General features: G+C 37.3%; 57 protein-coding genes, 3 tRNA genes, 1 other RNA gene, 2 pseudogenes and 1 riboswitch (2 of these 64 cut by a window edge). Of the genes and pseudogenes, 27 read left to right on the top strand and 36 right to left on the bottom strand.

What is annotated here, in order from left to right:
* A protein-coding gene (gene lysM / locus P256_RS10885) for a peptidoglycan-binding protein LysM (protein WP_023273735.1) crosses the window boundary here: on the top strand, positions 1-311 show its 3' portion. It extends 178 nt beyond the left edge of the window; the window shows 311 of its 489 coding nt (coding positions 179-489); its start codon lies off the left edge, out of view; its stop codon occupies positions 309-311.
* 79 nt (positions 312-390) lie between these two features.
* Here lysM and P256_RS13310 read toward each other — a convergent pair whose 3' ends face one another.
* The 5 genes from P256_RS13310 to P256_RS10905 form a co-directional block, all read right to left on the bottom strand.
* The gene (locus P256_RS13310) at positions 391-549 is read right to left on the bottom strand and encodes a hypothetical protein (protein WP_023273736.1); all 159 of its coding nucleotides are present in this window, start codon (positions 547-549) and stop codon (positions 391-393) included.
* A 5-nt stretch (positions 550-554) separates the two neighbouring features.
* Positions 555-1,760, bottom strand: coding sequence for an RtcB family protein (locus P256_RS10890; protein WP_023273737.1), 1,206 nt, complete (start codon positions 1,758-1,760; stop codon positions 555-557).
* A gap of 211 nt (positions 1,761-1,971) precedes the next feature.
* A complete protein-coding gene (locus P256_RS10895) occupies positions 1,972-3,435 on the bottom strand; it encodes an amino acid permease (RefSeq protein ID WP_023273738.1) in 1,464 nt (487 codons plus the stop codon).
* A gap of 15 nt (positions 3,436-3,450) precedes the next feature.
* Positions 3,451-4,473: a class I SAM-dependent methyltransferase gene (locus tag P256_RS10900; protein ID WP_023273739.1), complete on the bottom strand. Its 1,023-nt coding sequence runs from the start codon at positions 4,471-4,473 to the stop codon at positions 3,451-3,453.
* A gap of 50 nt (positions 4,474-4,523) precedes the next feature.
* Positions 4,524-5,891, bottom strand: coding sequence for a uracil-xanthine permease family protein (locus tag P256_RS10905; protein ID WP_023273740.1), 1,368 nt, complete (start codon positions 5,889-5,891; stop codon positions 4,524-4,526).
* A gap of 169 nt (positions 5,892-6,060) precedes the next feature.
* Between P256_RS10905 and typA the strand changes: the two genes are divergently transcribed.
* Positions 6,061-7,899: a translational GTPase TypA gene (typA, locus tag P256_RS10910; RefSeq protein WP_023273741.1), complete on the top strand. Its 1,839-nt coding sequence runs from the start codon at positions 6,061-6,063 to the stop codon at positions 7,897-7,899.
* A gap of 200 nt (positions 7,900-8,099) precedes the next feature.
* The gene (gene mscL / locus P256_RS10915) at positions 8,100-8,540 is read left to right on the top strand and encodes a large conductance mechanosensitive channel protein MscL (protein WP_023273742.1); all 441 of its coding nucleotides are present in this window, start codon (positions 8,100-8,102) and stop codon (positions 8,538-8,540) included.
* Positions 8,541-8,580: 40 nt separating this feature from the next.
* On the opposite strand, the gene P256_RS10920 is transcribed toward mscL, so the two are convergent.
* Both P256_RS10920 and mutM read right to left on the bottom strand, forming a co-directional pair.
* A complete protein-coding gene (locus P256_RS10920; RefSeq protein ID WP_023273743.1) occupies positions 8,581-8,865 on the bottom strand; it encodes a peptidylprolyl isomerase in 285 nt (94 codons plus the stop codon).
* Positions 8,865-9,689 carry a bifunctional DNA-formamidopyrimidine glycosylase/DNA-(apurinic or apyrimidinic site) lyase gene (gene mutM, locus P256_RS10925; protein WP_023273744.1) on the bottom strand — a complete coding sequence of 275 codons (825 nt, stop codon included), beginning with the start codon at positions 9,687-9,689 and terminating at the stop codon, positions 8,865-8,867. Before mutM ends, P256_RS10920 begins: the two co-directional genes overlap by 1 nt.
* Positions 9,690-9,884: 195 nt before the next feature.
* On the opposite strand from mutM, the gene P256_RS10930 reads away from it, so the two are divergent.
* Genes P256_RS10930 through P256_RS10940 form a run of 3 tightly spaced genes read left to right on the top strand, consistent with a single transcriptional unit; the run spans position 9,885 to position 14,141 of the window.
* On the top strand, positions 9,885-12,062 hold the full coding sequence (locus P256_RS10930) for a TonB-dependent receptor (RefSeq protein ID WP_023273745.1): 2,178 nt from the start codon (positions 9,885-9,887) through the stop codon (positions 12,060-12,062).
* 14 nt (positions 12,063-12,076) lie between these two features.
* On the top strand, positions 12,077-13,183 hold the full coding sequence (locus P256_RS10935; protein ID WP_023273746.1) for an NADH:flavin oxidoreductase/NADH oxidase: 1,107 nt from the start codon (positions 12,077-12,079) through the stop codon (positions 13,181-13,183).
* Between the two features lie 34 nt (positions 13,184-13,217).
* Positions 13,218-14,141: an AEC family transporter gene (locus P256_RS10940; protein ID WP_023273747.1), complete on the top strand. Its 924-nt coding sequence runs from the start codon at positions 13,218-13,220 to the stop codon at positions 14,139-14,141.
* A gap of 10 nt (positions 14,142-14,151) precedes the next feature.
* On the opposite strand, the gene mdtD is transcribed toward P256_RS10940, so the two are convergent.
* Both mdtD and ygfZ read right to left on the bottom strand, forming a co-directional pair.
* Positions 14,152-15,549 carry a multidrug transporter subunit MdtD gene (gene mdtD / locus P256_RS10945; protein ID WP_023273748.1) on the bottom strand — a complete coding sequence of 466 codons (1,398 nt, stop codon included), beginning with the start codon at positions 15,547-15,549 and terminating at the stop codon, positions 14,152-14,154.
* Between the two features lie 66 nt (positions 15,550-15,615).
* Entirely contained in the window at positions 15,616-16,344 is a 729-nt protein-coding gene (ygfZ, locus tag P256_RS10950) for a CAF17-like 4Fe-4S cluster assembly/insertion protein YgfZ (RefSeq protein WP_023273749.1), read from the bottom strand.
* A 262-nt stretch (positions 16,345-16,606) separates the two neighbouring features.
* Here ygfZ and P256_RS10955 point away from each other — a divergent pair, with 262 nt between their 5' ends.
* Positions 16,607-16,945 carry a YegP family protein gene (locus P256_RS10955; RefSeq protein ID WP_023273750.1) on the top strand — a complete coding sequence of 113 codons (339 nt, stop codon included), beginning with the start codon at positions 16,607-16,609 and terminating at the stop codon, positions 16,943-16,945.
* A 28-nt stretch (positions 16,946-16,973) separates the two neighbouring features.
* Here P256_RS10955 and P256_RS10960 read toward each other — a convergent pair whose 3' ends face one another.
* A complete protein-coding gene (locus P256_RS10960; RefSeq protein WP_023273751.1) occupies positions 16,974-17,900 on the bottom strand; it encodes a tRNA dihydrouridine synthase in 927 nt (308 codons plus the stop codon).
* Positions 17,901-17,974: 74 nt separating this feature from the next.
* A complete protein-coding gene (locus tag P256_RS10965; protein WP_023273752.1) occupies positions 17,975-18,781 on the bottom strand; it encodes a cytochrome C assembly family protein in 807 nt (268 codons plus the stop codon).
* A 143-nt stretch (positions 18,782-18,924) separates the two neighbouring features.
* Between P256_RS10965 and ffh the strand changes: the two genes are divergently transcribed.
* A complete protein-coding gene (ffh, locus tag P256_RS10970) occupies positions 18,925-20,331 on the top strand; it encodes a signal recognition particle protein (protein ID WP_023273753.1) in 1,407 nt (468 codons plus the stop codon).
* 93 nt (positions 20,332-20,424) lie between these two features.
* Complete coding sequence (locus tag P256_RS10975) at positions 20,425-21,594, top strand: GGDEF domain-containing protein (RefSeq protein ID WP_171068526.1); 1,170 nt, start codon at positions 20,425-20,427, stop codon at positions 21,592-21,594.
* On the opposite strand, the gene P256_RS10980 is transcribed toward P256_RS10975, so the two are convergent.
* On the bottom strand, positions 21,591-22,316 hold the full coding sequence (locus P256_RS10980; protein ID WP_023273755.1) for a type III pantothenate kinase: 726 nt from the start codon (positions 22,314-22,316) through the stop codon (positions 21,591-21,593). The genes P256_RS10975 and P256_RS10980 overlap by 4 nt on opposite strands.
* A complete protein-coding gene (locus P256_RS10985) occupies positions 22,313-23,074 on the bottom strand; it encodes a biotin--[acetyl-CoA-carboxylase] ligase (protein WP_023273756.1) in 762 nt (253 codons plus the stop codon). The genes P256_RS10980 and P256_RS10985 overlap by 4 nt, the downstream gene beginning before the upstream one ends.
* Positions 23,075-23,099: 25 nt before the next feature.
* Between P256_RS10985 and P256_RS10990 the strand changes: the two genes are divergently transcribed.
* Positions 23,100-23,900: a sulfite exporter TauE/SafE family protein gene (locus P256_RS10990; protein WP_023273757.1), complete on the top strand. Its 801-nt coding sequence runs from the start codon at positions 23,100-23,102 to the stop codon at positions 23,898-23,900.
* Between the two features lie 61 nt (positions 23,901-23,961).
* On the opposite strand, the gene trhO is transcribed toward P256_RS10990, so the two are convergent.
* Positions 23,962-24,894 carry an oxygen-dependent tRNA uridine(34) hydroxylase TrhO gene (gene trhO / locus P256_RS10995; protein ID WP_023273758.1) on the bottom strand — a complete coding sequence of 311 codons (933 nt, stop codon included), beginning with the start codon at positions 24,892-24,894 and terminating at the stop codon, positions 23,962-23,964.
* Positions 24,895-25,015: 121 nt separating this feature from the next.
* Here trhO and P256_RS11000 point away from each other — a divergent pair, with 121 nt between their 5' ends.
* Positions 25,016-25,501 carry a DUF1289 domain-containing protein gene (locus P256_RS11000; protein WP_023273759.1) on the top strand — a complete coding sequence of 162 codons (486 nt, stop codon included), beginning with the start codon at positions 25,016-25,018 and terminating at the stop codon, positions 25,499-25,501.
* Between the two features lie 48 nt (positions 25,502-25,549).
* Here P256_RS11000 and ribB read toward each other — a convergent pair whose 3' ends face one another.
* From ribB to P256_RS11050, 10 genes are all read right to left on the bottom strand, one after another.
* A complete protein-coding gene (ribB, locus tag P256_RS11005) occupies positions 25,550-26,209 on the bottom strand; it encodes a 3,4-dihydroxy-2-butanone-4-phosphate synthase (protein WP_023273760.1) in 660 nt (219 codons plus the stop codon).
* Between the two features lie 86 nt (positions 26,210-26,295).
* A riboswitch (FMN riboswitch) is annotated at positions 26,296-26,435 on the bottom strand.
* Between the two features lie 101 nt (positions 26,436-26,536).
* Positions 26,537-26,917 carry an aspartate 1-decarboxylase gene (panD, locus tag P256_RS11010; protein ID WP_023273761.1) on the bottom strand — a complete coding sequence of 127 codons (381 nt, stop codon included), beginning with the start codon at positions 26,915-26,917 and terminating at the stop codon, positions 26,537-26,539.
* Positions 26,918-26,959: 42 nt separating this feature from the next.
* Positions 26,960-27,538, bottom strand: coding sequence for an aminoacyl-tRNA hydrolase (gene pth, locus P256_RS11015; protein WP_023273762.1), 579 nt, complete (start codon positions 27,536-27,538; stop codon positions 26,960-26,962).
* Between the two features lie 21 nt (positions 27,539-27,559).
* Positions 27,560-27,856 carry a 50S ribosomal protein L25 gene (gene rplY, locus P256_RS11020; protein ID WP_023273763.1) on the bottom strand — a complete coding sequence of 99 codons (297 nt, stop codon included), beginning with the start codon at positions 27,854-27,856 and terminating at the stop codon, positions 27,560-27,562.
* Positions 27,857-27,954: 98 nt separating this feature from the next.
* Positions 27,955-28,908 carry a ribose-phosphate pyrophosphokinase gene (locus tag P256_RS11025; protein WP_023273764.1) on the bottom strand — a complete coding sequence of 318 codons (954 nt, stop codon included), beginning with the start codon at positions 28,906-28,908 and terminating at the stop codon, positions 27,955-27,957.
* Positions 28,909-28,944: 36 nt separating this feature from the next.
* A tRNA-Gln gene (locus P256_RS11030) sits at positions 28,945-29,019 on the bottom strand.
* Between the two features lie 91 nt (positions 29,020-29,110).
* Positions 29,111-29,185, bottom strand: a tRNA-Gln gene (locus P256_RS11035).
* A 10-nt stretch (positions 29,186-29,195) separates the two neighbouring features.
* On the bottom strand, positions 29,196-30,017 hold the full coding sequence (gene ispE / locus P256_RS11040) for a 4-(cytidine 5'-diphospho)-2-C-methyl-D-erythritol kinase (RefSeq protein WP_023273765.1): 822 nt from the start codon (positions 30,015-30,017) through the stop codon (positions 29,196-29,198).
* 2 nt (positions 30,018-30,019) lie between these two features.
* Entirely contained in the window at positions 30,020-30,619 is a 600-nt protein-coding gene (gene lolB / locus P256_RS11045; protein WP_023273766.1) for a lipoprotein insertase outer membrane protein LolB, read from the bottom strand.
* Positions 30,603-32,342, bottom strand: a complete 1,740-nt coding sequence (locus tag P256_RS11050; RefSeq protein WP_023273767.1) for a tetratricopeptide repeat protein — start codon at positions 32,340-32,342, stop codon at positions 30,603-30,605. Before P256_RS11050 ends, lolB begins: the two co-directional genes overlap by 17 nt.
* Before the next feature lie 89 nt (positions 32,343-32,431).
* On the opposite strand from P256_RS11050, the gene hemA reads away from it, so the two are divergent.
* On the top strand, positions 32,432-33,721 hold the full coding sequence (gene hemA / locus P256_RS11055) for a glutamyl-tRNA reductase (protein WP_023273768.1): 1,290 nt from the start codon (positions 32,432-32,434) through the stop codon (positions 33,719-33,721).
* A 299-nt stretch (positions 33,722-34,020) separates the two neighbouring features.
* Complete coding sequence (locus tag P256_RS11060; protein ID WP_023273769.1) at positions 34,021-34,299, top strand: hypothetical protein; 279 nt, start codon at positions 34,021-34,023, stop codon at positions 34,297-34,299.
* Between the two features lie 40 nt (positions 34,300-34,339).
* Here P256_RS11060 and P256_RS11065 read toward each other — a convergent pair.
* The 3 genes and pseudogenes from P256_RS11065 to P256_RS11070 all read right to left on the bottom strand — a co-directional run.
* Positions 34,340-35,737: pseudogene (locus P256_RS11065) on the bottom strand (DNA primase); the annotation flags it as partial.
* 134 nt (positions 35,738-35,871) lie between these two features.
* Positions 35,872-36,193 (bottom strand): annotated as a pseudogene (locus P256_RS13515) (CHC2 zinc finger domain-containing protein); the annotation flags it as partial.
* Positions 36,194-36,308: 115 nt separating this feature from the next.
* Positions 36,309-37,385, bottom strand: a complete 1,077-nt coding sequence (locus P256_RS11070; protein ID WP_023273771.1) for an outer membrane protein assembly factor BamD — start codon at positions 37,383-37,385, stop codon at positions 36,309-36,311.
* 73 nt (positions 37,386-37,458) lie between these two features.
* Here P256_RS11070 and rluD point away from each other — a divergent pair, with 73 nt between their 5' ends.
* The 3 genes from rluD to P256_RS11085 all read left to right on the top strand — a co-directional run bounded on the left by rluD (position 37,459) and on the right by P256_RS11085 (position 39,940).
* On the top strand, positions 37,459-38,511 hold the full coding sequence (gene rluD / locus P256_RS11075) for a 23S rRNA pseudouridine(1911/1915/1917) synthase RluD (protein WP_040332176.1): 1,053 nt from the start codon (positions 37,459-37,461) through the stop codon (positions 38,509-38,511).
* Positions 38,512-38,606: 95 nt separating this feature from the next.
* Positions 38,607-39,356 carry a peptidoglycan editing factor PgeF gene (gene pgeF / locus P256_RS11080; RefSeq protein ID WP_040332219.1) on the top strand — a complete coding sequence of 250 codons (750 nt, stop codon included), beginning with the start codon at positions 38,607-38,609 and terminating at the stop codon, positions 39,354-39,356.
* A gap of 29 nt (positions 39,357-39,385) precedes the next feature.
* Entirely contained in the window at positions 39,386-39,940 is a 555-nt protein-coding gene (locus tag P256_RS11085) for a flavodoxin family protein (protein ID WP_023273774.1), read from the top strand.
* A gap of 60 nt (positions 39,941-40,000) precedes the next feature.
* On the opposite strand, the gene smpB is transcribed toward P256_RS11085, so the two are convergent.
* The gene (smpB, locus tag P256_RS11090; RefSeq protein WP_023273775.1) at positions 40,001-40,477 is read right to left on the bottom strand and encodes an SsrA-binding protein SmpB; all 477 of its coding nucleotides are present in this window, start codon (positions 40,475-40,477) and stop codon (positions 40,001-40,003) included.
* Between the two features lie 153 nt (positions 40,478-40,630).
* Between smpB and coaD the strand changes: the two genes are divergently transcribed.
* The 4 genes from coaD (at position 40,631) to P256_RS11105 (ending at position 41,910) form a co-directional block, all read left to right on the top strand.
* Entirely contained in the window at positions 40,631-41,119 is a 489-nt protein-coding gene (gene coaD / locus P256_RS11095; protein ID WP_023273776.1) for a pantetheine-phosphate adenylyltransferase, read from the top strand.
* A gap of 6 nt (positions 41,120-41,125) precedes the next feature.
* Positions 41,126-41,395, top strand: a complete 270-nt coding sequence (locus tag P256_RS11100) for a YfhL family 4Fe-4S dicluster ferredoxin (protein WP_023273777.1) — start codon at positions 41,126-41,128, stop codon at positions 41,393-41,395.
* A gap of 20 nt (positions 41,396-41,415) precedes the next feature.
* Positions 41,416-41,773: RNase P RNA component class A (rnpB, locus tag P256_RS13020), an RNA gene on the top strand.
* A 60-nt stretch (positions 41,774-41,833) separates the two neighbouring features.
* A tRNA-Met gene (locus tag P256_RS11105) sits at positions 41,834-41,910 on the top strand.
* 41 nt (positions 41,911-41,951) lie between these two features.
* Here P256_RS11105 and P256_RS11110 read toward each other — a convergent pair.
* Complete coding sequence (locus P256_RS11110) at positions 41,952-42,722, bottom strand: DeoR/GlpR family DNA-binding transcription regulator (RefSeq protein WP_023273778.1); 771 nt, start codon at positions 42,720-42,722, stop codon at positions 41,952-41,954.
* A gap of 167 nt (positions 42,723-42,889) precedes the next feature.
* Here P256_RS11110 and P256_RS11115 point away from each other — a divergent pair, with 167 nt between their 5' ends.
* From P256_RS11115 to P256_RS11125, 3 genes are all read left to right on the top strand, one after another.
* Entirely contained in the window at positions 42,890-44,236 is a 1,347-nt protein-coding gene (locus tag P256_RS11115) for an aspartate aminotransferase family protein (RefSeq protein WP_023273779.1), read from the top strand.
* A gap of 289 nt (positions 44,237-44,525) precedes the next feature.
* Positions 44,526-45,119, top strand: a complete 594-nt coding sequence (locus tag P256_RS11120; RefSeq protein WP_023273780.1) for a LysE family translocator — start codon at positions 44,526-44,528, stop codon at positions 45,117-45,119.
* A gap of 59 nt (positions 45,120-45,178) precedes the next feature.
* A complete protein-coding gene (locus P256_RS11125; protein WP_023273781.1) occupies positions 45,179-45,955 on the top strand; it encodes an alpha/beta fold hydrolase in 777 nt (258 codons plus the stop codon).
* A gap of 11 nt (positions 45,956-45,966) precedes the next feature.
* Here the strand turns inward: P256_RS11125 and P256_RS11130 are convergent, their stop codons facing one another.
* A complete protein-coding gene (locus P256_RS11130) occupies positions 45,967-46,953 on the bottom strand; it encodes an aldo/keto reductase (protein ID WP_023273782.1) in 987 nt (328 codons plus the stop codon).
* 99 nt (positions 46,954-47,052) lie between these two features.
* On the opposite strand from P256_RS11130, the gene P256_RS11135 reads away from it, so the two are divergent.
* Positions 47,053-47,964 carry a LysR family transcriptional regulator gene (locus P256_RS11135; RefSeq protein ID WP_023273783.1) on the top strand — a complete coding sequence of 304 codons (912 nt, stop codon included), beginning with the start codon at positions 47,053-47,055 and terminating at the stop codon, positions 47,962-47,964.
* Here P256_RS11135 and qhpR read toward each other — a convergent pair.
* Together qhpR and P256_RS11145 are read right to left on the bottom strand one after the other, a co-directional pair.
* Positions 47,939-48,982, bottom strand: a complete 1,044-nt coding sequence (gene qhpR, locus P256_RS11140; RefSeq protein ID WP_023273784.1) for an AraC-like transcriptional regulator QhpR — start codon at positions 48,980-48,982, stop codon at positions 47,939-47,941. The genes P256_RS11135 and qhpR overlap by 26 nt on opposite strands.
* A 63-nt stretch (positions 48,983-49,045) precedes the next feature.
* Positions 49,046-50,047, bottom strand: a complete 1,002-nt coding sequence (locus P256_RS11145; RefSeq protein WP_023273785.1) for a phosphotransferase enzyme family protein — start codon at positions 50,045-50,047, stop codon at positions 49,046-49,048.
* A 177-nt stretch (positions 50,048-50,224) separates the two neighbouring features.
* Here P256_RS11145 and eat point away from each other — a divergent pair, with 177 nt between their 5' ends.
* Positions 50,225-51,610 carry an ethanolamine permease gene (gene eat, locus P256_RS11150; RefSeq protein ID WP_023273786.1) on the top strand — a complete coding sequence of 462 codons (1,386 nt, stop codon included), beginning with the start codon at positions 50,225-50,227 and terminating at the stop codon, positions 51,608-51,610.
* A 38-nt stretch (positions 51,611-51,648) separates the two neighbouring features.
* Here eat and P256_RS13010 read toward each other — a convergent pair whose 3' ends face one another.
* A complete protein-coding gene (locus P256_RS13010; RefSeq protein WP_023273787.1) occupies positions 51,649-52,425 on the bottom strand; it encodes a DUF481 domain-containing protein in 777 nt (258 codons plus the stop codon).
* Positions 52,426-52,675: 250 nt separating this feature from the next.
* On the bottom strand, positions 52,676-53,503 hold the full coding sequence (locus tag P256_RS11160) for an SDR family oxidoreductase (protein WP_023273788.1): 828 nt from the start codon (positions 53,501-53,503) through the stop codon (positions 52,676-52,678).
* Positions 53,504-53,736: 233 nt separating this feature from the next.
* On the opposite strand from P256_RS11160, the gene P256_RS11165 reads away from it, so the two are divergent.
* Positions 53,737-54,807 (top strand): 4-phosphoerythronate dehydrogenase, encoded by a 1,071-nt coding sequence (locus tag P256_RS11165; protein WP_023273789.1) that lies wholly within the window; start codon positions 53,737-53,739, stop codon positions 54,805-54,807.
* Positions 54,804-55,778 carry an EF-P lysine aminoacylase EpmA gene (epmA, locus tag P256_RS11170; protein WP_023273790.1) on the top strand — a complete coding sequence of 325 codons (975 nt, stop codon included), beginning with the start codon at positions 54,804-54,806 and terminating at the stop codon, positions 55,776-55,778. The genes P256_RS11165 and epmA overlap by 4 nt, the downstream gene beginning before the upstream one ends.
* A 185-nt stretch (positions 55,779-55,963) precedes the next feature.
* Here epmA and P256_RS11175 read toward each other — a convergent pair whose 3' ends face one another.
* Both P256_RS11175 and P256_RS11180 read right to left on the bottom strand, forming a co-directional pair.
* Positions 55,964-57,208: a multifunctional CCA addition/repair protein gene (locus P256_RS11175; RefSeq protein WP_023273791.1), complete on the bottom strand. Its 1,245-nt coding sequence runs from the start codon at positions 57,206-57,208 to the stop codon at positions 55,964-55,966.
* A gap of 86 nt (positions 57,209-57,294) precedes the next feature.
* Positions 57,295-57,671: the final stretch of an NADP-dependent malic enzyme gene (locus P256_RS11180; protein WP_023273792.1), read on the bottom strand. 1,897 nt of this gene lie beyond the right edge of the window; 377 of the gene's 2,274 nt are visible here — the last part of the coding sequence; the start codon falls outside the window, past its right edge; its stop codon occupies positions 57,295-57,297.

Consider the following 57,671-nt stretch of genomic DNA (forward strand, 5'->3'; position numbering starts at 1 on the left):
ATACAGATACTGCTGTTATTCATGGACAAGCAGCAAGCCAAGCAGACAAAGAAAAAATTATTCTAGCTGCTGGTAATGTACAACATGTTGCTCAAGTTGATGATCAAATGACTGTTGCAGAAACAGCAGAAGATGCAGATCAACCTGAAAGCCAGTTTTATACAGTACAGTCTGGTGATACCCTTTCTAAAATTTCGAAAGAAGTATATGGTGATGCAAACCAATACAATAAAATTTTTGAAGCAAATCAGCCTTTACTGAAAGATGTAAACTCAATTTTTCCGGGCCAAGTATTACGTATTCCACAATAATTTTTAATCTAAAGTATTAAAAATAAAAAAAACCTGACGGTTTCGTCAGGTTTTTTTGCTCCTAAAGAGTTCATAGTATTTAAATTCCTATATTTCTAAGTTGTTTTTTCATATCTTTTCGGTCTCGACGATGCTGAGACTTAGGTTTTTCAGACTCATGCATTCCACCTTTATGTAATAAAGGGGAGACTGCTACATGATTGCGTGACTTTATTTTGGGTAATGATTTAAGTTTCATAAGTTTTATCCTTTAATGCACATAACTTGTTTTAATGTATGTACTACTTCAATTAAATCTGTTTGATTTGCCATAACCTCATCAATGTCTTTGTACGCTGATGGAATTTCATCAATGACTTCTTTATCTTTTCTACATTCGATCCCCTCTGTTTGTTGAATAAGGTCTTGTTGTGAAAACTGTCTTTTTGCTTTACTACGACTCATTTTTCTCCCTGCACTATGTGAACATGAACAAAATGATTCGTTGTTTCCTTTACCTTTTACAATAAAAGATTTTGCTCCCATAGAACCGGGAATAATTCCATATTCGCCTTGTCCTGCACGAATTGCACCTTTACGTGTCACAAATACCTCTTCACCGAAATGATATTCTTTTTGAACATAATTATGCTGACAGTTAATTGCTTCTTTTGTCATTTGAAATTTAGGAAGCAGTGGGCGAATTGCCTCTAAAATTAAATGCATCATTTCACGACGGTTTTCATAAGCATATTCTTGTGCCCATTCAACAGCTTCTACATAATCATTAAAATTATTTGAGCCTTCAGCAAAGTAAGACAAATCTTTGTCGGGAACATGACCAAACCGATGTTGTGCCTCTTTTTTGGCACGCTCGATGAAATAGGTTCCAATCACATTGCCTAAACCTCGACTGCCTGAGTGAAGCATAATCCATACATCTTGATTTTCATCTATGCACAGCTCAATAAAGTGATTGCCGCCACCGAGGGTTCCGAGTTGTTTCACCCATGTACTGTCAAAGTGTCGTAACATTCTTTTTAAAGCTGGATGTTTAAGTGTGATTTGATTTAAACGCTTATCTAGAGGTGTTAATGTAGAAGCTTTCGCACGAATTTGCTTATGCATTGAAAACCCTACAGGTACCTTACGTTCAATTGCATTACGAAGTGTGCTTAAATTATCTGGTAATTGACTCGCCTTTAAGTTTAATCGTAATGCATTCATGCCACAGCCAATATCGACACCTACAGCAGCAGGAATAATTGCATTTTTGGTTGGAACGACACTGCCTACGGTTGCACCTTTACCGAGATGCACATCTGGCATAACCGCAATATGTGAGTGAATAAACTGTAGCTGTGACATTTTATGGAGTTGGTCGATGCTCTCTTGATCAATATCAGAGGTATAAATTTTAATGGGAACACCAAAATGTGTATTCTCATTTAGGGTAAGCTTTATGCTCATATCATGTATCTCAATATATTTTTATTTTTGTCCAAATAAAAAAGACCTAGCGAATGCTAGGTCTTTAAAGCACTCGGACAAGTTGATATGACACTTGTCCGTGAGCTGACATCGTGCCAAGATTTAAAGTTGTAGTAGTAATGGCATGATGTCCTCCTTAAATTGGGTAAATGATTAAATTTCCTGCATTTTACCCCGTAATTTTAAAAAATCAAGATTTTTTTAGTGGTTTTACATCCATTTTGTCATAAGGAATGAGTTTAGTTTTGTATTTTATCTTGTACGTTAACCAGATGATTAAAAATACAGGAATCGTAATATAAGTCGATATAATACCTTTCCAATCCACATGATCGCCCATAAATGCTTGGTAGTTTTGACCTAAAGTAATGAATAAGCAGAGTGCAAACGCAAACAGAGGGCCAAAAGGGAAAAGCTTTGCACGGTAAGATAAATCTTCAAGTTTATAACCTTGCGCAATATAGCCTTTACGGAATCTATAATGCGATACTGCAATACCTAACCAAACAATGAAACCACACATTCCTGACATATTCAGTAGCCAAAAATACACATCTTTTTCACTTACAAAGTAAGTAAGTAAGCAGAATGCAGCAATAATGGTGGTTGCATATAAAGCATTCATAGGTACGCCACGACTATCAAGCTTTGCAAATATTTTAGGTGCACTTCCTTCTTTTGCCATATTCCAAAGCATACGCGTTGAAGAATACATACCTGAATTACCCGCAGAGAGTACGGCAGTAAGAATGACTGCATTCATTAAACCTGCTGCAAAAGCAAGTCCTGCCTTTTCATAAAGAAGTGTAAATGGAGAAACAGAAACGTCGTTGTTATTTGCTGCTTGTATAAGCAATGGATCATCGTAATGAATGAGTGTGCCAATAATGAAAATACAAAGAATATAAAACAACAAGATACGCCAAAAAATTTGTTTAATGGCCAATGGGATATTCTTTTCAGGTGATTCAGACTCGCCAGCTGCAACGCCCACCATTTCCGTGCCTTGAAAGGAAAATCCTGCAATCATTGCAACCCCAATCATGGCTTGTAAGCCACCGACAAATGGAGCATCTTTATAGTGCCAGTTTGCAAATACTGCGTTTGGTTCACTCATCATAATCTTAAAGATCATGAAAATACCCAACCCAATGAAGGCAACAATGGCAATGACTTTAATGAGAGAGAAAACAAATTCACTTTCTCCAAAGCCTTTTACCGACATGGCATTAATTGCAAAAATAATGCTGAGAAAGGCAAGGCTCCACCAAAATCCGGGAATATCTGGGAACCAAAACTTCATAATGAACTGAACAGCAACCAGTTCAAAGGCAACTGTAATTGCCCAGTTGTACCAATAGTTCCAACCTAATGCGAAGCCGAAGCCATTTTCTACATACTTGTTTCCGTAGGTAAAGAATGCACCTGTGGTTGGATTATGTGTTGCAAGCTCGCCAAGACTGGTCATTAAGAAGTAAATCATGACGCCAATAACTGCATAAGCGAGTAAAGCACCGCCTGGCCCCGCACTTGCAATTGTTGACCCTGAAGCAAGGAAGAGCCCTGTACCAATACAGCCACCAATTGCAATCATATTTAGATGACGTGCACCAAGCTTACGTTGTAAATTCGCAGGTTGATTTTGTTCGCTCATCTAAATTCCTTTGTTTTAAAATTTTGCATTGTTGGCATATAACACCTTAAAACCTTGTTGATCAGCCTTGACGGTACATTTACCGACATATTGTTCAATGAGTATTGAATAGTTTAAAAAACGATTTGCAACAATCCATAATTCACCATTTGCATTTAAGTGCAATTTTGCCTGTTGGCAGAGTCCTTCGCTTGCTGCGTAGTTGGTATGAATACCTTGATGAAAGGGAGGGTTACTCACGATTGCATCTAGATCGCATGGTGCGTCTTCGATACCAGTTACAGCATGTGTATGAAGTTGATGAGTAGGAATGTTGTTACGCTCAAAAGTAATCTTTGTTGAGGCAAGTGCAAAAGCATCTACATCGAGTGCATATACAATATTGCTTGGGTTTAGCTTTGCTAAATAGCAGCTAATGATCCCCGCACCACAGCCAAAGTCGGCAAGTGTACCTGATTTTACTTGTTCTAAATAGGGGAGCAGTACCCCTGTGCCAACATCTAAGTGATTTTGACTAAATACACCAGGTAAGCTATAGATGCTAAGAGAAATATGATCATTAACGACGTCATATTTTTGCAGCCAGTCTGTGAGAGGCTTATGAGGTACTGTTTTTTCAAGTGTTGTTTGCCAAAATTGACAATGTCTTGCACTATCTAGTTTTTTCGTTTGACCATAGTCTTTTAATTGTTTTGCTGCGCGCTCAACGCCACCTTTTTTCTCGCCCACTAAAAATATCTGTGCACCTTGAGGCAGATGACTTGCAACCTCATAAAGTACATAGTTAAGTAACTCTTTAGACTTAGGCACAAAAATAACGACTTGATCATAGGCTTCTTGTGGAAAGCTTGTACCAAAAAAACTGGTGTAGCCCTGTTTAACTTGAGCTTGGTGATCTGCATAATTCCAAGTCCAAATTGAACTTTGTACAGATTGATCAAGTGTTGATATTAAATTATCGCTTGGGGCGTGAATAAACAACACGTTCCCTTTGAGATAATCTTTTTGTCGTAAGACAACCTCACTTCTTGGATCCATAAATTTCTCTTTTGCAGGCACATGCCCAGTGGATACTGGGCAGTGAAACTTTATTCTTTGTTTTCAGGCAATACAACATTTAATATTAAAGCTGTAATACCACCTGTTGCGACACCAGAACTAAAAATATTGCGTAGTAAATCTGGCATATGTTTTAGAAAATCTGGAACTTGTGCAATACCTAAGCCGAGTGCAAGAGAAATGGCAATAATTAAAAGCGCACGGCGATCTAACTTTATTCCTGAAAGGATATTAATGCCTGAAGCTGCAACGGCACCAAACATCACCATGACTGCACCACCAAGCACAGCTTGAGGAACTGCTTGAATAACCCCCGCAATTTTAGGGAATAAACCAAGTAGAACCAATAAGGCTGCAATCCATAAACCAACATAGCGACTCGCAACACCTGTAAGTTGAATGACACCATTATTTTGTGCGAAAACAGAACTTGGGAATGTATTAAATATACCTGCTAAAAAAGAGTTAGCACCATTGACCAATACACCACCTTTAATCCGCTGCATCCAAACTGGACCGCTGACAGGTTGATGTGAAACCTTACTTGTTGCAGTGATATCACCAATTGCTTCTAAAGAAGTAACAAGATAAATAAAAGCAAGTGGTAGAAATAATGACCAATCAAATGCAAGACCAAAGTGAAGTGGTGTTGGAATTTGAAATGTAGGTGCTGTGTGAAAAGCAGAGAAGTCTAAGTGTCCCATGAAGCCCGCGAGAAGATAGCCACTGACCAATGCGAGTAGGATAGCTGAGCTTTTTACCCAAATAATAGGAATACGGTTCAAGACAACAATAATTGCAAGTACAGTACAAGACATAATCAGGTTGTCTGCATTAGCAAAACTTCCATCAGCCATTGCACCATAACCGCCGCCCATACTAATGAGTCCTTCTTTAATAAGTGTTAGACCAATAAGTAGGACAACAATACCTGTAACAAGAGGTGTAATGAGTTTTTTTACCCAAGGTAAAATACGTGAAACACCCATTTCAATGAAGGCACCCGCAATGACAACACCAAAAATTGCAGCCATAACTTGTTGATAAGGCGTACCATTTGCAATCATAAGGCTACCAATTGCCATAATTGGACCAATAAAGTTAAAGCTTGTGCCTTGTACAATAAGTAACCCTGCACCTAAAGGCCCTACTTTTTTACACTGTAGGAATGTAGCAATCCCTGAAATGACCAATGACATTGAAAGAATCATGGTTGTTTCATGTGCGGGGACTTTGAGTGCCCCACAAATAAGTAAGCCCGGCGTTAAAATTGGGACTAAAATGGCAAGCAAATGTTGCAGTGCAGCAAAGAGAGCAGTTGATGATTTTGGGCGGTCTTCTAACTGAAGAATAAGTTCAGATGAATTATCTTTGCCCGAAGATTGTGGGTCTGACATAAAAGTATGGTATAAATAGAGATGTCGCTATTCTAATCGACTTACATGTCTTTACAAAATAAAACATGTTACTGCATTTAAAAAAATGCAGTTGTCAATTAGATGTCACTACTAAATAGTAGAGTTTTTTTGTATAATTTGCCCTCAAATTTTAGGCGTATCGAAATTCATGTCATTAGATATTAAAAATCTCCGCAATATCGCAATTATTGCGCACGTTGACCACGGTAAAACAACGTTAGTCGATAAACTTTTACAACAATCTGGCGCACTCGGTGAACGTGCTGGCGAGATTGAGCGTGTCATGGACTCAAATGCGCTAGAAAGTGAACGTGGTATTACGATTCTTGCGAAGAATACTGCCATTACTTGGTTAGATAAACGTACAGATACAACTTACCGCATTAACATTGTGGATACCCCGGGACATGCAGACTTCGGTGGAGAAGTTGAACGTGTAATGTCTATGGTTGACTGTGTATTACTTCTAGTTGACTCACAAGATGGCCCAATGCCACAAACACGCTTTGTAACTTCAAAAGCATTTGCTCGTGGTTTAAAACCAATCGTTGTTTTAAACAAAGTTGACCGTCCGGGCGCTCGTCCTGATTGGGTAATGGATCAAGTATTTGATTTGTTTGATAACTTAGGTGCAAGCGATGAACAGCTTGACTTCCCAGTTGTTTATGCTTCTGGTCTAAATGGTATTGCTGGTCGTGAAGCTGATAACTTAGCACCAGACATGACGCCGTTGTTTGAAACAATTGTAGACATTGTTGAACCACCTAAAGTAGATGCTGATGGTCCATTCCAAATGCAGATTTCATCACTTGACTATAACAGTTTTGTGGGTGTAATCGGTATTGGTCGTATTCAACGTGGTTCTGTTAAATTAAACACACCAGTTACTGTAATTGATAAAGAAGGTAAGACACGTAACGGTCGTATCTTAAAAATTATGGGTTACCACGGTCTTGATCGTGTAGATGTTGAATCTGCAGGTGCAGGCGACATCGTATGTATTACTGGTATTGATGCACTTAACATTTCTGACACAATTTGTGATCCAAAAAATGTTGAAGCATTACCACCATTGTCTGTAGATGAACCTACAGTATCTATGACGTTCCAAGTAAACAACTCTCCGTTTGCTGGTCGTGAAGGTAAGTTTGTAACATCACGTAATATTCGTGAACGTCTAGATCGTGAATTAATTCATAACGTTGCATTACGTGTTGAAGATACAGACAGTCCAGACCGTTTCAAAGTTTCTGGTCGTGGTGAACTTCATTTATCTGTATTGATCGAAAACATGCGTCGTGAAGGTTTCGAGATGGGTGTATCTCGTCCTGAAGTGATCATGAAAGAGATTGATGGTGAAATCCAAGAACCATATGAAAACGTAACATTTGATGTTGAAGAGCAACATCAAGGTGCGATTATGGAGCAGATGGGTAACCGTAAGGGCGAAATGACAAATATGGAGCTCGACGGTAAAGGTCGTATCCGTATCGAAGCAACTGTACCATCTCGTGGTCTAATTGGTTTCCGTTCAGAGTTCTTAACCATTACTTCTGGTTCAGGAATCATGACATCAAGCTTCTCTCACTATGGTAAAGCGAAGCAAGGTGCTGTTGCACAACGCCAAAATGGTGTACTTATCTCTATGGTAAATGGTACATGTTTAGCGTTTGCTCTATTCACTTTACAAGACCGTGGTCGTCTGTTTGCAGAACCACAGTTAGAAGTGTATGAAGGCATGATTGTGGGTATTAACTCACGTTCTGACGACATGACAGTAAACCCAACGAAAGCAAAACAGTTAACAAACATGCGTGCATCTGGTACAGATGAAGCATTAACATTAACACCTGCAATTCGTATGACATTAGAGCAAGCACTTGAGTTCATTCAAGATGACGAACTTGTAGAAGTAACGCCTAAGTCTATTCGCGTACGTAAAAAATTCTTAACTGAAAATGAACGTAAGCGTAACCGTGGTAAATAATTTAGTGTGATTGATGAAAAGCTGCTCTTAGGGGCAGCTTTTTTATTTGAACAACATCAAATTGTTCACTTTAAGTGTCTATTACTTTTCTTTATTTTAAAAAAAGATTAAATTAGACCATAATAATAAAGGCTTATTTTATTTAAACGTAAACAATAGCGTAAGCTTAATGAACGAATAAAAAATTGTGGAGATACCTTATGAGTATAATGAAAGAATTCCGTGAGTTTGCGGTAAAAGGCAATATGATTGACCTTGCTGTGGGTGTAATTATTGGTGGTGCTTTTGGTAAGATCGTTGACTCTTTAGTAAAAGATGTAATCATGCCAATTATTACGATGATTACAGGTGGTGGGGTCGATTTTACACAAAAATTTATTATTCTTGGGAAAAACCCAAATAATTTGCAAACACTTGCTGAGTTACAAAAAGCAGGTGTAAACGTATTAACTTATGGTAACTTCCTAACGATCTTAATCAACTTTATCATTTTGGCATGGGTTGTATTTTTGATGGTAAAAGTTATTAATAAAATGCGCCGTAAAGAAGAAGCAGCGCCTGCTAAACCTGCGCCAACACCAGAAGATATTCAGTTACTACGTGAAATTCGTGATGAATTAAAAGCACGTAAAGATGCTTAATCAATAGATAAAAATAAAAGGCCGTAAAGGCCTTTTATTTTTAGAAGTCCATTCGAAATTTAACTTCAACCAAATGATATCCAAACTTACTTTTTACAGGACCTTGAACAACTTTTTCAGGTGCTGAAAAAACAAGTTTATCAATGATAGGGACAAGCTGCCCTTTCTTCACTTCGCCAAGCTCTCCACCACGTTTAGCAGAGTTACAAGTTGAGTGCTGTTTAGCAAGTTTTGCAAAATCACCACCGCGTGCAAGCTTTTCTTTGAGTTGTTTTGCAATTTCGATATCTTTGACGAGAATATGTCTAACAATTGCTGTTTTCATTATTCAACGACCTTTAATTTTAATGGCTGGCATTGTGGACAAAATACACTTGCACGCTGTCCAAGTTTAATATTTTCTAAGGTCGTTTCACAGTTCACACACATTTCACCTGCGCGACCATATGCAAGTAGGGTTTGTTGGAAATAACCATTTTCGCCATTGGCATTGGTATAATCCCTTAGTGTCGAACCACCAAGCTCAATGGCTTGTTTTAAAATCCTTTTAATTTCGATCACAAGTTTGTCAATCTGTTGATGTATCAAAGTATTTGCTGGCTGGGCAGGGTGAATGCCTAAATTAAATAAACTCTCCGTTGCATAAATATTACCTACACCAACGACAACATGGTTATCCATCAGTGCAACTTTAATAGGTGTCTTTTTGTTTTTGAGTTTTTCATTCAGATATGTGGTATCAAACTGAGGACTTAGTGGTTCGGGACCAAGTTTGGAGATCAAATTCTTTTCTGTTTCTTCGTTTAACCATAGAATACAGCCAAAACGACGCGGGTCATGATAGCGTAATTCAATATCTCCAAAACCGACAATAAAGTGGTCATGTTTTCTTAATGGTTCATCTGCTGCACAGATTCTAAAACTGCCTGACATACCCAAGTGCCAAAGCATATTATTTTGTTCAAAAGAGGCAATAATGTATTTAGATCGGCGTGATAAGCCAGTAAGTTTCTGACCAATCAATACATTTACGTCTTCAGGTATTTTCCAACGTAGCTGAGATTGTCGAACGAGAACAGAAGTAACATTCTCATTAATGAGTGAAAGCAAGCTAGTTTTCGTTGTTTCAACTTCAGGAAGTTCAGGCATAGCATAACGTCATGACATCAAAAATATATTCTAACATGTTCTGAAAGTCATTATTTAAAAGCAAAATATCTTATGAAAAGTGATAGTTTTGAATTCTATAGAAAATATGAATCATCCATCTCAAACGTTATATAAGTGTTACAATCTATTTGATTTATTTTAAAATATATTCACAAGAATCTTAAAGGATCAAGCATGCGTTCGCTGATAACTATGCCATGGAATACCCCACTTCTTTTTATTTCGGTATGCATTTGTCAAAACTTGTATGCAGAGGATACAGTAAAGGCGATAAAAGACTTGCCTACAATTACTGCTGAAGCGACAAGAACGGGTACAAGTTATTTAGATACTCCAGCATCTATTTACAGAATATACGTACCTAAACAAACGGATAATATTGGTGTGAATTTAACTGAGGTTGTGCAGGGCATACCTAGTCTTCAATTGAATAATCGTCAAAATTATGCACAAGATTTGCAGCTCTCTATGCGAGGATTTGGTGCACGATCTACATTTGGTGTCCGTGGTATTCGCATTTATGTTGATGGTATTCCTGCAACAATGCCTGATGGTCAAGGACAAACTTCAAATATTGATTTAAATAGTCTAGACCATGTTGAAGTCCTCACAGGACCATTTTCTTCTTTATATGGTAACTCATCAGGTGGTGTATTACTTGCAGAAACAAAAGAAGGTAAAGGCAAGGATTCAGTGACTCTCAACTATGGTGGTGGTAGTCATAATAGTAATCATACAGGGATGATTTTACAGGGTGGGGCAGAATCATCATCACAACCTGCCTATGTCATTAGCTCTTCTTATTTTAATACAGATGGCTATCGTGACCATAGTGCCGCAGATAAAGTATTGAATAATGCTAAACTCACATGGAATTTAGACGATGGCAGTAAAATTAATTGGATAACGAATTACGTTAAAATTCATGCAGCTGACCCAATGGGTTTAACCAAAGCGCAATGGTTAAGCAATCCAAAGCAAGTCCAATCGGGTGTTTTGAAATATAATACAAGAAAAGATTTAGAGCAGACACAGACTGGAATTACATGGTCTAAACCAATTGATGACCATAATAGTGTATATGCCATGGGATATATTGGAAACCGTCAAGTGACACAATACCAATCTATTCCAAACCAAGTTCAACGCCTTATTCCTAATACAAATATTGTAAATAAAAATCATGCTGGTGCGGTAATTGATTTTGATCGTACCTATTATGGTGCAGATTTCCGCTGGACAGGAAAAGACTTATTACCGAATACCACAATTAATGCAGGTTTAGCTTTAGATGCAATGAATGAAGATCGTAAAGGGTATGAAAACTTTACAAGATCTAAGGCAGATACACAGGGTACGGATTATAATTTTGGTGAAAAAGGAAATATTCGCCGTAATGAGAATAATACTTTATGGAATGCAGATCCTTATATTCAAGCATCTTGGCAGTTTTTACCTGCTTGGCGCATAGATACAGGATTACGTTATAGTAATGTGCACTATAAGTCTAAAGATCATTATTTAAGTAATGGTGATAATAGTGGGAAAACAGATTATAATCATGCGTTGCCTTCAGCGGCACTAAGCTGGAAAATCACACCAAATTTATTGGCATATACCAGTTATGCGAAAGGCTTTGAAACACCGACATTTACTGAGATGGCTTATAATGCTGATGGAAGTGCAGGGTTTAATTTTGCATTACAACCTTCGACCAGTGATAACTATGAAGTTGGTTTAAAAGCAGATAATCAATTCGGTATTTTTGCTTTGACAGGGTTTCTGAGCCAAACAAAAAATGACATTGTTTCAGCAGGAACAAGTAATGGACGAGCAACTTTTAGAAATGCAGATAAAACACTTCGCCAAGGTATTGAAGCATCTTGGAGTAAGAAGCTGTGGCGTGATTTAACTGCACAAGCAAGTTATAGCTACTTAGATGCAACGTTTGATGCTTCTGTTCCAGAAATTAGAAAAAATAATAGGTTGATAGCAAATTCAATTCAAAAAGGAAGCTATATACCGGGAGTTGCAAAGAATCAGGCTTTTGCAAGTTTAGGTTGGAGACCTGAAGTTGGTTTTCATGCTGGAGTCGATGTTCGCTATATGGATAAAATTTATATAGATGATCAAAATACAGATGCAGCACCGAGTTATACCATCACAGCTATAGATGTAGGTTATGCTTACAAATATAAAGATTGGTCTGTGAATACCTATGCATGTGTCGATAATTTATTCAATCGAAATTATATTGGTTCTGTGATTGTAAATGAGTCTAATGGTAACTACTTTGAACCTGCGGATAAACGAAATTGGAGTGCTGGTTTAAGCATTAGTAAGCAATTCTAAATAGAGTATATAACATGAAATCATTGCTGTTTAAACCATTGGTTCTAGACCAGCTTGAGTTAGCAAATAAAATATGTATTGCACCTATGTGTCAATATGCTGCAAACCTTGAGGGTGAGATACAATTTTGGCATGAGCAGCAATGGGCGAGTTATGCACTTTCTGGTGCAGGGTTCTGCATTGTTGAAGCGACAGCAATTAATCCTGAGGGACGTATTAGTGATGCAGACCTTGGTTTGTGGAATGACAGCCAAGCGCTAAAAATGCAAGCAGTACTGAGTAAAAGAAGTACCATTTCTCCCATGCCGTTTGCTATACAGTTATCACATGCTGGGCGTAAGGCATCTGTAGAAGCTCCTTGGAAAAACCAAGATTCTATGACTGTCGATAGGTATTGGCAGACTGTTGCACCAAGTAATATTCCATTTCTTAGTAATGACAGAATGCCAAATGTATTAGGTGCAGAAGACATTATTAAAATTAAACAGGACTTTATTGAAGCTGCCCGACGAGCTGTTCAGGTTGGTTTTAGACTTATAGAAGTTCATGCGGCGCATGGCTATCTATTACATCAATTTTTGTCGCCACTTTCAAATATACGGGAAGATGAATATGGTGGCTCACTAGAAAATAGATGCCGTCTAACTCTTGAGATTATTCAGGAAATTAAACAAGTTTTACCAAAAGGCTTTCCACTTGGTATTCGCATTTCAGCAACAGATTGGATGAAAAACGAGGGTTGGGATTTAGAGTCGAGTATTTATTTGTCAGCACATTTAGAACGATTAGGTATCGCTTATATTCATGTTTCAAGTGGTGGCCTGCATAGAGATCAAACGATTGATGTGAATCCAAATTATCAAGTTCCATTTGCTCAGGCGATTAAGGCAAAGGTAAACGTCCCTATTATTGCTGTAGGACTTATAACAGAGCCTACCCAAGCTGAAGATATTTTACAAAAAGATCAAGCAGATGCTATTGCAATCGCAAGGGCGATACAATATAACCCTCGTTGGCCTTGGTATGCAGCACAAGCGTTAGGAGAGGGAGTTGCAGTGGCCCCTCAATATTTACGTTGTGAACCATATGGTCATCGCGGAAGGTTATTTAAACCTTTTTAGTGTAAAAATTAATCTGTATGCATAGAGAAAGAATGTGTTCCTCACAGTAATTTTACCTATATTATTCTTAGTATTAATTGGGTATTTGAGTGTTAATTGGGGATTACTCACCCCTGAGCAAATAAAAAGTCTTGGCACTTTTGTGATGAAAGTTACATTGCCAGCATTTCTATTACATGCACTCTTAGGTCAAACATTCGAAGAGGTATGGAAGCCTAAATATTTTCTTCTTTATGGTATGGGGTCACTCATTGTCTTCTTTGTGTCCTACTATGTAATCAAACATTTTTTTCATCAACGTTTAACATCAGCAGTTATTTTTTCTTTTGGTTCTGCGATGTCAAATACAGGGCTTATTGGAACAGCAATTGTACCTATGGTGGTAGGAAAAGATGCAGTTGCTTATTTAGCTCAAACAATTTTATTTGAAAGTCTTATTTTAACCACGTTGGTTTTATTTTTAACGGACTCCCATGCATATGAAAAGACAGCCTTTCCTATTTTTATAAAAAAAGTTGTTTACAATGCATTGCATAGCCCATTGGTACTTTCTATTTTAATTGCATTTAGTTGCTTATTCTTAGAAGTATCTTTACCAACAGTTTTAGATGAAACATTTGAAGTATTGGGGCAAGCAGCAGCACCTGTTGCATTATTTATGATTGGTGGTGGTCTTGCTGGTATCAAAGTTAAGCATTTAGATGGACTGGCATTATGCCCAGTTGTTTTTAAAGTGCTCCTGATGCCAATAATGATTTTTGTACTATTTTATATCTTTAGTGAAGATAGAGAAATGATGCGAATTGCCACATTAATTGCAGTTTTACCTATGCCAACATTATTTCAAGTACTAGGACATATTTATGGCATTGAAAAAAGAGCAATTAATGCATGTATTTTAAGTACCGTGATAGGACTATTTCTTGCAAGTACACTTATTTTTCTTTGGTGGTCTTAGTTTCTAGACATTAGCGAGATTTTTTAAGTTGCCAAAAAATCCAACTTGCACAGATAGTTAATGCACCTAGGCATAAAAATGTGTAGTGGAAAGATTGCAACATATTTTGTTTGCCATCAAGATGAATAAAGTTGTTCAGAACAGCACCTCCAATTGCTACACCCATACTCATGGAAAGCTGTTGTACAACGGAAAGTAAGCCATTTCCACTACTCGCATCTTCTTGTTTAAGGTCTTTGATCGTTACGGTATTCATTGCTGTAAATTGAATAGAGTTAAATATACCAAAAATAAAGAAATGAATAAGTTGCCACCACATCGGTGTATTCGGTGTAATCAGCGCAAAACTGGCTATACCTAATCCAACACAGAGAGTGTTTGTAACAAGAACTTTGCGGTAGCCAAAACGATAGATCAGACGTGTGATAAATCGTTTAATCAGCATTGAGCCAATGGCAAGAGGAATCATCATTAAACCAGCAATGGTTGGATTAAACCCTAAAGCAACTTGTAGCATAAGTGGCATCATAAAGGGGATAGCGCCATTGCCTAACCGAGCAAATAGATTTCCTAAAATACCAATGCTAAAGGTATGTACTTTAAAAATACTTGGGTGAAAGAGTGGTGAATGATGACGTAAGGCATGTAGCCAATATGAAGCACCTGCTGACAAACCTATAACTATAAGTAAAATCATACTTGCTTGCGAACGCGTCTGATCGACCATACTTTCAAGCACAAGGGATAAACTAACCATACTTGTTGCAACAAAGATGAAGCCAATATAATCGAAGCTTGCAAGGTGAGACTGCTTCATATTGGGCAATACTTTTAGTGTGAAAAATGCACCGACCATACCTATAGGTACATTAATCAAAAATATCCAATGCCAACTCATCCACTCTACAATGAGACCACCAAGACTAGGGCCAATTAAAGGACCAATGAGTCCGGGAATGCTTACAAAACTAAGAGCAGCCAATAATTGAGGTCGAGGCATCACTTTTAATACGGTTAACCTACCTACTGGTTGAAGCAATGCTCCACCAATACCTTGAAATACTCGTGAAATGACTAAAGTTGTGAGACTTTGAGAAAGTGCGCAGCCAATAGATGCCAAACTAAATAAGATGATTGCAAAAAAGTAAGTACGTTTGATGCCATAACGATCAGTTACCCAACCACTAATAGGAATAGTCACTGCCATGGCGAGAACATAGGCCACAATGACAGATTGCATATTTAATGGGTTTTCATTGAGGCTTTTTGCAATATTGGGTAGTGCGGTATTAATAATCGTACTGTCAAGTTGTTGCATGAAAAAGCCCATGGCAACGAGCCATAAAATAGGCCGGTATTCTTTGCCAATTGGTTCGGGGACATCTTTGGTCTTTGTTCCTTGACTCATTATTATTCTCTTATTTTAGGGGTTATGGCGCTTGTATATGACAAACGCCATGTATTTTCTAGTACATTATTTGGCTCTTGCGACATCTTCATTGAGTGGAGATGGCAACTCAATCACTTCTAAGAAAGAAGTTTCTTCTAAAGTCGTTGGTTTGGCAATAATCAGTGCGATATATTCATTATTTTTAGTCTGAATCATATTGACGATTTGGATGTTGCCTTCGATTTTATTGCCTGCATTTGGAATTTCTTGTGTACTTTTTACAAGGTGTAACCATTGCTTTGGTTGTGCTTTAAACCAAAGTCTTGCAATAATTTCTTGACCCAAATAACAGCCTTTATCGTAGTGTACGCCATTTCTTTGATGCAATCGTAACTCTTGTGGCTGAAAAAGGTGTTCAGTGGCTTGGCTAATCCAAGCTTGCCCATGCTCGATAACATGCTCTTGCCAAAGTTGTATATCTGAAGTAGCTGAAAGAAATATCGTATTATTTTCATGTACATGAGGAAATACCTCACCAACTTCTACGAGTGCTGCTTTTGCAAATGCAGCATATTTTTTAATATGGCTTGAAAAGTCTTCTTTTTGATCTTCTACAACAACAATATCAAACTGCTCAGCATTGTGTTTAGTTAGCCAAAGTCCAAAATGAACACGACCTTTTAAATCACATATCGCCGTGTATTGTGTTGAGTTTTCAGTCAGTCGCTCGACATGTAGTGTGACTTGACCTTGTAAAAATTTAGATGCATCTGCACCTGTAAAAGTATAGTGTATAAATTTTGGATGACTCATCATTATTCTCAAAACGAATGTAATATATAAGTCATTTTGTCGGATTTTTAGAAAAAAATCAGCTTCTGATTTAAAGATGTTTAGATAATAGTTGCTATATTCAAAGTGCTATTTGCAATCTTCTGCATAAAATATAAGAAAAAAATCAAAATGATTACAAAACAGTCACTTTAAAAAGATTTAATCAAGCTTTATAGTAAATGAAAGTATCAAATACAATAAATGGTTGATACAAAAACTAAATAAATATGATGAGGTTATTATGTCTGGTTGGTACGAACTTTCAAAAGCAAAAGATGGCCAGTTTCATTTTGTATTAAAAGCGGGAAATGGTGAAATTATTCTAACGAGTGAGTTATACAAAGCAAAAGCCTCTGCACTTAATGGTATAGAGTCTGTACAGAAGAACTCACCTGAAGACGGTAAATATGATCGTTTAGAAGCAAAAAATGGCAAGCTATATTTTAATTTGAAAGCAGTAAATCATCAAATTATTGGAACAAGCCAAATGTATAGCACAACGCAAACGCGTGATCATGGCATTGAGTCTGTGAAAACGAATGGTGGTTCTGAGAAAATTAAAGATTTAACAGAAGCATAACTTTTTCTCTTTAGGTAAGCATGTGATCTCACATGCTTATTTTTTCAATGATTTCATCAATTTGTTTCAGTCGTTTGACCTCATTCCAAAGTAATTTTGCTTCGGGGTAGGCTTTACTCATCATACCTAACCACTGCTTATATCGACCTACCATGCCCACTTCTGTTTTGCTTGTACCGCTTAAAAAACGAATTTGTAATTCAATTAAGTCCTTCCAATGAAGTAAAGCATGATCTGTATTCTGACGAATACATTGGGTTAAATCTGGTGTAGTTACAGCACCGCGACCGACCATTAAGTCCTGACAACCTGACTGTTCTAGACATGCTTTGGCATGTTGATTATTCCAAATTTCACCATTGGCAATCACATTAATTTTAAGTGCATCTTGAATGGGATAAATTTTTTCCCAATATGCAGGCGGGGTATAACCATCTGCTTTTGTACGTGCATGTACTGTTAACCAATTTGCTCCTGCATCTTCAATTGCATGTGCATTTTCTAATGTATGGTTTTCATCTAAATAACCAAGACGCATTTTTGCGGACACGGGAATAGTGGAAGGAACAGCTTGTCGAACAGCTTTGACGAGTTCATGAATAACTTCAGGCTCATCTAATAAAACTGCGCCACCTTTGTGTTTATTTACTGTTTTTGCAGGGCAGCCAAAATTAAGGTCAATCGCAGGTGCACCTAAAGCAACAGCACGCCTTGCATTTTCTGCAAGCATAATTGGATCATTGCCTAGAAATTGAATATGAACAGGTGTTCCTGCAGAGGTACAACCATTTGATTTTAACTCAGGGCAGTAACTATGGTAGACATGATCAGGCAAAATACTATTTGTGACGCGAATAAACTCGGTAACACACCAGTCAAAACTTCCAACATGAGTGAGTACATCACGCATGATGGGATCTGTTAACCCTTCCATAGGTGCTAAAATGAGTTTCACTGTCACAAACCTCAAGTATTATTTAAAAACAGGGGTTATACGCAAATTAAGTAATACTGTCCATAAAAATGTAATTAACGGCCAATTATAATTTCTAAAATAAATTTACTGCCAATAAAACCAATAGCAAGTAATAAGAAACCTGCCAATGTGAAACGAATAGCTTTTTGCCCACGCCAGCCAAATTTAAAGTGACCAACCAATAAGAAGCCATAAACAAACCAAGAAATAATACTAAATACAGTTTTATGAGCAAGATGCTGTTGAATAAAGCTATCTACCATAAAGAAGCCAAAAAGTAAGGCTGCTGTAAGCATAATAAAGCCTGTCATGAGCATATCAAAGAGTAATGATTCCATGACCTGAAATGGTGGAAGTAGGTTTACCCAAAGTCTTTTTTGTTTCTTTTTTAATTCTTGGTCTTGAAACCACATCATAATCGCTTGGATTGTTGCCATAAGCAGTACGGCATAGGCAGATAGCGATAAAATAATATGAAGATCTAAGCCAATAGAGTGAGTGCTTGCATATTGGTTGGGTTGGCTAAACGCAAAGCCACAAATAAGCCCAATTGCAGCAACAGGAATACCTAGAAGATTCAGTGCAGATACGGGACGATATGTGCTATATAGTACACTTAAAACAAGCATTAGCCCTGAAGTAAACGACAGTAGGTTGAAAACATCGTAATTGACCCCATTTGCTGTAAGCATATCATTATGCAAAACATACCCATGCAATAGTAGTCCGATGGAAATAATGACACTCATAAACCAGTTATTTGGTTTATGCTTGGCCAATAAATGCATAAAGGCGTACCAAAAACCTGTGGTATAGGCAACTAAGGCGAGAACGGTGTACACCAATGGAAGACTGATCATGTCAAACCTTTGTTACAATAATGAATATTCATGCTAGACGATATAAATTTAGAGCGAACTCAAGTATCCTATAGCAATTAATGCATAAATTTTCTAAATGAGAAAGATTTTTTTGCAACTAGCCATTTTAAGCGGAATCTGCAATGTTTGATACCTTAACAGAACGACTCACGCAGAGTCTAAAAAATGTTACCGGTTCAGGACAACTGACCGAAGATAATATTAAAGATACATTACGTGAAGTACGTATGGCTCTTTTAGAGGCCGATGTTGCCTTGCCTGTAACACGCGAATTTATTGCGAAAGTTAAGGAGCAAGCACTTGGTCAAGAAGTCTTAACTCAACTTTCACCAGGCCAAGCTTTCGTTAAGATTGTACATGATGAACTCACAAAAATGATGGGTGAGGCAAATCAGAGTCTTGATCTTGCTGCAAAACCACCTGTTGTTGTGTTGCTTGCAGGTTTGCAAGGTGCAGGTAAAACAACAACTGCTGCAAAGTTATCACGTTATTTAAAAGAGCGTCAAAAAAAGAAAGTCATGACGGTTTCTGCCGATGTTTATCGTCCTGCAGCGATTAAACAGCTTGAAACGGTATCTAATGAGGTTGGTGCAGAATTTATTCCTTCTGATGCATCAGAAAAGCCAATTGATATTGTAAATCGTGCAATTGAACAAGCTAAAATAAAGTTTGCTGATGTTCTTATTGTAGATACAGCAGGTCGTTTACATGTTGATGAAAACATGATGGACGAAATTAAGGCATTGCATGCTGCTGTTAAACCAACAGAAACATTATTTGTTGTTGATGCAATGACAGGGCAAGATGCTGCCAATACAGCAAAAGCTTTTAATGATGCATTGCCACTGACAGGTGTAATTCTCACAAAAACTGATGGTGATGCGCGTGGTGGTGCTGCACTTTCTGTTCGTGCAATTACAGGTAAGCCAATTAAATTTTTAGGTATGGGGGAGAAGTTAGATGCCCTTGAACCTTTCCATCCTGAACGTGTTGCACAGCGTATTTTAGGTATGGGTGACGTTCTTTCTTTAGTTGAAGAAGTTGAACGTAAAATTGATAAAGAAAAAGCCGAAAAAATGGCGAAAAAACTGCAAAAAGGGGGTAGCTTCAACTTTGAAGATATGCTCATGCAGTTTGAACAAATGAACAAAATGGGCGGCATGATGGGCTTCTTAGATAAGTTGCCTGGAATGAGTAATGCAGGGTTACAGCAAGCAATAGAGCAAGCAAAACCTGAAAAGCAAGTGAAGAAAATGGAATCGATTATTCAGTCGATGACGTTAAAAGAGCGCCGTAATCCTGAGTTAATGAACCCGAGCCGTAAAAAGCGTATTGCAGCAGGGTGTGGAATGGATGTTGCTGAGGTTAATAAACTGATTAAGCAACATGCGCAAATGGCAAAAATGATGAAGAAATTTGCAAACCCAAGCGGACTTGGGAAAATGATGCGTTCGTTAGGTGGTATGCAGAAGCAATTTGGCGGCGGTGGTGGTGGTCCACTATTTGGTAATAATAATCCAAAAAAATAGTAAAAAAGGCGCAATGCGCCTTTTTTATTCGTTATACTCGCCCTTTATATAAAATTAATTCATTCAACCTTTGGTTGAATTATGGGGCTTTATGTGACGGATATATTACTTTCAGTAATGCTAACGTATCCTTTAACAATTCTTTTAATGGGAATTTTATTATTTCTAACTTACTTTCTAGTAGGTAAAGCGCAATACCTAATTTATTTAAGTATTGCCTTTGTTGGAATGAGCTTAGGGATCGGGCTACAAATTGCACATATACCTGAAAATATTCCACTGAATGTAACTCTCAGTGGGATATGTTTCTTAATTTTTAGTTATTTTATTGCACAAGGGATTGTTGCTCTAGAAGGAAAGGTATTAGACCAAACTGTTTGTTTTAGCCTTTTAATTTTATCATTTATTATTCGTTGTATTAGTGGACTTTTTCCAAATACAGACTTTTCAGATTTCATACGCGTTTTTAGTGTTTATAGCATACTGCTTATATTTTTAGGTTTAGCACTTTGGAATGTAAGACGTCTTATATTTGGTGACCTGTTAGAGAAAATTTGGTGCTTAGTCATCACCCTATGGGTTATCTCGCTTCTATGGCGTCTAGCATATCTTTCTTATTCACCTGAAATGCTCAGAATTTTATTTGTAGAAAATAAGAACCCTTTTTATGAGAATTTCTATATTTTACAGCATATCTTTTATATTTTAGTGCTGATATTTAGTATTTTAACTTTATTGCTTGCGATTAAACGTCTTATTCGAGATACCAATGAAAAAAGGCTTTTTGATGCTTTAACAGGAGCTTACAACCGTCTAGGGTTACAGCATTTTATTGAGTTTGATTTACCTAAATTAAATACTTTTAGTTTGATTATGTTAGATATCGATTTTTTTAAATCAGTGAATAGTCAATATGGTCATCCAATTGGTGATTCTGTCATTAAAATATTGGTACATTTAATTAAAACCAATATGAATAGTGAAGATAGTAAAGTTATTCGTTTAGGTGGTGAAGAATTTATGGTGGTTTTACCATCATTTAATCAAAGAACATTGATGAGAAAATCTGAGTATTTACGTGAAGCAATTGAAAAATATGATTTCTCTGAAATTGCTGAAGGTTTGATGGTTACGGTCAGTATGGGAGTCGGTGAGTATGATGCAACCACAGACTTTCAAGATATCTATACAGATATTGATCGAAAACTTGCCGAAGCAAAAAGGAATGGCCGTAACCAAATTGTGAGTGTGATAAACAGCTAATATTGTAAATAAGTCTGTAATCCCTTTAAAAGCAAATCGGGAATAATTTCAGGTTGATATTGAGAGAGGTGATGTGCAAAGAGTGGAGCATCTCCTCCTGTTAAAATAAGTTGTTTTTTTTGTCCTTGCTGCATAATTTTTTCAATACTACTGACTAAACCAAGCAAAATACCATGATGCACACAATCTACAGTATTATGGCCGGGAGTTAATATACTAAAAGCAGAATCAGGAATTTTAATCCCTTTGGTGTTTTGTATAAGTGCATCACGTTGTAAATACAGGTTAGGAAGAATATAGCCACCTAAATGCTGTTTTCCTTCAATAAGATCAATAGTGAGTGCTGTGCCACAGCCAACGATACAATAATTCTTTTTCTGTTCAGCAACAGCAAGCATTTGTAACCAGCGATCAATGCCAAGTTGGCTGACATCTTCATAACCACAAATAAATTTACTGTATTCTTTATGCACTTGTGCAAAATGCATTGGACATTTCAATAGTCGTAGGGTTTTTTCAATATTTTGGTTATTCGCTTTGTCTAAAACAGAAGAAATACCAATACAGTTTAACTTTTGCTTTTTAAAATATTGTATAAGACCTAGCAGTAAATCGGCAGGTGATTGTAAGTGTAGTTCTGCAAAATGATCTAAAACTTCACCATTTTCAGTAATCCAATATTTCAGGCGAGTATTTCCAATATCTAGCCATAAGCATCTCATGATGTGCCTTCCAAAAGACGTAACCGTCCTTGATAAAAATTATTTATTTTACCATCAACTTCGATGCAAACAGCACCATCAGATTGAATACCAGTAAAGATACCTTGAATTTTTCCTTGAGCATGTTCAAACGTAACCATTCTATTTTTAAACATAGCAACATAATTGAATCGTTCAGCAAGATTCTGAGAGCCATAATTAAACCATTGCACTGCATTTTGTATCGCAATGTACATTTGAGCAATAACTTCGGTTCTCGAAACATCTAGGTGTGCAAGCTGCGTTAGTGAAGTTGTTTGCTGGTCTAAACTTGCAATGGATGTATGGGGGAATAGGTTAATACCCACACCAACAATAGCTTGATGTGCTGAGATAGGTTCTACAAGAATTCCTCCCCATTTTCCTTGCATACTGTATAAATCATTTGGCCATTTTATATAAAGGTCTAAGTTACAAATGCATGGCATATGTAATAAGTTTAGAGCAGTTTCTAAAGCAAGACGTCCATCAAGTGGTATGGTTGTATTTACAAGTGTACTAAAGTAAATATTCCCTTGAGGCGATTGCCATTCTCGATGATGCTGACCTCTGCCTTGGGTTTGTGTTTCACTACAGACGAGTGCCGTTGAAACACCTTGTTGAGCAAGGATTTTTACATCATCATTGGTAGATTCTGTTGTTTGTTTTAATAGTACAACTTCAGGAATATGGTTTGATAAAGATAATAATCTTTTTAATATTTGAGTTTCAGAATCCATTTTAATACATCATAAGGAAATATGTATGGAGTTAATCATATATTTAATGATTGGTGCAATTGCAGGTTTTGCTGCAGGGCTATTTGGTGTTGGTGGCGGTTTAATTATTGTACCCATCTTGTATGTGGTTTTCTCTCATCAAGGTTATGATCCAAATTTAATTATGCATATGGCTTTAGGTACTTCTTTAGCCACCATTGTAGTGACCTCTATTAGCTCTGTCATGGCACATCATAAAAAAGGGGCAGTGTTATGGCAGGTTGTAAAAAATCTTGCACCTGGACTTGTTATTGGCTCTTTTGCGGGTGCAGGTATTGCAGATGTACTATCAGGACAAATCTTACAAGTTATTATTGGTATTTTTGCAATAGTTATTGCATTTAGAATGTTTACGGGTGCTTCAGCACATGTAGATACTTCACGACAACTTCCTTCACGACCAAAACAAATCACTGCAGGTGGAGTCATTGGTATTGCATCTGCTATTTTTGGGATAGGTGGTGGGTCTTTAACTGTTCCATATTTAAATAGGCATGGTGTGGTTATGCAAAAGGCTGTTGCAACTTCAGCAGCATGTGGCTTACCTATTGCAATAGCGGGTGCAATTGGCTTTATGTTTTTTGGGCAACAACAGCATCAACAAATTAACCATGCGATTGGTTATGTGCATATTTATGCCTTTATTGGTATTAGTATCATGAGCTTTTTAACTGCAAAGTTGGGAGCAAAAGTGGCACATGCACTTTCTACAGTTATGCTTAAAAAATGTTTTAGCTTTTTACTTCTCTTTGTTGGGATTTACTTTTTGTATCGTGCATGGGGTTAGTTAAAAAAGAAAAGCCAACATTCAATGTTGGCTTTTGCATATATAGGCTTTATTTTAAAAATTATAGGCGTTTTCGTTTTGCTGCAATAATTTGTGATTGACGCATACGGAAGCCTTCTTTTTGCTTATCTGTTGTTTTTTCAATACAGTAAACACATGATACGCCGTGTTCATAGGTTGGTTCTGCAACCTCTTCAGGTGTAAGTGGCCAACCACATGCGTGACATTTGGTATTTACACCTTCTTCCATACCGTGTTTCACGGCTGTACGACCATCAAAAACAAAGCACTCACCTTCCCAAAGGCTTTCTTCAGCAGGTGTTTCTTCTAAGTATTTTAGTACACCACCTTTAAGGTGATAGACTTCATCAAAACCTTCTTGTAAGAGTAGGGAGGTAGACTTTTCACAACGAATACCACCTGTACAGAACATGGCAATTTTTTTATCTTTATGTTGTTCGAGTTCTTTTTTTACATATTCAGGAAATTCGCGGAATGTTTCCGTTTTAGGGTCGATTGCGTTTTTAAATGTTCCTGCTTTATATTCATAATCATTACGTGTGTCGATGAGAATCACATCATCACGTGCAATGAGGTCATTCCATTCTTTTGGATCGAGGTAATGACCGACTAAATCACGTGGTTTAACTTCTACACCAAGTGTAACAATTTCTTTTTTAAGCTTAATTTTCATTTTACGAAATGGTTTATCAGAGCTATGAGACTCCTTATATTCCATTGTATTAAAGCCTTCACCTAATAAAAATTGATGAATGGTATTAATTGCATCTCTGCTACCTGCTACAGTACCATTGATACCTTCACCTGCAACAATAAGAGTTCCACATAGGTTGATTGTTTTTACAAGATCTAAAAGACGCTGTTGCAAATCTTCAGGATTCGCTACTTCTTTAAATTGATATAATGCGGCAACAACCCAACCTGCGGTCGCTTGCTGTTCTACAGGTGCAAGCTGTTCTACAGTAGCGTTCATGGATAACTCCAATTGTATTAAGATATAGAAATTTTAGGCGCATATTTTAGCGTGAAATGCATAGATATGCGAGAAATCCATATAAAAATTATGGGTTATTATTTATTTTGGAGAGAATAATTTGAGTAATGAACATCATACACCTGCTTTAACCCCATGTGCAGGACGTTGTTCAACCGTTTTTGGTGATCATGTCTGCCGTGGATGTCGCCGTTTTAACCATGAAGTAATTAAGTGGAATAACTATACTGCAAAACAGCAACTGGCTGTATGGAAGCGTTTAGATGAGCAACTAGACAAAGTACTTATTCCTTTATTACCGCATATGAATTTAGAACAAGTCAATTTATTCTTAGAACGTAAAGGCATACGTTTATTACCAGAAGCAACTTTAGGGCGTAGGTTGTATCATGCGTTAAAGCTTTGCGAAAAAAATAAAAAATTTTCTGAAGAAAGTGGCTTAGGTATTTCTACAAATCAAGTCAAACCATTATGGGATAACTTTGAAAATCGAATTTTAACTTTGGCAAATGCAAGTTATGAGCTGGCTTGGATTCGAGCAAATAGTATTGGGAAAAACTTAATTAAAATGCTTGAAGAAGAGTAGAGCAAAGCTATTAAAAACTTTGCTCTAAGCAGAGTAGATGGTTGTTAATTAGCACTGATGTGTGATGCGATATTGAACCAGTTCTTCAATTGTAATTAGTGTAAGCTGATGTTTTTCTGCATAATCAAAAACTTGCTGTCCTGCAGCCATTGTCCCATCTGGATTAGTTAACTCACATAAAACACCAGAAGATTGATAGCCTGCGAGTCGTGCTAAGTCAATCGTTGCCTCAGTATGTCCACGACGTGTGAGTACACCATTTTCTCTTGCTCGTAGAGGGAAAACATGCCCAGGTCTATTTAGATCTTCTGCGACAGCACCATGTTTGGTTGCAGCTTTAATAGTAGTCACACGGTCTTGTGCAGATACGCCAGTAGTTACACCATCTTTAGCCTCAATGGTAATTGTAAAGGCTGTATGGAACTGACTTGAGTTATTTTGAACCATAGGTGGGAGTTCTAGATGGTCTGCTAGCTCATGAGTGATGCACATGCAGACAATTCCTGATCCATCACGAATCATTTGTGCCATGCAGGGAACTGTTAAGGTATCTGCTGCAATAATTAAATCTGCTTCATTTTCACGGTCAAAGTCATCCATAACAAGAACAGGTTTGCCTTGCTGAATATCTTTAAGTGCTTGTTCAATGCGTTGTGTTGCAGGAGGAAGTGCTTTAAAAGCTTGTGATGGTTCAACTAAAATAGACATTTGAAATGCTCCATAAAGAGTAGGAAAACATTTCAGGACTGAGAAATAAGGTCGTTACAATATTGTCAATGCAATAGGATTGAGAACGTCATCTTCTTTCATCCGGACTATAACCGTCGGCTTTGGGTTTTCACCAAATCTGCTAAATACCGATGTATGAAGCTCGCGGGCTGACTCTTATGAGATTACCGCCGGTGGGGAATTACACCCCGCCCTGAAGAGATACCTCAGGATTATAGACAGCAAATCTAACGAATTTCAATGCATTATAGCAATGTCTTATGCTTTATTCTTGTAAAGCTTATTTATCTACTCGATATATTAAATTTATAATACCTGAACGGGAATACAGTTTGCTGTATGGTTTACAGTATTGTCTGGGTTTGCATAGACAAGTTTGGGCTTGTGTGCTTGTGCCTCTTGCTCATTAAAACTACCAAAAGTTGCAATAATGATAATATCTCCAACCTCGGCTTGATGTGCAGCACCGCCATTGACGGAAATAATGCCTGAATGATCTTCACCGCGAATTGCATATGTTGTAAAACGTTTGCCATTCGTTACATTCCATACGTGAATTTCTTCGTATTCTTGAATCCCTGCAAGATCCATAAGTGTACCGTCTATTGCACATGACCCTTCATAATGAAGTTCGGCATGTGTGACGATTGCGCGGTGAATCTTACATTTTAATAGACGTGATAACATGGAATTTCCCTTGAAAAACTGTTATTTCAAAAATCTAGAAGATTAAGGCTTGTATGCGTTAATTTGATTCATGGCTTGAGATATATTGCCATTGATGAGCAAATCAACTTTGCTTAGTGCATGGTGAATTGCATCGTCCATCAGGTTTTGCTCGCTACTTGGTGCTTTACCCAGTACATGACCTGAAACACGATCTTTTGAGCCAGGATGCCCAATACCTATACGTAGACGATGAAAATTTGCACCGATATGTGGAACAATATCTCTAAGACCATTATGACCACCGTGACCACCGCCTGATTTTAAGCGGATAACGCCTGGGTTCATATCGAGTTCATCGTGTGCAATCAGGATAGATTCGGGAGGAATCTGATAGAACTTTGAGAAGGGTACAACACTTTGACCAGATTTGTTCATAAATGTTGTTGGTAGGAGAAGACGGACATCTTGTCCATGAATTTGTCCACGTCCTGTAATGCCAAAATACTTTGCTTCATTTTTTAGATGAATATTGTATTGTTCGGCAAGACGTTCAACAAACCAGAATCCAGCATTATGTCTGGTTTGGGCATACTGTGAACCAGGATTACCCAAACCGACAATGAGCGAAATTTTATTCACGAAAAAACGCTCTTGTATCTATTACGCGCGAACGAAGTCAGCGTGCATAGGTGTATTTTTAGCAGGGTGACGCTGTAAAGCTTGGATTTTAACGCTTTCAGTTTTCTCACCAATTTTAACTTCTAAAGTTTCAGTGAAGAAACCATCTTCTAATAGAAGGCGAGTTAATTCGCGAAGTTCTAAAGTAATTGTTACAGGTTCAGCTTCACCACCGTAGATGATAGCAGGAACGAGTGCTTCACGACGAAGGCGGCGGCTCGCACCTTTCCCTTGTAAATCTTCAGCACGTGTTTGAGCGTTTAATACGAATTTAGCCATGAGATAATCCTCATTGAAATGAATAAAAACTAGATTTGCGACCAATCTAGTGATAGAAAAACCCTAACGTAAGGTTAGGGTTTTTAAGAAGTCAGTTATTATAGATAACTATCAAACATTGCGCTAATAGATTCTTCGTTGTTAATACGACGAATTGTTTCAGCAACCATGCTTGTCACAGAAACTTGGCGAATTTTTCCAAGTTCTTGTGCTTCTTGAGATAAAGGAATTGTATCTGTGACTACCAACTCATCAATGACTGAGTTACGTAGATTTTCAAGTGCTTTACCAGAAAGCACAGGGTGAGTTGCATAGGCAACAACACGACGCGCACCAAATTGTTTAAGTGCATCAGCCGCTTTACAGAGCGTTCCTGCGGTATCAACCATGTCATCAACAATGACACAATCACGACCTTTTACATCACCAATAAGATGCATCACTTGAGATACATTGGCTTTTTGGCGACGTTTGTCGATAATTGCAAGATCGATATCACCAAGTTGTTTTGCAACAGCACGAGCACGAACCACACCACCAACATCTGGAGATACAACCATAAGATTGTCATGTTGTTGTTGACGTAAGTCAGCAAGTAGGGCAGGTGTACCGTAGATGTTGTCTACTGGAATATCGAAGAAACCTTGGATTTGGTCTGCATGCAGGTCAATCATTACTACACGGTCAATTCCAACAGTTGTGAGCATATCTGCAACCACTTTTGCTGTAATTGGAACACGAGCAGAACGAGGACGTCTGTCTTGGCGTGCATAACCAAAATATGGAATAACAGCTGTAATACGTCCAGCGCTAGCACGACGTAGGGCATCCGCCATTACCAAGATTTCCATAAGGTTATCGTTGGTTGGTGCACATGTAGGCTGCACGATAAAGACATCTTTACCACGAACATTTTCAGTGATTTCAATAGCGATTTCACCATCTGAAAAGCGAGTAACAGAAGCAGAGCCTAAAGGCACATGTAAATGGCTTACAACTTTTTGAGCGAATTGTGGATGGGCGTTTCCACTAAAAACGACAAGATTGGGCATGAAGCACCCTTGGCGGTTGGCATGTTTAGAAGAATATGGCAGGGGTAGCTGGATTCGAACCAACGGATGGCGAGATCAAAACCCGCTGCCTTACCACTTGGCGATACCCCTAATGTGTGCAAAACTTTAAAGTTTTTATTCAATTTTGTCAAGAAAAAATGACATTGTTTAAAAACGTGCACGATGTTTTTTTGTATCAAATTGGCAGGGGTAGCTGGATTCGAACCAACGGATGGCGAGATCAAAACCCGCTGCCTTACCACTTGGCGATACCCCTACAATCTAACTTAAATATGAATAAGTGGAGATTCTTCTAAGCTATTTACCAAGTAAGCGTTACATGGTGAATGTTTTAAAATATGCTCTACATTCATACTTTCAGTTGTTTCAACAAAAACACAAGCACCTGTTCCTGTAAGCTTTGCATTTCCAAACTGGTTCAGATATTGCATTGCTTCATCAACTTGAGGGTAAAGTTTTTTCGCAAGATGCTCAAAACAATTTCCAAAATTCGATGGCTGCTGTTGATAGGCGCAAAATTTAGAGGGCTTTGAGTCTCTTGTCAATGTTTTTTGTGAAAAAAGCTTTTGGGTGCTGATAAAACAGTCAGGCTTGAGGATTATGTAACATTTTTTAGGCAAATTAACTGGGGATATTTGTTCGCCAATACCTTCAGCCCAAGCATTTTTTCCATAGATAAATATAGGGACATCTGCACCGAGTTGTATTGCTAAATGTGCAAGTTCTGTTTGACTTAACCCACAGTGCCACAGCCGGTTTAGGATAATAAGTGTCGTTGCAGCATTTGAAGAACCACCGCCAAGTCCTGCTCCCATTGGAATATTCTTTTCAATTTTGATATGAAAGCCATGATTCTTTTTTGCATAAGGCTTAAGTAATTGGGCTGCTTTATAGATAAGGTTATCTGTATTATCGACTGAAGTTATTCCTTCTATGGTAATTTGATCTGAGTCTGTTTGGCTAAATGATAACCAGTCATACAAGTCAATAAACTGAAATATTGTCTGTAGCTCATGGTAACCATCTTGTCTACGACCTGTAATATGTAAAAAGAGATTAATTTTTGCAGGCGATGCGACCTTAATCATTTTTAGTTCATTGTCCTATTTTGAATAACCATAGTAATGCGATTTTCCTGCTCATTTGGCAGGACTTGTTTTAAAACAAGCTTATTGGGCAATGTTTGTGTTTCATCATTATAAATTAAACTCACATTCCAGCCATCTTCTACAATATTGGTTAATCTATTTTTTGAATCGGTTGTTGTTTGTGCTGTGTTTGTTGCAGTTTTAGCTTGTACCCATTGAACAAGATCTGTAATAGGTGTTTGCCAACCTGTTGCTTTCTCAAGTAGTTCTTCAGGCGAACTTGCAGAAATAGTGCCTGTTTTTGCGCTTGTTAGGGTAACTTGTCCAGGTTGACCTTCAATATGCGTTTTACCAATACCTAAAGCACCTGTAAGGTCAATGTTGAAGTAGTTGTCTTGTTGAGCCCATGTGAAGAACGCACTTCCTGATTGTTCAGCTGTTCTTACACCAATTTTTCCATCGAGCTGAAATGTATTTTTTTTTGCAGGTTCTGAAGCCAATTTGTGCACGGCTTGCTGTGGTTGAACATAGTTTTGGCAACCACTGAGAATAAGTATATTACCCATGATGCAAGCAAGGCTAAGTTTAGTGATTAATCGCATTTTCTGTATGACTCATAGATTCTTGTTGGGGAAGTAATAGTGTTTGGAGTTGTTGGATATCCTTATTATTAGGGAAGTCAATTGCCAATTGCTGTGCTAATTCGGCAAATTTTTTACTTTCATTGGTCAGGTAGAATGCACGTGCTAAACGTAAAGCCGTGCTTGGGCTATTGTTAAACAAATATGCTTTTTCTAATACTGGAATTGCTGTTTTGAAGTCATTTTGTAGAAAAGCGATATAACCATAAGTATCTAAAATGGCTGCTTGATCAGGTGCATTATTTAATGCTTTTTCTACATACTCTCGTGCATCAGAAAGTCTTCGGTTCTGTAAAGCAAGTGTATAAGCATAAGCATTTAAGTATGTTGGACTTTCAGGGTCAATTTCTAGTAAACGATTTAAATCTTTCTCAAGTAGGTCTTTATCTTCGTAGGGATTGAGCAGTAAAACTTGGGCATAAATGAGGTCAGGATCGTCTGGTAGATTTTGCATAGCCTCACTAAGTAGCTCAATTGCAGCAGGCTTATTTTGCATTTTTTTGAGAATATCTGCTTGTAACTGATATAGAAAACTTGCGTACTGCGGGTAGTTTACACGTTCTTGTGTGAGAAAGCGTAAAGCATCACTTAACCGATTTGTTTTATCAAAAATATTAATTAAATTGCGTCTAGAAACGGTATATAAGCTTCCGTCGACTAGTCTATAATAGGCCATTGCAGTTTCGTAATGCTGTTTGCGTTCTGCATTAATAGCAAGGTAGTAGTTGGCTTCATTCTGGTATTGCTGTGAATTTTTTAAAGCTAATAAAAAGTTTTCAGCCATGCTGTATCGTTTTAAGTCAATACTTGTTAACCCAGCAATGAAAATGGCTTCATCTGACGATGGCCATATACGCACAATGGTTTGTAGCTTTTTCAGTGCGAGCTCTGCTTGTCCTATACGAATAAGATACTTGGTTTCGGCCAAACGTACTTCGTAATTATATCGATGAGATTGAACAGATTTACTATACCAAGCTTCAGTTGCTTTTTCATTGCCTGACGTTTCAAGTAAACTGGCTTTGAGCAGAATAAAACTAGTGACATTTGGTTTTTTCTTGAGTGCTTGTTGTACGTCTTTGAGCGCTTGTGGTAAGTCATTGTTTTGAGCTTCTAGACTTGAGATGAGCACGAGAATGGAGGGGTTTTTTCTTGCTTTACTATGACGTAGTGCGTGAAGTAGAACCTCTCTATCATGTTGATTATCTGGTGAAATTCCAGTGAGTATCTCAGCGAGGTCTGCATCAGAGTCAATGCTTAAAATTTTATCGAGTGTTTCCGCTGTAAGCTCGTATTTATGTGCTTTGAGTGAGATATGTGTTAGATAAAATAGTGCAGGTACATCAGATGGGTCTTGTTGTACCCAGTGTGATGCGATTGCAAGAGCAACATTAAAGTTATTTGCTTCGAGTGCGACATCTAATGCACGTTGTTTGGCAATTGCAGAATCTGTATGTAATGCAAGGTTTTTGTAGTTATGTACAGCCAGTTCAGGTTGATTGTAGTTGAGTGCAAACTCTGCAATCATGCTTTGTTTTAGTGGGAGAGTTTTATAATGCTGAGTTATATTTTGTGCAAAGCTAGTGGTAGACAGGCCACCCAAGGCAATGCTACCTAACAGTAAGATTGTGTTAGAATATTGCCGAATCAATATGTTTGAGTTCTGGCGAATGGTTTGCTGCAAAGTTTCTTTATCCAAATATTTAGCTTATTATGACACTCATGATGCACAATAACACATGCAAAATTTTAGTTAAATGATGATATGACGACATGACGTTTTTTGCCCTTGGTGTCAACCATCATACCGCCTCTGTTGAATTACGCGAGCGTATTGCTTTTAATGCAGAACGCTTGAGTACTTTGCTGTCTGAACAAAATGCACAAGAAGATTTAAATGATCTTGTTGTGGTTTCGACTTGTAATCGCACCGAAATTTATGCAAATGCTGAAAATATAGACATCTTATTGAGTTGGTTAGCAAAAACCAATGATATTGATGTAAAGCAATTGTTTAATCATGTATATCGCTATGAAAATATTCAGGCTGTTTCACATTTAATGCGTGTAGCAAGTGGCTTGGATTCTTTAATGCTAGGTGAGCCTCAAATTTTAGGGCAAGTTAAAACAGCGCTTTCATTGGCAAAAGATGCAGGAACAGTTTCCTCAGCTTTAAATGGCATTTTTGATTATGCTTTTTATGCTGCTAAGCGTGTGCGTTCTGAAACAGCAGTAGGTAGCCATGCTGTGTCTATGGGCTATGCGGTTGCACAGCTTGCACACCAGGTATTTAGTCATCCTGAAAAGCTAGTTGTACTTATGGTCGCAGCAGGCGAGATGAATAGCTTAGTTGCGAAACATATGGCAGATATGGGTGTTGCAAAAATTATTATTTGTAACAGAGGTATGGAGCGCGCTGAAAAGTTAAGAGACGAAATTTCTTCATTTGTTGATGTTGAGATTATACCTTTTGCACAGTTGGCAGATCATCTGTATCGTGCGGATGTCATTTCAAGTTGCACAGGAAGTCTGCATCAGGTGATTGATTATAAGGAAGTAAAAGCTGCTTTGAAGAAAAGACGCTATCAACAGATGTTGATGGTTGATCTTGCTGTACCGAGAGATATAGATCCCAAAGTAGAAAATTTAGATGGTGTCTATTTGTATGGCGTAGATGACTTACAAACAGTGATTGATGAAAATCTTGCACAACGTCGCCAAGCGGCTGTTGAAGCCGAGGTAATGGTCAATCAGCTTGCAACGCAGCTTGTATCTAAACAAAAAGTGAAAAGAGCAGGTGGTGTGATTGCAGCATACCGAGATGCAGGAAATCATGTCCAACAGCAAGAGCTGAGTTTGGCACTACAGCAGCTACAAAGTGGTGAAGATGCAGAAAAAGTATTAAATGACTTTTCACATCGTTTAACGCAAAAATTATTACATCCAACATCACTACTTCTACGAGAAGCTGTTAAAGAAAATGATCCTGAATATTTTGATTGGATGAAAGAAAATTTGCAGCAAATTTTGGCAAACAACCGCATTCCTAAAAAAAATCATTAGATTGAGTTTGTCTTAAATAGGCACTTTATTACAATTCTTTCGTCAACTCAAAAGTTTGAACGGATAAGTCATTTTTTTTGTTTTTATTTAATGTTTTGATTTTGTTAAATAAATAAATAATTTTATTTTTTTTAATTAGACATATCTGTATATATGTTGGCAGAATAAATCATACGGTTATAATAAAATAAATAGGATTTAAAATCTTCGATCTATAGGAATAAGTTGGTTTTATATCCATTTCAGGCTAGTTCTTTTTATTTCTAAGTATCTCGTAAGTTAGGATACAGGAGTCAGATATGAAACATATCGATGTAACTCACTTGCTATCGAAAGCATCTGATTTACCACTTATTCGTCAAGGTCGTACGTATCAACATCAAGTTTTTGTAAAAATGAATGAAAAAGCAACGGTTATGATTCATGATTTACCTGAAAAGATAAAAATGAATATACCGTCGATTTCGGTTGGTGTATTTGATGGAGAGTTTGAGGAGCAACATAGTCTGTTGGATCAGGTAAAAAAACTAAAAGTTCAGCAGCTTGTTCGCAGTAAATATAACCAATTCTTTCATTAAGTTGTATGTGCTCAGGGCAAGTGCTTTGCCCTGAAAAAGTTTATTGTAAAAGTTGTAAACTGATTTGCTTTGTTAGCTCATTTAGTTGCTTACGAAGATGTTGTGACTCTTGTAAGGATTGAGGCTTTTTCATTTTTTTGCGTAAATAAGTGCCTTTTAAAGTCAGTGTATACTCTTGAGCAAGGTTAAATGCTTTTTCTGGTGTATCAACTAAACTAAATATATTTGTTCGTTGTAATAGTTCTAAAGTAATATGGTGATATTCACTTGTTGCGCCTAATATATAATACATTGCCGCATCTTGCTCTTCTGGTAGCGTATCAAATAGAACTTTCAAAATTTCTAAAATTTCAGCAAGCAATTCCTCTTTAGGGATATGTTCTTGTAAGCTTGAAAATTGTTGATATAAAAAAGGATGGCTAATCAGTAAAGCAATTGCATAGTCCTCTATACGTGTTTGAATATTGAAGGATAAAGCTGCATCATTACTTACTTTAGGGGTAAACCGTTTACCTAAACCGAGTTTTTCTCGAAATGATTGGTTTAGCAGATAGCGGTAAGAGCCTTTTTGTGGAAGTAAGTTGGTGAGGCCACGTAGTTCTGCCATGACTTGGCTTTTGCCTTCAGGACTTGATATGTCGTAACTATGACTAAGAAGTGCAAACAGAAAGTCTGAAAGTAAAGGGGATTGTTCCCAAAGAGCTTTAAACTTTTCTACACCTTCGCGTCGAATGAGTGAATCTGGGTCGTGTTCATCGGGAAGAATAAAGAACTTTAGTTCTCTTCCATCATTGAGTAATGGAAGAGCGATTTCAAGTGTTCGACGGGCTGCTTTTTGACCCGCACTATCGCCGTCAAAAGCAATTGTTATACGATGATTTCGTCTAAATAAAATATTAAGATGGTCTGTATTACTTGCTGTACCTAGCGTTGCAACAGCACCGTGAATATTGGCTTGGCTTAAAGCAATTACATCCATATAGCCCTCAACCATGAGCCAATCTTGTGCTTTATTTTTTCCTCCCTCGTATAAGCCATAAAGTAATTGATTTTTATGGAAAACATCAGAATCTGGTGAGTTAATATATTTGGGTTTAATTTCGTTATTTAGTGCACGACCACCAAAGCCAACAACACGGCCTTTGCTATCTCTAATAGGGAATATGACGCGGTCACGCAATAAGTCAAAATCTCTTCCGCTATCACTTGTGCGAATAAGACCAATTTGTTTTATGCCTTCAATATCTTGTGGAAAAGCCTGCTCAAGATGTTGCCATCCTTCAGGTGCATAGCCTAATCGCCAAGATTGAATGGTTTTTTGTGTTAAGCCACGTTGTTGAAAATACTGCTGAGCATGTGTGTGTTGAGTGAGCTGTTGTTCATAGTATTCTGCAATATTTTCAAGTAGGTCATATAAGTTTCCTTCTTGATGCTCTTTAGTGAAGCTTTCTTCAAGCACTGTAAAGTCATTTGCATGATCTGATTCAATAAACTCAAAAGGGTCATGTGCTGCTTTAAATGCAGGAGAGGTATCTGTGCTTTCTGAATGTGTAGGTTTAGTTTGAGTTTTTTTATACGTTGGCTTTTTGGTATCAAACTGTTCTTTTGGCAATTCAATGCTTGCCATACTCGCGAGTTCTTTAACAACATCGGGAAAGCCTCGGCTTTCATATTCCATTAGAAATCGAATCGCATTCCCGTTGGCTTGGCAACCAAAGCAATGATAGTACTGTTTATCACGATAAACATGAAATGAAGGACTTTTTTCTTGGTGAAAAGGGCAGCATCCAGAATAGGTTCTTCCCGTTTTTTTGAGTTTGACACGTTGTCCAATAAGTTCGACTAAATCGATACGATCTAGAATTTGGTCAATAGTCTGCTGTGGAATAGCCATATAATGGACACATGCTTATCAAAAATGTGGCATTTTAGTTTATCAAATTTTTGATAAGCAAAAAATAAAAGGTAAGCAAATGCTTACCTTTTATGAGTATTTCGAAAGACTCTTCTTAGTTTACAACTTGAGACTTATCGATGAGTCCAAAAGAGAGTCGGTTTAACCAGCTACGCTTTGGTGTTTCGCTATGGCTAGGTTGTGTCTCTACAGTTGGTTTTACTGCTTCGTGATGATCGGGACGGTCTAATAATCCAAAGCTTAAACGGTTTGTTAAGCTGCGAGCATGTTCAGTAGTTTGTTCTTGAGCTTGCCCTTTAAAAGAGTTTTCTTCTCCGCGACCTAAAATACCAAGGGTTGCACGGTTTAAGAAGCTTCCTTCATGGCGAGCTGCTTTTAAGTTAACAGTACCATTTGCTTTAACTAAGTTAGGGTAGTTTAGCTTAAGTACATTAATATATTGATTTGCTGTCGCTTGGTCACCAAGAGCATTGTAGCTATATGCTACAGTTGCAAGTGCTTCAGGAATTTGAGGTGTTTCAGGGTAGTGTTCTAAAACCCATTGACCACGGTCAACAGCAGCAACCCATGCTTGACGTTTGATATTGAAGCGAGCAGCTTCCATTTCGTGTTCTGCAAGCTCTTGCCCAATAAACTTCATACGTTCAGCAGCATCTACTGCATATTGGCTTGAAGGGTAGCGACGGATAAAATCAACAAAGTTTTGATATGCTACTTTTAGGTAGCTAACATCACGATGAGATTGCTTTAATGATGTATAACGAATAATACCATCATAGTTTTGCTCCATATTTGCAACACCACGTGCATAGTAAGCATATGCTAAGTCTGCCTCTGGTGCATCTGGGTTAGAGCGAATAAAGCGTTCAGATGCAGAAATTGCACCTGGATAATCTTTCTGTTGGAATTTTATGTAAATCAGATCAAGCTGTGCTTGTTCAACATGTGTTCCTGTTGGGAAGTATGTATCAATTGCTTGAAAATTCTTTGCTGCTTCGTTGTACTGACCTTTATCTAAAGCAGTTTGTCCAGCGCTGTAATATGTTTCTTCGCTCATTTTTGGGCCAAGATCAGCTTCTTTTTTTGATGGATTACTGCTACAGCCCACAAATGTACAAGCAATGCCTAAAGAAAGTGCAAGCATCGTAACTTTATAACGTGGTAGCGACATAAAAATTCCTCAGTTAATACGGGCAATGAGCTACAATGGCACTATTAAACCATTAATTGTTCTAATGAGCCAAATGACTTCGATAAATTCTTCTCATTCTAATTCCACTGAAACAGATTTCAACTTACTTGAAGAGACTGATGATGCAGATAATCATAATTCTTCTGCAACTGCAACACATTTATCGTTGCAATTTCAGTTGGATGAACAGTATTTAGGTCTGCGTATAGACCAAGTAGCTGCAACAGTATGGCCCGATTTTTCCCGTGAAAAACTCAAACAATGGATGAAAGATGGCCATTTGTTAGTAGATGGAAATGTGGTTAAACCAAAATATCGTTGTGAAGGTAAAGAGCTTTTAACGCTAGATGTGGAACTAGAGCAACAAACTCGTAGTAAACCTGAAAATATTCCCCTAGATATTGTCTATGAAGATGATGATATTGTGGTTATTAATAAACCTGTAGGTATGGTGGTACATCCAGGTGCAGGTAATCCATCGGGCACACTTGTGAATGCACTTTTACATCATGCACCAAAAACAGCAGAGTTATCTCGTGCAGGTTTAGTTCATCGTATAGATAAAGATACTTCGGGTTTACTTGTTGTTGCTAAAACATTAGAAGCGCAGTTCTCACTTTCTAGACAGTTGGCGCGTAAGTCTGTTTATCGTGTGTATGATCTAATTGTCTATGGCAATATTATTGCAGGTGGTACAGTCGATGAACCGATTAAACGACATCCTGTAGATCGTATAAAAATGGCTGTTCTTCCTGGAGGGAGAGATGCTGTTACACACTATAATGTGAAAGAACGTTTTCAACATTTTACAAGAGTGCAAGCACAACTAGAAACAGGACGTACACATCAGATTCGCGTACATTTTAGCTATATCGGATACGGTCTAGTTGGTGATCCTGTATATATGAGTCGTGTGCGTGTACCTGCGGGTGCATCTGAACGGCTGACTGAAATGCTAAGAGGGTTTCGCCGTCAAGCTTTACATGCTGCTAAATTGGGCTTGGTTCATCCGAGAACTCAAGAAGAGATGCTCTTTGAAGCACCGTGGCCGGATGACTTTAATGCATTAGTAACAGTTTTACGTGAAGAAAATAAAGCATACTAAAAGAGTTAGATTGCTAAAATCAAAGAAGTACAAACCAATGAGTGAGGTACTTCTTTGATTTAAATATAAAAATTTTAAATAGGGATATGGAGATGATTCAATTCGTAGAAGGATTACCCAAAGGAATATATGTTGGACAAACTCGATTACAGTTTGAAAATAGTTTACCTGCAAGACAGTCTGAGTTAGAAGGATTTAATTTAGCATTACACGTTGGTGATGATGAGGCGCGTGTACATGCACATCGTATTGCATTGATGGAGTCTTTAAAATCATTTCAAGTATCAAAAATGACATGGTTACAGCAAACACATAGTACGATATGTCATGTCATCAACGATGAGACTACATTTTACCCTCGTATAGGCGATGGTCTAGTTACACAAATGCAGGGTCATGCATTAATGATTATGACTGCGGATTGTTTGCCTATTGTGTTTGGGAATGATGATGAAGTTGCAAATGTACATGCAGGTTGGAGAGGCCTTGCGAGTGGCATTATTGAAAATACAATTAAAACAATGAAAAAGCCACCAACATGGGCTTGGCTAGGTGCATGTATTGGTCAAAACAGTTTTGAAGTTGGTTTAGAAGTTAAAGAAATATTTTGTGAAAAATATGCTGTTGAGTTTGCATTTATAACTAAAGAAAAGATAGAAAATAAGGCATATGCTGATTTATATGCGATTGCTGCACATATTTTAAAACAGTTTGGTGTAGTACATGTCTTGGGTGGAAAGGAGTGTACTTTTTCACAAAATAAGGATTATTTCTCTTATCGTCGTCAGCCTAAAACGGGAAGAATGGCAACATTCGTATTTATAAATAAATTCATGGTAAAATAGTCGGGTTTAAACCAATTGTGTCTAATTCCATGTCGGCATCTGAAAAAATCTTATCTATTATTCATCATAGTCCTTATGGGCATACTGCTAAGGTTGCAAGCTATATAGCTAAAGGTGCAGAAAAGATAGGTGTGAAAGTTTTTTTAATGTCTATAGAAGATATTCAATGGGATATTTTAGATCAATCACATGGGATAGTTTTTGGTTCGCCAACATATATGGGAAGTGTTTCAGGCCCATTTAAAATGTTTATGGACAGTACATCAAAACGTTGGATGTCACGTACATGGCAAGGAAAGGTGGCAGCAGGATTTACGAACTCAGGTGGTTTAAGTGGAGATAAACTTTCTGTATTACAGCAAATTAACCTTTTTGCAATGCAGCATGGAATGTTATGGACAGGTTTACCACTGCTTGCTAAGGGACATACAGAGTTAGATTTAAACCGTTTGGCTAGCCATTTAGGATTAATGACGCAGTCAGATAATGAGCCTGTAGATATTACACCGCCTGAAGGTGATTTAAAGACAGCATTATGGTTTGGTGAGTATGTTGCTTTGACTCTACAAAGAATAAAAAACTAGAAGTCATTTAAAGTGGTTGTACTTAATATAAAAAGCCCTCCATGTATAGAGGGCTTTTTATTATTTATGAAAGAGTCTCGCTTTATCGCGTTTCCAGTCACGGTCTTTTTCACTTGCACGTTTGTCATGAAGTTGTTTACCTTTTACAAGTGCAATTTCAAGTTTAACAAGATGACCTTTCCAGTAGCATGCTAAAGGCACACATGAGTAACCTTTTTGGTTCACGGCACCCATAAGTCTTTCAATTTCTTTTCTAGACAGCAACAGCTTTCTAGAACGAGTAGCTTCTGGTACGACATGGGTAGAAGCTGAGAGCAAAGGCTGAATTTGAGCACCAAAAAGATATGCTTCACTATTTTTGAAAATAACATAACTTTCGACAAGACTCATACGCCCTGCACGTAAAGACTTTACTTCCCAACCCTGCAAAGAAAGGCCTGCTTCAAATTTTTCTTCAATAAAATAATCATGACGGGCACGTTTGTTTTGCGCAATTGTGCCGCCATTATTTTTTTTAACTACTTTTACGTTCGCCATAATCTATATATTCCAAATATGCATCTATTGTGCCGTAAACTTTAGACGAGGTGAAGTGTTTCTTATGTTAAAGGCTTTAATGGAGTCCATTCTCTAAAAATCAAGTTTTTGTTAGAATGGTATGTTATATGACAAAACTTGAGTACAATTTGGATGTCTAAAAGCCGTATCATTTATCCTGGAACATTTGATCCGATTACAAAAGGTCATATTGATTTAGTTGTGAGAGCATCAAAGATGTTCGATGAGGTTATTGTCGCGATTGCTGTTGGGCATCATAAAAAACCACTTTTTTCTTTAGAAGAGCGTGTAGCACTTGCACAACAATCTTTTTCTGAGTTAGACAATATTAAGTTTATCGGTTTCGATGGCTTACTTGTTAATTTTTTTAATCAGCAAAAAGCAACAGCAGTTTTACGTGGTTTAAGAGCAATATCAGATTTTGAATATGAGTTTCAACTTGCCAATATGAACAGAACGCTAGATGCAAGATTTGAAACGGTATTCTTAACGCCATCTGAACAGTACTCATTTATTTCATCAACGATGGTTCGTGAAATTGCTCGCTTAGATGGTGATGTTTCAAAATTTGTGCCTGAGCATGTTGTTCAAGCATTTCAGCGTAAGTATGCAAAAGGGTAATTAAACGTGTCATTGTATATTACAGATGAATGTATCAATTGTGATGTCTGTGAGCCAGTATGTCCAAATGAAGCCATTTATCTTGGTGATGTGATCTATGAAATTGATCCTGATTTATGTACAGAATGTATAGGGCATCATGACAAACCACAGTGTCAGCTTTTTTGTCCTGTCGACTGTATTCCTAAAGATCCTGAGCATGAAGAAAGTGAAGAAATATTGCTTGAAAAGTATCATCGTTTAATTGGTCAAAAAAATACAAGCATTTCTGAATAAGATTTGCTAATATGTGCGCCGAAGTGAGCTGGACGGTCGCTGCTATTAAGGTCTTCGTGACTAAAATAGGGGAGGAAAGTCCGGGCTTCGCAGGGCAAGGTGCCAGGTAATGCCTGGGTGGCGTAAGCCAACGGAAAGTGCAGCAGAGAGTAGACCGCCATATTTATATGGTAAGGGTGAAAGGGTGCGGTAAGAGCGCACCGCATGTCTGGTAACAGTACATGGCATGGTAAACCCCACCTGAAGCAAGACCAAATAGGAATCCACATAGGTATGGCCCATACTGGATTCGGGTAGGTCGCTTGAGCGTATGAGTGATTGTACGCCTAGAGGAATGATCGTTCTCGACAGAACCCGGCTTACAGGCTCACTTCACAGATTTTATAAAAAAGTATTGACTATTCTTTTTTAAGCAAATAGAATGCGCAAACAGTTTTCGGCTATGTAGCTCAGTTGGTTAGAGCACAGCACTCATAATGCTGGGGTCACAGGTTCAAGTCCAGTCATAGCCACCATTTTATAGACCATGCACCCTTGTATGGTCTTTTTTTATGGCTTAAGCACATACAATATGCTTAAAATGCTTTTCCAAACCTTTCTTATTTTCTGTTTCATTGTCTATAAATAGTGTCGTTATTTCTTCAGATTTCGCATAATTAATTCGACTAACAGTACCTACTTTGGTGTGATCTGCCAAAATAAAGGTGTTTTTACTATGCTTAATCATTGCTTTTGCAATTTCAGCCTCTTCAGATGAAAAGCTCGTTGCGCCATGTATAGGATGTATGCCTACAGGCGATAAAATGGCAATGTCGGCATAATAGCGTTGTATTTCTGAGATGACATGTTCACCTTGTGTTTGAGGGCGTTGTACGATTTTCCCACCTAAAAGAATAATTTCATGTTTGGCAGTAACTTGGTCTTCATTTGCAAGCGTTAAATTAAAAACAGCTTGCAAGCTATTGGTAATAATCGTGAGGCCCGAAAAGTTTCTTAACTCTTCTGCAAGTATAGACGTAGTGCTTCCTGCATCTAAAAATATGGTTTGTTTAGGCTTTAAATGTCCTAAAACTGCCCGTGCAATATGACGTTTTTCTTTTACCATTTGAGATTGACGAATAGTTAAAGGAGCTTCGTTAATCACATCATCAATGCATGTAATACCACCATGAACACGTTTAACAAGACCCAATTTTTCTAGTTCAACAATATCTCTTCTTGCTGTCTCTCTAGAAATATTGAGCTCTTGCATCACACGCTCTGTACTCATATTTCTTAAACTAGAAAGTAATCCAAGAATACGCTGTTGTCGCTCTTGTTGAATCATTGTTTTTAAAATCTCAAAGTATCTAATTTAAATATTACTTTTTTTCAGATAAGAAAGCGATATTTTTGTGTATAAAAAAGTATTTGTGTATTTTATTGCATTTTATAAAAACTATATTTATATTGGAATGAATGAAAAATAATCTGTGGCATTTAAAGGACAGCACGATGGTTACACGATCAACAATTATGGATACAAATAGCTTTCGAGCTGAGCATGCTGCTGCGCTTGATAGTGATACAAAAATATTGACAGATAAGCGAGGAGAGGTCTTAGGTGAATCTTATCGTCTGTTTTATCGAAATCCTGTACACCTTGTAAAAGGAGAGGGGCAATATTTATGGGATGCAAATGGTACAAAATATCTTGATGTTTATAATAATGTTGCGAGTATTGGTCATTGCCATCCACGTGTCATAGATGCGGTTACAGCGCAAATGCAGCTTTTAAATACACATACACGTTATTTGCATGAAAATATTCTCAATTATAGTGAAAATATTTTAAAAACAATGCCATCTGAAGTTAATCGCGCTATGTATATGTGTACAGGCTCAGAAGCAAATGATTTAGCGATTCGAGTTGCGCGTGAATATACAGGAGGTATGGGAATTATTGTTTCACAAGAGTCATACCATGGCACAAGTGAACTTACTTCAGGATGCTCTCCTGCATTAGGTACAGGACAAGCGCTAGCAACAACGACACGATGTGTACCTGCACCAGACCAATATCGTGTAGAGCATGCAGATATGGGTGATTGGTTTGCAGCTCAAATACAAACCCAAATTGATGATATGAAGGCAAAAGGTATTAAGTTTGCAGGTTTCTTGGCCGATTCTATTTTTTCTTCTGATGGTGTGATGTCGCATCCTATTGGCTTCTTAAAAAAAGCAGTAGATGTGGTACATAAAAATGGTGGTGTGTTTATTGCGGATGAAGTGCAACCTGGTTTTGCAAGAACAGGAGATGCATTTTGGGGTTTTGAACGTCATGGTGTAGTTCCTGACATTGTGACAACAGGCAAACCGATGGGAAATGGTATTCCTGTGTCAGGATTATTTGCAAAACATGATGTTTTATCTGCATTTAGCGACCAAATTCCGTATTTTAATACCTTCGGTGGTAATCCTGTATCTATGGCAGCGGCTCAAGCAGTTTTAGATGTAATTCATGATGAAAATTTACAACAGCATAGCTATGAAGTTGGTGCTTTATTAAAAAAAGAGCTGACTGAACTCATGAAAAAACATGAATGTATTGGAGATGTTAGAGGTGCAGGTCTATTTATTGGTTTTGAACTTGCAGATCGTGCAAGTAAGACTCCGAATAAAAGATTAGCACTTAATGTTATTGAAGAATTGCGTAACCAGCATCATATTTTAACTTCTGTTGCAGGACCACATGGAAATGTCTTGAAGTTACGTCCACCCCTTGCATTTCAAATGAGTGATATTGATTGGCTTGTTGGTGCATTAGATAAAACATTATCCAATCCAAAAATGTTTGATTAGTGTAGTAATTTCTCTAAATTAATATGCATAAAATATCATGTAAGAAAGAAACCTTGTTTTATTTTTACTCAATTGGCTAATTTGTAACATAATTATGTTTATACAAAGATAAAACCAGTTGGGTGAAATTTATTTATTTAAGTTTTTGATATTAATTGATTTAAATTTATTTTAGAATTGGTTTTTTTGAGACTTAGATGGTTTTTTATATATTTTCTTACATTTGTAGGCTCGACAAAAGATGCCAACTCAGTGATTAATAATAACAATCCAATAACGAAAATATCGTATGATTACATTATTGTTTATTGGTTTGGTTGTCACAATTTTACTGACCCCCGGGCCAACAAATACTTTACTGGCTTCGTCTGGTATTTATAGTGGTATTAAAAAATCTTGTAACTTAATTCCTTCAGAAGCATTAGGTTATCTTATTTCTATCTCTTTATGGGGTGTTTTAATTCATTCTGTGTCAGCTTCTGCACCGTGGTTACCTGCTATTTTAAAGTTAATTAGCGCAACCTATATTTTTTATTTAGCAATTAAACTTTGGCGTACTTCATCTGCTAGTCAGGAGTTTGCAAAGCCAACAATTACGCCAAAAACACTATTTGTTGCAACACTGTTAAATCCTAAAGGTTTACTGTTTGCATCGGCAATTTTTCCACAAGCAGCATGGGCAAGTTTAAATGTATATGGCTTACATATGGCAGCGTTCCTTGCACTTATTTTACCAATCGCATTCTTTTGGATTTGTGTAGGTTCTGTGCTTGTATCAAATAAAGTCAGTTGGTTAAATCAACAAAACTTACAACGTACAGCATCTATTATTTTAATGAGCTTTTCATTGCCATTGAGCTATTCTGCAATAACCGCAATTTAAAAAGGGTCGAAAGACTCTTTTTTCTTTTATATAAATAAAAAGTACTGGAGGAAAATAAAATGAATAATAAAAAACCAATTATTTTAATTCATGGTACATGGTGTAAAGGAAATAGTTGGGGAGATGCTTTTATAGAAGCATTAGAAAATTTAGATCTTAAGGTATATACGCCTACGTTACGCCATCATGATTTACCTCTTGGAGAAGGGGCAACTAAGGTCGCATCACTGAGTTTGACCGATTATGTCGATGATTTAAGTATTTTATTACGATCATTACCTGAGCCTGCTTATATTTTAGGTCATTCTTTGGGTGGACTTATTGCACAGCTATTGGCTGCGCGTGAACCTCATTTATGTCGTGGACTTATTTTATTAGGCCCTGCGCCAATGGCAGGAGTTAATGCATTATATCCAACGATGATTCAGGCATTCTATAAACATTTTATGCAATGGAAGTTTTGGAAAAAGCCATTGATGCCAAATAAAGTGACTTTAGATAAATATTGTATGAATTTACAATCTCAAGAGGTTCGAGATCAGTTTTATGATAACTTGGTTGCCGAGTCGGGTAGAGCTTATGCTGAAATGGCCTTATGGTTCTTAGACGGTAAGAAAGCAGCCACTGTCGATACAGAAAGCATTCAAGCACCTGTATTGGTTGTGAGTGGAAGTGAAGATAAGGTTGTTGTTCCTGCAATTGCTGAAGCCACTGCAAAAAAATATAAGAATGCAACTTATATCTTTTTACAAGGTTCAGATCATATGTATATGATGGGTCAGTCTTTACCAAAAACTATGACGTATATAAACGCATGGTTAGATCAGACAGCGTAAAGTAAAGGTATTTATATATCAATCATTTGAAGCTCTTGCTCGTTATAACGTTCACCTGCAATATGTTCAGGAAGAAAGATTTCATCAATCTTTAGAATGTGTTCTTGCTCTATCGTAATGTCACTTGCAGCAATATTATCTTGTAAGTGGTTTATTCTGCGTATTCCAGGAATAGGCACAAGATGTGCATATTTATGTAGCATCCATGCAAGGGCAAGCTGTGCATTTGAACAGTGATAGAATTGTGAAATTTGCTCTAGCTGTTGAATAAGATAATGGTTTTGCTCCACGGCAGTTTTTTGAAATCTAGGTAAGTTTTTTCGAAAATCATTTTCTCCAAGATTCTCTATTTGTAGTTGACCTGTTAGAAAGCCTCGACCAAGCGGACTATAGGGTACAAAGCCAATATTAAGGGCTGTACATGTTGGTAATATTTTTTGTTCAGCTTCACGTGACCATAAAGAGTATTCGCTTTGTACCGCAGTAATAGGATGAACTGCATGTGCCTTACGTAAGGTATTTGCAGAAACTTCACACAGTCCAATGTGCTGAATTTTACCTTCATAAATTAGGTCGGCCATTGTTCCAACGACATCTTCAATAGGGATGGTTGGGTCTACACGATGCTGATAAAATAAGTCAATTGTTTCGCGACCTAAGCGCTTTAAGCTTTCTTCTGCTACTTTTCGAATGTTTTTAGGGTGGCTATCTAAGCCACATACTTGCTTAATGCCTTCTTTGCTTGGGTCGAGCTGAAATCCAAACTTAGTCGCAATAAAGATGTCTTTATAATCTTTAAATGCCTTCTGTAGGAGTTGTTCATTGGCAAAAGGGCCATATACTTCTGCGGTATCGAAAAAATTAATGCCGAGCTCTACAGCTTGATGAAGTATGTAAATTGCTTCTTTTTCTTCTAAACCACCATATGCTGAACTCATGCCCATGCAACCCATACCAATACTAGAAACTTCTAGCTCACCAATTTTGCGCTGTTTCATTGTACTTATCTCAATTATTTATGGTGTTATTAAAGTAAGTGCCCAAAGTTTGATTTACAATTGAGTTAAATTTAATGGTTTATTAAAAATAATTAAAGAATGAGTCGAATTCCTGAGTTTCATCAAATACATGTATTTATGACAGTAGCGAAGTATTTAAGCTTTGCACAAGCCTCAAAAGTGATGAATGTCACACCCCCTGCGATTACGACAACAATAAATAATTTAGAACAGCGTTTAGAGGTCAGACTTTTTCATCGCTCAACACGTAGTGTTTCTTTAACAGAGAAAGGGCGAGCTTTTTTAGAAAGTATGACTCCTATTTATGAGCAGTATATAAATACTTGTGAGGAGTTTACGGCAAATAAAAGTATGCCGAAGGGAAAACTGAAAATAAGTATTCCACGTATTGTACAAGATCTATTTTTTGAGCAGGTTTTTATACCATTTAAAAAGCAGTACCCTAAAATTGAACTTGAAGTTTTGGTTTCAGACGGATTTGTGAGTATTGTTGATGAAGGCTTTGATTTCGGTATTCGGTTTTACGAGTCTATTCCTAAAGATATGATAGCGATTCGTTTTGAAAGTCATGTTTCTCTGAGACCATTTGCCTCACCTTTATTTTTAAAAGAATATGGATGTCCAAAAAATATAGATGAGCTTTCATTATTTAACTGCATACAGCGTCAGTTTCCAAGTGGTGAGAATTACGCGTGGGAGTTTTTTGATGAGCAAAAGCATATTCATAAGAAAACGAAAGGAAATCTAATTGTCAATACAGATCAGATGATGATTCAGGCAGCATTAAATCATTTGGGCATTATTTATGTTTACGATAGCTTGGTTGCTGTATATGAGAGTAGTGGTAGGTTAGAGCGTATTTTGAATCAATATGAATATCCAAGTGCGCCGTTTTATTTATATTATGCAACTCGTGAAAATATCTCTCATGCTGCACGATGTTTTATTGAGTGGATTAAGCAATCTAATGCCGCCACTGGCGAGGTGTAATATTGAACCATCGTTTAAAGGCTCTTGAAAAAGCACTAAGTTCTGAATAGCCTAACAAAAAAGCAATTTCTGAAATTTGGATATGTGTTTGTGCCATATAGTTCTTGGCAAGTTCACAACGTACGCTATCTACAAGTTTACTAAAGTTTGTCCCTTCTATTTTGAGCTTACGTATAAAGCAGGTGTTTGACATGTTTAACGCTGTTGCAATCTGCTCTAAACAAGGCTCTCCCTGACTCAATGAAAGTTGTATACGTGAGCGTGCTTGGTTGAGTAAATCCTGTCGTTGATTATTTTGATTTAATAGTTTTAATGTATCTTGAATGACCTTAAGTAAAATTGGATCTGCATCAGGCATAGGCGTATATGTATCTGATTTTTTAATCACAATTGAGTTATAAGGCTGTTCAAAAAATACAGGTGCATTAAAAAGTTTGCGATGTTCTTGCCATTGTATGGGGCGTGCGTGCTCAAAATGTACTGCACGAGGTGAATAGTTTTGACCAAGTACACCACGAATGACATTCATAAGCATACCTAAAGTGAGCTCTGCATCTTGTCTACGGCATAGTATTGCACCATGTTGGACTTGGTAGTCGATACGCCAACAGTCATCCTGTGCGACAAATTGCATTAAAGTATCTTTTTGATGGAAATGAAAGTAGTCTGCAATATTTTGGAGTGCCGATGCCAAGTTTGGGGAACATAATCCAATATAACCAATTAACCCTAAAGATTTGGGTTGAAACTGTTGCCCATATTCAAGTCCAAAATTATCACAGCCTGAAAGCGATGCAGCCTGTTCAAGCATTTGGCAATAATTTGGAAGTTGAATACTGAGGGTTGGGCTATTGAGTAAGTCAGGGTGTACACCATTTTTATCAAAAATATAGGCGGCATCTGCACCTTTATTTAAAATAAACTCATTTAAACCTGCTGCAGCTGCAGACAATACACCCTGATTACCCATATTGGTTTCAAAAAGAGAGTTATTTGCAAATGGGTGTATTTGTATCATGGCAGATGCTCTTGTATTTATTCTTTTAAATAAAGCAAGATACATACCAAATTATAGATATTATTATGCCGCACCAAGTGGCATGACATCATCATGCTTTAAATATTGCTTACATAGTCTAGTGGTTTCTTTGATCCAATGATTACCTAGACTTTTGGTCATTTCAGTATCTGCATGTGAACCTGTCCATGCAAGCATTTGTATACGACGTTGCATAATGAAACTTGGAATCAGTGCATACTCAAGTTGACTAATATGTGCATGTTGTTCATATCCATTTAACCATTGATCAACCCATTCAGGTGCATGGGGTAGATGCTCATTGAAACTAAGTGCTGCTGCTAAGTCATGCATAAACCAACTTAAACCACAGTCATCAAAGTCAATGACCCCAATTTTATTGTCTTGAAGTAATAGATTGGTTAAGCGTAAGTCTGCATGAATAAGACCATAATATTGTGGAGATTTATCGAGCTGTTTAAGCTGAGTACCAATTGTATGTACAGTTTCTTGAAGTAAGGTTCTATCAAGCTGTGTTAGGTTTTTAACATCTGCCCAATGCCCCCAATGACCTTCTGAGCTCACCATAGTGTCATGATCCCAAATGATACGGTTGAAATGGTCGGGTCTTTGCCATTGTTTACTATGCTGATGAAGCTGTGCAGTAATTGAGCCTAGTTGTTTAAATGCTTTCGGGTCTACATCTGTTGTTGGCATTTCTCCTTGTACCCAATTGAAAAGAACAGCATGTCTTTCAATTTTCGAAGAGTATTTAAGTGTAAGTACATATTCATCATCTTTATTTGTAATGGCTTGAGGTACAGAAATACCATGTTCAGTTAAGGCATCTAGCCAAAGTAATTCACTTTGAATGGCTTTTTTTGAATGATAGTTTGGCCGATGAAGACGTAACGCATATTTTGTGTTTGGCGTTTGAATGACAAAGGTTGCATTTTCAGACTGGCATAAGAGCTTGATTTTTCCTTGATATTGTAAATCATACTGTTGCATTGCTTGTTCTGCCAATGCATATAGCGTAGGAGTATCTAGTATTTCATTCTGCATGATGTTCGCTCGCTTGAACTTTCCTTGATTGTTTACAGCGTATGTGAGTTTGATTTTGTTTGACTTGACAATAAGCACTAAAAAGGTGGTCGTTAGTGTCAAGTCTTTAATGAAATGGCAACGCAATATAAATGTTTCTGCAAAGTATATGTATATCTATACATTAGGGAGGCGGTTATGGATCAGAAGCTGAAACCAACATTAGGAACATTTCATTTGTGGGGCATAGCAGTTGGCTTAGTCATTTCAGGTGAGTATTTTGGTTGGAGTTATGGTTGGGGTGTTGCTGGAACATTAGGCTTTTTGGTAACAACACTTATTATTGCAACAATGTATACCTGTTTTATTTTTAGTTTTACTGAGTTAACGACAGCGATTCCGCATGCAGGCGGGCCATTTGCATATAGTCGTAAAGCATTTGGAGATACAGGTGGTTTTATTGCAGGTATCGCCACACTCATTGAGTTTGTCTTTGCCCCACCTGCAATTGCGATGGCTATAGGTGCCTATTTGAATGTGCAATATCCTGAATTAAACCCTAAATATGCGGCAGTTGGTGCTTATTTTATTTTTATGGGTTTAAATATTGTAGGTGTGCAAATTGCTGCGACTTTTGAATTGATTGTGACAATTTTAGCGGTGATTGAATTGTTGGTATTTGTGGGTGTTGTTCAACCAAGCTTCAGCTTCTCTAACTTTGTTTTAAATGGTTGGGCAGGGCATGCACATTTTAGCTTAGACTCTATTTCGGGAATATTTGCAGCCATTCCATTTGCAATTTGGTTTTTCCTTGCCATTGAAGGTGCAGCAATGGCAGCAGAAGAAGCAAAAGACCCGAAAAAAACAATTCCTAGAGCCTATATTAGTGGCATATTTACCTTGGTGAGTCTTGCCCTAATGGTCATGATTTTTGCAGGGGGTGTGGGAGATTGGAGTAAACTTTCAAATATTAATGACCCTTTGCCACAAGCTATGCGAGCAGTTGTTGGGCATAATTCTGCATGGATGCATATGTTGGTATGGATTGGTTTGTTTGGCTTGGTTGCAAGTTTTCATGGCATTATTTTGGGGTATTCTCGTCAGATATATGCACTTGGTCGAGCAGGGTTTTTACCAAAAAGTTTAGCAAAACTTTCTCGTTTTCATACGCCGTATAGAGCGATTATTGCAGGTGGAGTTGTTGGTATTGCTGCGATTTTTAGTGACAATATTATTCAAATCCAAGGTATGACACTGACAGCAGCAATTGTGACTATGGCATGTTTTGGTGCATTGCTGATGTATATGATGAGTATGCTTAGTTTATTTAAATTACGAAAAACTGCGCCTGATTTAGAGCGTTCATTTTTAGCACCGGGTTATCCTGTTATTCCTGCGATAGCATTAATCATTGCCACGGTTTGTTTCATCTCTATGTTCTACTTTAATTTTGAGATTGGTAAAATATTTATTGCGTTCTTGGTTGTAAGTTATATTTATTTCTTAATGACTAAAAAACAGCGTGAAACTAGTGAAGAATCTCAGCTAGAAGCGAGAAGTAAAGTTATTGATATCACTTCATAAAAAAAGGATGCATAAGCATCCTTTTTTATTCAAATATTTTAGTATTTGTAGTTTAAGCCAAGAGAAAGTAGAGAATCTCTGCTATTACCAATATCTGCTTGAATATCTTTAATATTATAGCTTGCAGATGCTGCAAAGTGTTTTGTTAGATCAGTTGTTAATGCTGTTCTTGAACGGAATGTACGAGAGTCTTGACCAAACTCATAGCCTAAGTCTTGGTTAAAACGAACAGATGGTGTGATTTTGTATTCGTAGAATGCCGCAAGTGTACCCACTAGCTCATTTGTTGTATCTTGTGGAGCAACTTTCTCTTTACTGAAACGATAACCACCACCAATTTCGGTAGAAAGAGATTGTCTATCATCTTTAATTAAGTTTAGACCTAAACCACCTGTTGCACTGAGTTGGTAGTCAAAAGCACTGCTTAAGTCTTTCTCAGCAGTTAATTTACCAAATTGGTAAACCGTGTCTGAGCTACTATGAGATAGTTTTCCTGCAAGTAAATAGCGTTCGATATTATTTTTTGCATTATCATCGTGAGTACTTACAGCACTTGCAAGAACTTCTTGACCCCAAATACCTACTTGGCGTTGAAATAAAATACGCGCAGTTAGATTAGATTTATTTGTTGAGCTACCATTGGTTGTTTTGCTGTTGTTAAAAAGGTAACCAACATCACCTTCTAAACGAAATGGCTTATCTTTATCAACTTTAATAGTACTTGCCCCACCTGTGCGTGTTGGTCCAAGGTCGGCAGCAAAAAGTGAAGAGCCTGCTAAAGTTGTTAAAATACCAATAATAATTTTCTTACGCATTTTAATCTCGTATTTTGGTTTTGTTTGAGTAAAGATAGTTATATCTTTGGTTAATTGTGCGTTGATGTTAAACAATAATCAAAAAAAATTACATAATAGATACATATGTCTTTGTTTTAATTATTTATATAGATCTTTTTTATAAAATTTAAATTTATGTGACTTATGTTTTGTTTTAAAAATACTCATTATATAGAGTATAAAAATAAGGGTTGCTGTATAAGTTGTCTTATACAGCAACAGCGCTATGTTAGCCATTCACCATAATACCGCCATTGATATGCAGTGTTTGACCTGTAATATATGAACCATCTTCACTTGCAAGGAAAACAAAGCTTGGACCAACTTCATGAGGTAGGCCATAGCGTTGCATTGGTGTATCTTTACCTAAGTCATCTAGCTTAGACTTATCTACATCGCTCCATGTACCTTGAATTGGTGTAAGAATTGGACCTGGTGCAATAGAGTTAATGCGAATCCCTTTATGTGCAACTTGGTTTGAAAGCGCACGAGTGAAGCTAATCATTGCACCTTTTGTAGATGAATAATCAACCAATTCTTTTAAACCAATGTAAGCATTTACAGAAGCGACATTAATAATAGAGTCACCTTCTTTAAACTGTGGTAAGAAGATTTTACTTAAATAGAACATTGCATCTAGATTGATGCTAAACGTTTTCTTCCACTGTTCATCTGATATATCTGCAAGATTATTTTTTGGAAATTGAGCACCTGCATTGTTTACAAGAACATCTACTTTGCCAAAATCACGCAGTACATTGTTTGCAAATTCTTGTGTTTTTTCTTTATCTCCAAGGTCTACTTCATAAACACGGCATGTTCTGCCAAGCTTTTCAATCCATTCTTTCACAGACGCAGCTTGTGCTTGAGAAGATGTATAGCTTGTAATTGCAATATCTGCACCTTCAGTAGCTGCATGCATAGACATTGCACGACCAATACCTGTGCCCCCACCAGTAATTACAACAACTTTTCCTGCAAGCTTTCCTGTACCTTTATAGCTTTCACGAATAAAGTTGTGAACTTGTTCAACGCTTCTTAAATCTGGATTAGACATAAACGTCCTCCGTTATCATTTTCATTAAAAGTGTTATTTTGACGATAAAACTTTGAGCCACTAAATGTGAGATGAGTCAAAGAATATTTATAAAGTTCTTTCTTACTATACAAACTTAAATATTAGTATAAAGCGTTCTCTAAAAAATTGGTGACTTGTTAAAAAAACGAAACAATAGACTTATATGTGGTTTATGATGTGAACATTCATATTTTAGTATTAGGTGATGCTCAATGAAAATTGTTGCAGATGAGAACCTTGCCTTTGCATCATATTTCTTTTCAGATATTGCAGAAATTCAACTACATGCAGGCAGAACATTACAAGCCAAAGACTTGGCAGAGACCAAAGCATTACTTGTGCGCTCTGTCACAAAAGTAAACGAAGATTTACTGAGAGATACTCAAGTTAATTTTGTTGGAAGTGCGACGATTGGTACAGATCATTTAGATACAGATTATTTAAAATCGCATCATATTCAATGGAGCAATGCAGCAGGGTGTAATGCACAAGCCGTTGCGGAATACGTTGTGACAGCATTGGCACACTTAAATATTCATTTCTTAGAAGCAAATAAGAATTTTACTTTAGGGATTATTGGGCTTGGAAATGTAGGTCGCCGTTTAGCTCATCTTGCAAAATTACTTGGATGGAATGTGGTTGCATATGATCCATTTGTTACCATAGCGGATGTTACACAAGTTGAACTATCGGCATTACTGCAACAAGCACATGCGATTTCAATTCATGTGCCTCTGACTAAAGGTGGTGATTATCCGACTTATCATTTATTCAATGATGAAGTTTTTCAATCTTTGCCTAAAGAAACCATTATTATAAATAGTGCACGTGGTGCAGTGATTTCAGAGCAAGCGTTGCTTAAAGATGTAAAGCAGACAGGGCGTTCAGTTGTACTTGATGTATTTGAGCATGAACCATTGATTAGTGAAGAGTTGCTCAAACATATTGCATTGGTGACACCACATATTGCAGGTTATAGTTTAGAAGGTAAAGCGCGTGGTACTCAGATGGTTTACGAAGCTTTTTGTAAATATTATCAATTTATTCCAAATAAAGACTTTAAAACTCAACTGCCTATATGTGAACAGTTTTTTGAGAAATCAGGTGATCTCAAAGACATTCTTAAAAAGTATATATTTGAGATATATCCAATTTTAGAAGATGACCAACGTTTGCGTGCATGTTTAAAAGATGGTGTTGTAGATCAGCATAGTTTTGATCAATTACGAAAAAGCTATCCGTTACGCCGAGAGTGGACATCACATGGAGCAGATATATCATGACTTTAAGCTATGCACCGACATGTGACATGAAAGCATTACACGCGCGTGCAAAAATGTATGCGCAAATTCGTCAATTTTTTAATGAAAGAGAAGTACTCGAAGTTGAAACACCTATTCTTTCTGCAGCAGGTGTAACGGATGTTCATTTGGCTTCTGTGACTGCAAATAGAAACTTAGGAGGAAGATTGAATACACACTATTTACAAACTTCTCCTGAGTTCGCAATGAAACGTTTATTGGCTAGTGGTAGTGGTGCTATTTATCAAATCTGTAAAGTATTTAGAGATGATGAACATGGTAAAAAGCACAATAGTGAATTTACGATGCTTGAATGGTACCGTCCTAACTTTTCATTAAAAGATTTGATGCATGAAACAGCAGATTTATTACAAGTCTGTTTGTCTGATCGCTTTTCAGAAATTAGACCACTTATTTTAAGTTATAAACATGCTTTTCAAGATCGCTTAGATTTGAACCCATTACAAGCGACAGTAAAAGAGTTAAAAGAAGCGACAAAGCGTGTGGGGATTCATATAGATTTAGGTGAAGATCGTCTTGCATATATGGATCTGTTATTTTCTCATATGGTTGAACCTAGTTTAGGTTTTGATACACCTGTATTTTTAACTGATTTTCCACCTGAAATGGCTTCTTTGGCGAAGACGCGTATAGATGAGGATGGGGAAGAGGTTGCAGCTCGATTTGAGGTGTATATTGAAGGGCTAGAGCTTGCAAATGCCTATGATGAATTGGTTGATGCGGATGTTTTACGATCGCGTTTTGTAGAAGATAATCAAGCACGTGAGAAGCAAGGTCTGAGTGCGATGCCTTTAGATGAGCATTTACTTGCAGCATTGCCAAATATGCCTGCATGTTCAGGTATTGCTCTCGGGATAGATCGCTTATTAATGGTCGCACAACATAAGTTTAAACTGTCAGATGTAATTACATTTCCAGCAGATATTGCTTAAAAATAATATATTGTCATTGTTCATATATGCATATCAACAATATGCCCATAATTAAAGAGATAATGTATCTCTTATTGAATATACAGTGATATGCAATGAACATGACAATAACAAAAAGTAGGTTATCACGTTTTGTATTTACGCTAAGCGTTTTCTCTTAGCGTAAATGATACATTTCATCAAAGTCATTTTGCTTCTTGCTCTGCAAGAAATTTTGCTTTTAATACTTCTAGGGCTTTAATCCTATAGGAAATAAGCATCTCACCAATATCGGGGCCTTTAACTTCTTCTGGTAAGTCATGTGCTTTAATACTACGAACACATTGAATTGCTTGTCGCATATAATCTGCTTGAGGGTAGGGTCTATTTTCTAAACCTAAGCGTCCGCGTGCATCACACTCACATGCTTGAATAAATTCTTCTACCTTTTCAGGTCTTCTTAGAACATCTAGGCGTTGTAGTAAACGCCAAAGTGTACCCGGTTTAAGTGTTAAAGCTTGATGGCACATAAGGTGTTCTTTACACACTGAAATGGCAAGTTTTTTCGTGTTTGTGGGAACTTTTAAGCGTTCGCAGACTTCTGTTACAGGTTTTACCCCACGAGCTTCGTGCATAATATGACGAGGCAATACATCTTTTGGTGTAAGTGCTTTTCCAAGATCATGGACTAAGACAGCAAACCGAACATCTAAACTATACTCATTTTTACAAGCTTGTTGTAAAGACATGAGTGTATGAATACCACAGTCAATTTCAGGGTGGTATTCAGGACGTTGAGGGATGCCAAAGAGTGCCTCAATTTCAGGGAAAAGGACTTTAAGTGCACCACATTTACGGAGTACTTCAAAGTATACATCTGCGTTTTTTTCTAAAAGGGCACGAGATGTTTCCTTCCAAACCCGTTCAGGTGTAAGGCTTTCAAGCTCACCAGAATCTGCCAATGTTTGCATAAGCGCAAGAGTTTCTGGTGCAACTGTGAATCCGTAACTTGCATAACGTGCAGCAAATCGAGCAATACGTAATACACGTAAAGGGTCTTCTACAAAAGCATCTGAAACATGGCGTAAAATTTTATTTTCTATATCTTTATGACCATGGTAAGGGTCATAGATTTGACCTGTTTTTTCATCTTGAGCAATCGCATTGATTGTAAGGTCACGCCGTAATAAATCTTGCTCTAGTGTAATATTTGGGTCTGTAATAAACTCAAACCCATGATACCCATGACCCTTTTTTCTTTCTGTTCTTGCAAGTGCATATTCTTCTTTGGTTTTTGGATGTAAAAACACGGGAAAATCTTTCCCTACAGCTTGGTATCCTTGTTGAATAAGCTGTTCAGGGGTTGCACCAACAACAACATAATCTTTTTCTTGATAGGGGTGGCCAAGAAGCTGATCTCTGACAGCGCCACCAACTAAATAAACACGCATGAAAAAACCTCTATTCTTAGCATCATCATGCATTAGAATAGAGGTTTGTACAAGTCTGAAATTCAAACCTTTTTAGTAGGGATGAATTATTCGCCTTGTTGTTGCTGAATTTCAGTCACTGTTACAGCAGTCATATTTACTAAACGACGTGTTGTTGCTGTCGGTGTTAAAATATGTACTGGTTTTGCAGCACCTAAAAGAATAGGGCCAACAGTAACATTGTTGCCAGCAGTTGACTTTAATAGATTAAAGGCAATATTTGCAGCATCAAGGTTTGGCATAATGAGTAAGTTTGCTGAACCTTTATAGCGTGAGTTAGGGAATGCAAAATGACGAATATTTTCATCTAATGCTGCATCACCATGCATTTCGCCTTCAACAATAAGTTCAGGCGCACGCTCAGAAAGTAACTCATAAACTTTACGCATTTTTTGTGCACTCTCGTCAGTTTGGTTACTACCAA

This window comes from Acinetobacter nectaris CIP 110549 (assembly GCF_000488215.1).
Lineage (GTDB): Bacteria > Pseudomonadota > Gammaproteobacteria > Pseudomonadales > Moraxellaceae > Acinetobacter > Acinetobacter nectaris.

Coding starts and splice junctions, on each gene's coding strand:
- ribB (WP_023273760.1), bottom strand. CDS start 26,209: ATGTCTATTTTAGTTGAACCATCACAAGCTTTTAAAGCACTTCCTCCT.
- epmA (WP_023273790.1), top strand. CDS start 54,804: ATGACTTTAAGCTATGCACCGACATGTGACATGAAAGCATTACACGCG.
- P256_RS10920 (WP_023273743.1), bottom strand. CDS start 8,865: ATGAAAACAGCAATTGTTAGACATATTCTCGTCAAAGATATCGAAATT.
- rluD (WP_040332176.1), top strand. CDS start 37,459: ATGACTTCGATAAATTCTTCTCATTCTAATTCCACTGAAACAGATTTC.
- ispE (WP_023273765.1), bottom strand. CDS start 30,017: ATGATTAAGGTCGCATCGCCTGCAAAAATTAATCTCTTTTTACATATT.
- P256_RS10990 (WP_023273757.1), top strand. CDS start 23,100: ATGGAGTTAATCATATATTTAATGATTGGTGCAATTGCAGGTTTTGCT.
- P256_RS11085 (WP_023273774.1), top strand. CDS start 39,386: ATGTCGGCATCTGAAAAAATCTTATCTATTATTCATCATAGTCCTTAT.
- coaD (WP_023273776.1), top strand. CDS start 40,631: ATGTCTAAAAGCCGTATCATTTATCCTGGAACATTTGATCCGATTACA.
- P256_RS11165 (WP_023273789.1), top strand. CDS start 53,737: ATGAAAATTGTTGCAGATGAGAACCTTGCCTTTGCATCATATTTCTTT.
- P256_RS11125 (WP_023273781.1), top strand. CDS start 45,179: ATGAATAATAAAAAACCAATTATTTTAATTCATGGTACATGGTGTAAA.
- eat (WP_023273786.1), top strand. CDS start 50,225: ATGGATCAGAAGCTGAAACCAACATTAGGAACATTTCATTTGTGGGGC.
- qhpR (WP_023273784.1), bottom strand. CDS start 48,982: ATGATACAAATACACCCATTTGCAAATAACTCTCTTTTTGAAACCAAT.
- P256_RS11110 (WP_023273778.1), bottom strand. CDS start 42,722: ATGATTCAACAAGAGCGACAACAGCGTATTCTTGGATTACTTTCTAGT.
- mdtD (WP_023273748.1), bottom strand. CDS start 15,549: ATGAGTCAAGGAACAAAGACCAAAGATGTCCCCGAACCAATTGGCAAA.
- trhO (WP_023273758.1), bottom strand. CDS start 24,894: ATGAACGCTACTGTAGAACAGCTTGCACCTGTAGAACAGCAAGCGACC.
- panD (WP_023273761.1), bottom strand. CDS start 26,917: ATGTTATCACGTCTATTAAAATGTAAGATTCACCGCGCAATCGTCACA.
- mutM (WP_023273744.1), bottom strand. CDS start 9,689: ATGCCTGAACTTCCTGAAGTTGAAACAACGAAAACTAGCTTGCTTTCA.
- P256_RS11060 (WP_023273769.1), top strand. CDS start 34,021: ATGAAACATATCGATGTAACTCACTTGCTATCGAAAGCATCTGATTTA.
- ffh (WP_023273753.1), top strand. CDS start 18,925: ATGTTTGATACCTTAACAGAACGACTCACGCAGAGTCTAAAAAATGTT.
- P256_RS10900 (WP_023273739.1), bottom strand. CDS start 4,473: ATGGATCCAAGAAGTGAGGTTGTCTTACGACAAAAAGATTATCTCAAA.
- P256_RS13310 (WP_023273736.1), bottom strand. CDS start 549: ATGAAACTTAAATCATTACCCAAAATAAAGTCACGCAATCATGTAGCA.
- hemA (WP_023273768.1), top strand. CDS start 32,432: ATGACGTTTTTTGCCCTTGGTGTCAACCATCATACCGCCTCTGTTGAA.
- P256_RS10930 (WP_023273745.1), top strand. CDS start 9,885: ATGCGTTCGCTGATAACTATGCCATGGAATACCCCACTTCTTTTTATT.
- lolB (WP_023273766.1), bottom strand. CDS start 30,619: ATGCGATTAATCACTAAACTTAGCCTTGCTTGCATCATGGGTAATATA.
- P256_RS10955 (WP_023273750.1), top strand. CDS start 16,607: ATGTCTGGTTGGTACGAACTTTCAAAAGCAAAAGATGGCCAGTTTCAT.
- P256_RS11130 (WP_023273782.1), bottom strand. CDS start 46,953: ATGAAACAGCGCAAAATTGGTGAGCTAGAAGTTTCTAGTATTGGTATG.
- P256_RS11070 (WP_023273771.1), bottom strand. CDS start 37,385: ATGTCGCTACCACGTTATAAAGTTACGATGCTTGCACTTTCTTTAGGC.
- P256_RS11160 (WP_023273788.1), bottom strand. CDS start 53,503: ATGTCTAATCCAGATTTAAGAAGCGTTGAACAAGTTCACAACTTTATT.
- ygfZ (WP_023273749.1), bottom strand. CDS start 16,344: ATGAGTCATCCAAAATTTATACACTATACTTTTACAGGTGCAGATGCA.
- mscL (WP_023273742.1), top strand. CDS start 8,100: ATGAGTATAATGAAAGAATTCCGTGAGTTTGCGGTAAAAGGCAATATG.
- P256_RS11115 (WP_023273779.1), top strand. CDS start 42,890: ATGGTTACACGATCAACAATTATGGATACAAATAGCTTTCGAGCTGAG.
- P256_RS10965 (WP_023273752.1), bottom strand. CDS start 18,781: ATGATCAGTCTTCCATTGGTGTACACCGTTCTCGCCTTAGTTGCCTAT.
- rplY (WP_023273763.1), bottom strand. CDS start 27,856: ATGGCTAAATTCGTATTAAACGCTCAAACACGTGCTGAAGATTTACAA.
- P256_RS10895 (WP_023273738.1), bottom strand. CDS start 3,435: ATGAGCGAACAAAATCAACCTGCGAATTTACAACGTAAGCTTGGTGCA.
- P256_RS10985 (WP_023273756.1), bottom strand. CDS start 23,074: ATGGATTCTGAAACTCAAATATTAAAAAGATTATTATCTTTATCAAAC.
- P256_RS11135 (WP_023273783.1), top strand. CDS start 47,053: ATGAGTCGAATTCCTGAGTTTCATCAAATACATGTATTTATGACAGTA.
- P256_RS10980 (WP_023273755.1), bottom strand. CDS start 22,316: ATGAGATGCTTATGGCTAGATATTGGAAATACTCGCCTGAAATATTGG.
- P256_RS11145 (WP_023273785.1), bottom strand. CDS start 50,047: ATGCAGAATGAAATACTAGATACTCCTACGCTATATGCATTGGCAGAA.
- P256_RS10935 (WP_023273746.1), top strand. CDS start 12,077: ATGAAATCATTGCTGTTTAAACCATTGGTTCTAGACCAGCTTGAGTTA.
- typA (WP_023273741.1), top strand. CDS start 6,061: ATGTCATTAGATATTAAAAATCTCCGCAATATCGCAATTATTGCGCAC.
- P256_RS11175 (WP_023273791.1), bottom strand. CDS start 57,208: ATGCGTGTTTATTTAGTTGGTGGCGCTGTCAGAGATCAGCTTCTTGGC.
- P256_RS10905 (WP_023273740.1), bottom strand. CDS start 5,891: ATGTCAGACCCACAATCTTCGGGCAAAGATAATTCATCTGAACTTATT.
- P256_RS13010 (WP_023273787.1), bottom strand. CDS start 52,425: ATGCGTAAGAAAATTATTATTGGTATTTTAACAACTTTAGCAGGCTCT.
- P256_RS10890 (WP_023273737.1), bottom strand. CDS start 1,760: ATGAGCATAAAGCTTACCCTAAATGAGAATACACATTTTGGTGTTCCC.
- P256_RS11025 (WP_023273764.1), bottom strand. CDS start 28,908: ATGCCCAATCTTGTCGTTTTTAGTGGAAACGCCCATCCACAATTCGCT.
- smpB (WP_023273775.1), bottom strand. CDS start 40,477: ATGGCGAACGTAAAAGTAGTTAAAAAAAATAATGGCGGCACAATTGCG.
- P256_RS11120 (WP_023273780.1), top strand. CDS start 44,526: ATGATTACATTATTGTTTATTGGTTTGGTTGTCACAATTTTACTGACC.